This is a genomic window from Blastococcus sp. SYSU D00695, from assembly GCF_054050555.1.
The window spans coordinates 56552-114222 of the sequence record NZ_JBJGZP010000006.1; the positions used below are offsets into that span (position 1 = coordinate 56552).

51 protein-coding genes and 2 tRNA genes (2 of these 53 running past the window's edge) are annotated in these 57671 nt (G+C 75.8%); 25 read left to right on the forward strand and 28 right to left on the reverse strand.

Annotated features, from left to right (window positions below):
* From ACI781_RS05905 to ACI781_RS05915, 3 genes are all read right to left on the reverse strand, one after another.
* On the reverse strand, positions 1-470 hold the 5' portion of the coding sequence (locus tag ACI781_RS05905) for an RNA polymerase sigma factor (protein WP_456565270.1). 109 nt of this gene lie to the left of the window's left edge; 470 of the gene's 579 nt are visible here — the first part of the coding sequence; the start codon lies at positions 468-470; the stop codon falls past the left edge of the window.
* A gap of 93 nt (positions 471-563) precedes the next feature.
* Entirely contained in the window at positions 564-1154 is a 591-nt protein-coding gene (locus tag ACI781_RS05910; RefSeq protein ID WP_456565146.1) for a hypothetical protein, read from the reverse strand.
* Positions 1151-1648, reverse strand: a complete 498-nt coding sequence (locus ACI781_RS05915; protein ID WP_456565147.1) for a ribose-5-phosphate isomerase — start codon at positions 1646-1648, stop codon at positions 1151-1153. The genes ACI781_RS05910 and ACI781_RS05915 overlap by 4 nt, the downstream gene beginning before the upstream one ends.
* Before the next feature lie 427 nt (positions 1649-2075).
* Here ACI781_RS05915 and ACI781_RS05920 point away from each other — a divergent pair, with 427 nt between their 5' ends.
* Positions 2076-3293 (forward strand): DUF222 domain-containing protein, encoded by a 1218-nt coding sequence (locus ACI781_RS05920; protein WP_456565148.1) that lies wholly within the window; start codon positions 2076-2078, stop codon positions 3291-3293.
* A gap of 137 nt (positions 3294-3430) precedes the next feature.
* On the opposite strand, the gene ACI781_RS05925 is transcribed toward ACI781_RS05920, so the two are convergent.
* Together ACI781_RS05925 and ACI781_RS05930 are read right to left on the reverse strand one after the other, a co-directional pair.
* On the reverse strand, positions 3431-4186 hold the full coding sequence (locus ACI781_RS05925) for an SDR family oxidoreductase (RefSeq protein ID WP_456565149.1): 756 nt from the start codon (positions 4184-4186) through the stop codon (positions 3431-3433).
* A gap of 81 nt (positions 4187-4267) precedes the next feature.
* Complete coding sequence (locus ACI781_RS05930; RefSeq protein WP_456565150.1) at positions 4268-4933, reverse strand: mycothiol-dependent nitroreductase Rv2466c family protein; 666 nt, start codon at positions 4931-4933, stop codon at positions 4268-4270.
* Between the two features lie 154 nt (positions 4934-5087).
* Here ACI781_RS05930 and pepN point away from each other — a divergent pair, with 154 nt between their 5' ends.
* Complete coding sequence (pepN, locus tag ACI781_RS05935; protein WP_456565151.1) at positions 5088-7640, forward strand: aminopeptidase N; 2553 nt, start codon at positions 5088-5090, stop codon at positions 7638-7640.
* Positions 7641-7812: 172 nt separating this feature from the next.
* On the opposite strand, the gene ACI781_RS05940 is transcribed toward pepN, so the two are convergent.
* Positions 7813-8274: a DUF5130 family protein gene (locus ACI781_RS05940; RefSeq protein WP_456565152.1), complete on the reverse strand. Its 462-nt coding sequence runs from the start codon at positions 8272-8274 to the stop codon at positions 7813-7815.
* Between the two features lie 48 nt (positions 8275-8322).
* Entirely contained in the window at positions 8323-8655 is a 333-nt protein-coding gene (gene ctaJ, locus ACI781_RS05945; RefSeq protein ID WP_456565153.1) for an aa3-type cytochrome oxidase subunit CtaJ, read from the reverse strand.
* Between the two features lie 146 nt (positions 8656-8801).
* Between ctaJ and kynU the strand changes: the two genes are divergently transcribed.
* On the forward strand, positions 8802-10052 hold the full coding sequence (kynU, locus tag ACI781_RS05950) for a kynureninase (RefSeq protein WP_456565154.1): 1251 nt from the start codon (positions 8802-8804) through the stop codon (positions 10050-10052).
* A gap of 121 nt (positions 10053-10173) precedes the next feature.
* Here kynU and ACI781_RS05955 read toward each other — a convergent pair whose 3' ends face one another.
* Both ACI781_RS05955 and ACI781_RS05960 read right to left on the reverse strand, forming a co-directional pair.
* Positions 10174-11040, reverse strand: coding sequence for an SCO6745 family protein (locus ACI781_RS05955; RefSeq protein WP_456565155.1), 867 nt, complete (start codon positions 11038-11040; stop codon positions 10174-10176).
* On the reverse strand, positions 11037-11642 hold the full coding sequence (locus tag ACI781_RS05960) for an HNH endonuclease (protein ID WP_456565156.1): 606 nt from the start codon (positions 11640-11642) through the stop codon (positions 11037-11039). Before ACI781_RS05960 ends, ACI781_RS05955 begins: the two co-directional genes overlap by 4 nt.
* A 158-nt stretch (positions 11643-11800) precedes the next feature.
* Here ACI781_RS05960 and ACI781_RS05965 point away from each other — a divergent pair, with 158 nt between their 5' ends.
* From ACI781_RS05965 to ACI781_RS05990, 6 genes are all read left to right on the forward strand, one after another.
* On the forward strand, positions 11801-13885 hold the full coding sequence (locus ACI781_RS05965; RefSeq protein WP_456565157.1) for a prolyl oligopeptidase family serine peptidase: 2085 nt from the start codon (positions 11801-11803) through the stop codon (positions 13883-13885).
* A 33-nt stretch (positions 13886-13918) separates the two neighbouring features.
* Positions 13919-14935 (forward strand): mechanosensitive ion channel family protein, encoded by a 1017-nt coding sequence (locus ACI781_RS05970; protein WP_456565158.1) that lies wholly within the window; start codon positions 13919-13921, stop codon positions 14933-14935.
* Between the two features lie 35 nt (positions 14936-14970).
* Entirely contained in the window at positions 14971-16242 is a 1272-nt protein-coding gene (locus ACI781_RS05975) for an MFS transporter (protein WP_456565159.1), read from the forward strand.
* 96 nt (positions 16243-16338) lie between these two features.
* On the forward strand, positions 16339-16737 hold the full coding sequence (locus ACI781_RS05980; RefSeq protein WP_456565160.1) for a globin: 399 nt from the start codon (positions 16339-16341) through the stop codon (positions 16735-16737).
* A gap of 70 nt (positions 16738-16807) precedes the next feature.
* Complete coding sequence (locus ACI781_RS05985; protein ID WP_456565161.1) at positions 16808-18421, forward strand: glycoside hydrolase family 13 protein; 1614 nt, start codon at positions 16808-16810, stop codon at positions 18419-18421.
* Between the two features lie 201 nt (positions 18422-18622).
* Entirely contained in the window at positions 18623-20164 is a 1542-nt protein-coding gene (locus tag ACI781_RS05990) for an ATP-binding cassette domain-containing protein (protein WP_456565162.1), read from the forward strand.
* A 156-nt stretch (positions 20165-20320) separates the two neighbouring features.
* Here ACI781_RS05990 and ACI781_RS05995 read toward each other — a convergent pair whose 3' ends face one another.
* The gene (locus ACI781_RS05995) at positions 20321-20689 is read right to left on the reverse strand and encodes a hypothetical protein (protein WP_456565163.1); all 369 of its coding nucleotides are present in this window, start codon (positions 20687-20689) and stop codon (positions 20321-20323) included.
* A 562-nt stretch (positions 20690-21251) separates the two neighbouring features.
* Between ACI781_RS05995 and ACI781_RS06000 the strand changes: the two genes are divergently transcribed.
* The 4 genes from ACI781_RS06000 to ACI781_RS06015 are packed head-to-tail and all read left to right on the forward strand — an operon-like array spanning position 21252 to position 23720.
* Positions 21252-21818 (forward strand): biotin transporter BioY, encoded by a 567-nt coding sequence (locus ACI781_RS06000; RefSeq protein WP_456565164.1) that lies wholly within the window; start codon positions 21252-21254, stop codon positions 21816-21818.
* A 2-nt stretch (positions 21819-21820) separates the two neighbouring features.
* Positions 21821-22555: an energy-coupling factor ABC transporter ATP-binding protein gene (locus ACI781_RS06005; RefSeq protein WP_456565165.1), complete on the forward strand. Its 735-nt coding sequence runs from the start codon at positions 21821-21823 to the stop codon at positions 22553-22555.
* Entirely contained in the window at positions 22552-23196 is a 645-nt protein-coding gene (locus ACI781_RS06010) for a CbiQ family ECF transporter T component (RefSeq protein ID WP_456565166.1), read from the forward strand. The genes ACI781_RS06005 and ACI781_RS06010 overlap by 4 nt, the downstream gene beginning before the upstream one ends.
* Positions 23193-23720, forward strand: a complete 528-nt coding sequence (locus ACI781_RS06015; protein ID WP_456565167.1) for an MOSC domain-containing protein — start codon at positions 23193-23195, stop codon at positions 23718-23720. The genes ACI781_RS06010 and ACI781_RS06015 overlap by 4 nt, the downstream gene beginning before the upstream one ends.
* Positions 23721-23723: 3 nt before the next feature.
* Here ACI781_RS06015 and ACI781_RS06020 read toward each other — a convergent pair whose 3' ends face one another.
* The 5 genes from ACI781_RS06020 to ACI781_RS06040 form a co-directional block, all read right to left on the reverse strand.
* Positions 23724-24875 carry a thiolase family protein gene (locus tag ACI781_RS06020; protein WP_456565168.1) on the reverse strand — a complete coding sequence of 384 codons (1152 nt, stop codon included), beginning with the start codon at positions 24873-24875 and terminating at the stop codon, positions 23724-23726.
* A gap of 7 nt (positions 24876-24882) precedes the next feature.
* Positions 24883-25875, reverse strand: coding sequence for an AMP-binding protein (locus ACI781_RS06025; protein WP_456565169.1), 993 nt, complete (start codon positions 25873-25875; stop codon positions 24883-24885).
* A 37-nt stretch (positions 25876-25912) separates the two neighbouring features.
* Positions 25913-26326, reverse strand: a complete 414-nt coding sequence (locus ACI781_RS06030; protein WP_456565170.1) for an acyl-CoA thioesterase — start codon at positions 26324-26326, stop codon at positions 25913-25915.
* Between the two features lie 116 nt (positions 26327-26442).
* Entirely contained in the window at positions 26443-28113 is a 1671-nt protein-coding gene (gene ettA, locus ACI781_RS06035) for an energy-dependent translational throttle protein EttA (protein WP_456565171.1), read from the reverse strand.
* Between the two features lie 101 nt (positions 28114-28214).
* Complete coding sequence (locus ACI781_RS06040; RefSeq protein WP_456565172.1) at positions 28215-28739, reverse strand: single-stranded DNA-binding protein; 525 nt, start codon at positions 28737-28739, stop codon at positions 28215-28217.
* Positions 28740-28959: 220 nt separating this feature from the next.
* Between ACI781_RS06040 and ACI781_RS06045 the strand changes: the two genes are divergently transcribed.
* The 4 genes from ACI781_RS06045 to ACI781_RS06060 all read left to right on the forward strand — a co-directional run bounded on the left by ACI781_RS06045 (position 28960) and on the right by ACI781_RS06060 (position 31010).
* A tRNA-Arg gene (locus ACI781_RS06045) sits at positions 28960-29032 on the forward strand.
* A gap of 138 nt (positions 29033-29170) precedes the next feature.
* Entirely contained in the window at positions 29171-30025 is an 855-nt protein-coding gene (locus ACI781_RS06050; RefSeq protein ID WP_456565173.1) for a 3-hydroxyacyl-CoA dehydrogenase family protein, read from the forward strand.
* A 39-nt stretch (positions 30026-30064) separates the two neighbouring features.
* Positions 30065-30268: a hypothetical protein gene (locus ACI781_RS06055; RefSeq protein ID WP_456565174.1), complete on the forward strand. Its 204-nt coding sequence runs from the start codon at positions 30065-30067 to the stop codon at positions 30266-30268.
* A gap of 112 nt (positions 30269-30380) precedes the next feature.
* Complete coding sequence (locus ACI781_RS06060; RefSeq protein ID WP_456565175.1) at positions 30381-31010, forward strand: DUF4333 domain-containing protein; 630 nt, start codon at positions 30381-30383, stop codon at positions 31008-31010.
* Between the two features lie 39 nt (positions 31011-31049).
* Here the strand turns inward: ACI781_RS06060 and ACI781_RS06065 are convergent, their stop codons facing one another.
* Positions 31050-32093, reverse strand: coding sequence for an LLM class flavin-dependent oxidoreductase (locus ACI781_RS06065; protein ID WP_456565176.1), 1044 nt, complete (start codon positions 32091-32093; stop codon positions 31050-31052).
* Between the two features lie 165 nt (positions 32094-32258).
* On the opposite strand from ACI781_RS06065, the gene ACI781_RS06070 reads away from it, so the two are divergent.
* On the forward strand, positions 32259-34340 hold the full coding sequence (locus tag ACI781_RS06070) for a putative bifunctional diguanylate cyclase/phosphodiesterase (protein WP_456565177.1): 2082 nt from the start codon (positions 32259-32261) through the stop codon (positions 34338-34340).
* Positions 34341-34384: 44 nt separating this feature from the next.
* Here ACI781_RS06070 and ACI781_RS06075 read toward each other — a convergent pair whose 3' ends face one another.
* A complete protein-coding gene (locus ACI781_RS06075) occupies positions 34385-35305 on the reverse strand; it encodes an NAD(+)/NADH kinase (protein ID WP_456565178.1) in 921 nt (306 codons plus the stop codon).
* A gap of 16 nt (positions 35306-35321) precedes the next feature.
* A complete protein-coding gene (locus tag ACI781_RS06080) occupies positions 35322-36758 on the reverse strand; it encodes a dihydrolipoyl dehydrogenase family protein (protein ID WP_456565179.1) in 1437 nt (478 codons plus the stop codon).
* 36 nt (positions 36759-36794) lie between these two features.
* On the opposite strand from ACI781_RS06080, the gene ACI781_RS06085 reads away from it, so the two are divergent.
* Complete coding sequence (locus ACI781_RS06085; protein WP_456565180.1) at positions 36795-37292, forward strand: flavin reductase family protein; 498 nt, start codon at positions 36795-36797, stop codon at positions 37290-37292.
* Positions 37293-37334: 42 nt separating this feature from the next.
* Positions 37335-39947 carry a bifunctional FO biosynthesis protein CofGH gene (locus tag ACI781_RS06090; protein WP_456565181.1) on the forward strand — a complete coding sequence of 871 codons (2613 nt, stop codon included), beginning with the start codon at positions 37335-37337 and terminating at the stop codon, positions 39945-39947.
* A gap of 299 nt (positions 39948-40246) precedes the next feature.
* Here the strand turns inward: ACI781_RS06090 and ACI781_RS06095 are convergent, their stop codons facing one another.
* Positions 40247-42100: a putative bifunctional diguanylate cyclase/phosphodiesterase gene (locus ACI781_RS06095; protein WP_456565182.1), complete on the reverse strand. Its 1854-nt coding sequence runs from the start codon at positions 42098-42100 to the stop codon at positions 40247-40249.
* Between the two features lie 117 nt (positions 42101-42217).
* Here ACI781_RS06095 and ACI781_RS06100 point away from each other — a divergent pair, with 117 nt between their 5' ends.
* Together ACI781_RS06100 and ACI781_RS06105 are read left to right on the forward strand one after the other, a co-directional pair.
* The gene (locus ACI781_RS06100; RefSeq protein WP_456565183.1) at positions 42218-42859 is read left to right on the forward strand and encodes a haloacid dehalogenase-like hydrolase; all 642 of its coding nucleotides are present in this window, start codon (positions 42218-42220) and stop codon (positions 42857-42859) included.
* 30 nt (positions 42860-42889) lie between these two features.
* Positions 42890-43903, forward strand: coding sequence for an NADPH:quinone reductase (locus ACI781_RS06105; RefSeq protein ID WP_456565184.1), 1014 nt, complete (start codon positions 42890-42892; stop codon positions 43901-43903).
* A gap of 13 nt (positions 43904-43916) precedes the next feature.
* Here the strand turns inward: ACI781_RS06105 and ACI781_RS06110 are convergent, their stop codons facing one another.
* Genes ACI781_RS06110 through ACI781_RS06120 form a run of 3 tightly spaced genes read right to left on the reverse strand, consistent with a single transcriptional unit; the run spans position 43917 to position 48708 of the window.
* A complete protein-coding gene (locus ACI781_RS06110; RefSeq protein ID WP_456565185.1) occupies positions 43917-45080 on the reverse strand; it encodes an acyl-CoA dehydrogenase family protein in 1164 nt (387 codons plus the stop codon).
* Positions 45077-47086 carry an ATP-binding protein gene (locus ACI781_RS06115; RefSeq protein ID WP_456565186.1) on the reverse strand — a complete coding sequence of 670 codons (2010 nt, stop codon included), beginning with the start codon at positions 47084-47086 and terminating at the stop codon, positions 45077-45079. The genes ACI781_RS06110 and ACI781_RS06115 overlap by 4 nt, the downstream gene beginning before the upstream one ends.
* An 8-nt stretch (positions 47087-47094) precedes the next feature.
* The gene (locus ACI781_RS06120) at positions 47095-48708 is read right to left on the reverse strand and encodes a carboxyl transferase domain-containing protein (protein WP_456565187.1); all 1614 of its coding nucleotides are present in this window, start codon (positions 48706-48708) and stop codon (positions 47095-47097) included.
* 58 nt (positions 48709-48766) lie between these two features.
* Between ACI781_RS06120 and ACI781_RS06125 the strand changes: the two genes are divergently transcribed.
* Entirely contained in the window at positions 48767-49456 is a 690-nt protein-coding gene (locus ACI781_RS06125; protein WP_456565188.1) for a TetR/AcrR family transcriptional regulator, read from the forward strand.
* 87 nt (positions 49457-49543) lie between these two features.
* Here the strand turns inward: ACI781_RS06125 and ACI781_RS06130 are convergent, their stop codons facing one another.
* Positions 49544-51568, reverse strand: a complete 2025-nt coding sequence (locus ACI781_RS06130; protein WP_456565189.1) for a hypothetical protein — start codon at positions 51566-51568, stop codon at positions 49544-49546.
* Between the two features lie 126 nt (positions 51569-51694).
* Positions 51695-52903: a hypothetical protein gene (locus ACI781_RS06135; protein ID WP_456565190.1), complete on the reverse strand. Its 1209-nt coding sequence runs from the start codon at positions 52901-52903 to the stop codon at positions 51695-51697.
* 151 nt (positions 52904-53054) lie between these two features.
* On the opposite strand from ACI781_RS06135, the gene orn reads away from it, so the two are divergent.
* Together orn and ACI781_RS06145 are read left to right on the forward strand one after the other, a co-directional pair.
* Positions 53055-53744, forward strand: coding sequence for an oligoribonuclease (gene orn / locus ACI781_RS06140; protein WP_456565191.1), 690 nt, complete (start codon positions 53055-53057; stop codon positions 53742-53744).
* 68 nt (positions 53745-53812) lie between these two features.
* Positions 53813-53888: transfer RNA gene (locus ACI781_RS06145), tRNA-His, on the forward strand.
* Positions 53889-53966: 78 nt separating this feature from the next.
* On the opposite strand, the gene ACI781_RS06150 is transcribed toward ACI781_RS06145, so the two are convergent.
* The 4 genes from ACI781_RS06150 to ACI781_RS06165 all read right to left on the reverse strand — a co-directional run.
* Entirely contained in the window at positions 53967-55121 is a 1155-nt protein-coding gene (locus tag ACI781_RS06150; protein WP_456565192.1) for a ScyD/ScyE family protein, read from the reverse strand.
* Between the two features lie 162 nt (positions 55122-55283).
* Positions 55284-56234, reverse strand: a complete 951-nt coding sequence (locus ACI781_RS06155; RefSeq protein WP_456565193.1) for a helix-turn-helix transcriptional regulator — start codon at positions 56232-56234, stop codon at positions 55284-55286.
* Between the two features lie 140 nt (positions 56235-56374).
* Entirely contained in the window at positions 56375-57208 is an 834-nt protein-coding gene (locus ACI781_RS06160; protein WP_456565194.1) for a mycofactocin-coupled SDR family oxidoreductase, read from the reverse strand.
* 20 nt (positions 57209-57228) lie between these two features.
* Positions 57229-57671 carry the 3' end of an aspartate aminotransferase family protein gene (locus ACI781_RS06165; protein WP_456565195.1) on the reverse strand. The gene runs 874 nt beyond the window's last position, so 443 of the gene's 1317 nt are visible here — the last part of the coding sequence; the start codon falls outside the window, past its right edge — the gene reads right to left on this strand; the stop codon is at positions 57229-57231.

Genomic DNA, 57671 nt, shown 5'->3' on the forward strand with positions numbered 1-57671 from the left:
AGGACGCCGGCAGCCTGGGCCGGGGTGAGGCCGTCCCAGCCGATCAGGGTGACCAGCTCGCGGTCCTGGTCCGGCAGTTGTTCGAGCGCCCGCCGGATCAGGTGCCGGTCGGTGCGGTCCTCGTGCAGCACAGCCGGGTCCGGCACCATCGCGTCCCCCAGTGCGGAGGCCAACCGCTCTCCAAGCCGCCCGGCTCGGAGAGAACTCCGGTCGGAGTTGGCCGAGCACAACCGGGCTATGGCGAAGAGCCACGGGAGGACCTCGTCCGGTTCGGTGGGCAGATCGGGGCGGCGGCGCCACGCGACAGCGAACGTCTCCGCGACGACGTCGAGCGCGTCCTCCCGGGATGTCGAACGCCGCAGCGCGTAGCGCAGGACCGACGTGCCGAACGCGCGGTAAGCCTGCTCGAAGGCCGTGTCGACTGGGGATGGCGGGGAACCGGTCGACGGGAGCCGCCCCTGCATCGCCATCACACCCTGATATGTCCGGACCCCCGCGATCGTTACAGCGGCCTCGCAGGGACGCGGCACGCACCCGCGCCCGACCGGGGTGACGGCGCGGACCTACAGGGCGCGGGTCCCGTCCCACTCGTCCAGCGGCGAGCAGTGCCAGCGCCAGGAGGTCACCGGCTCCACACCCGGCAGGTCCCCGCGGCCGGTGGCCCAGCGCAGGGCCGCGACCGGGTCGGCGTCGGCCGGCGCCCACGGGAACAGCCGCACCAGCACGGCGTCGGCGAGGTCGGCCGGCGGCTGCCACGGCAGGCCGAGCGCGTCGGCGACGTCACCGGTGTGCAGCAGCAGCTCGGCCGCGCCCATGGCGGCGAAGCCGGAGGCGTCGGGGGTGCCCCAGTCGTGCCGGCCGCGGTCGCCCGGCGCCGCCCCCTCGACGGTGCGGGCGAGGACCTCGGCGGCGGCGACCTGCTGGCGGACCAGCTCGGGCAGCGCGGCCTCCCGGCGCCGTCCGAGGGTGAACCCGTCCGCCCCCTCGGGGCCCGCCGCGAGGTCCTGGGCGTACCAGATGAGGCAGCCGGTCACGTGCGCGGTGACGCCAGCGACATCGTCATCCAGCGCCGGCACCCGGGCCGCGCCGTCGGGCACCGCGGCGAGGAGCTCCCGGGCCGCCGCGGCGGCCCGGCGCAGCTCCGCCCCGGTCATCCCGCGTCGAGCTCCGAGCGGGTGGGCAGGCCCCCGGCCGGGCGGTGCCGGTCGCGCTCGTAGTCGGCGATGAGGCCGATGCGGCGCACGTGCCGCTCGTCCTGGCTGAAGGGCGTCGCGAGGAAGTGCAGCACGAGCTCGGTGGCCTCCTCGACGCTGTGCTGCCGGGCACCGACGGCGACCACGTTGGCGTCGTTGTGCTGGCGGGCGAGCTCGGCGGTCGCGGTGCTCCACACGAGCGCGGCGCGCACGCCCGGCACCTTGTTGGCGGCGATCTGCTCGCCGTTGCCCGAGCCGCCGATGACGACGCCGAGGCTGCCCGGCTCGGTCACGACCCGCTCGCCGACCTCGAAGCAGAACGGCGGGTAGTCGTCCTGGGCGTCGTACTCGAACGCCCCGCAGTCCACCGGCTCGTGCCCCGCGGCGGTCAGCGCCGCCTTGAGGTGCTCCTTGAACTCCAGGCCCGCGTGGTCGGTGCCGACGAAGACGCGCATGGTCGCGATTCTCTCAGGCCCGGCCGTTGGCGGTCCTGGGGGTCGACGGGCGGCGCGGGCGCCGGGTGATGGCACGGCGAACGGTGGTGGACGCCGAGACCGCGCCGGCCGGAGCTCGGCCACGCCTGCGCGCGGTCGACGCTCTGGACGCCTGCGTCGCCACCTGGTCCGCCCGCCGCATCGCCGAGGGGACGGCGGAGCGGGTGGCAAGGGCAGCCGCGACTCGGGGTGCCGACCGATGCGGGTCGCCTCGCAGCTCCGACGTGTGCCGCTGCTCGGTCCCGCTCCTGCCTCGGGTGCCGACGGCGGCGAGTGTCAAGGGCCTTCGCGCATCTGTGGACAGCGCTCTGACCTGGGGATTCACCGTGCATCGTCCCCCTCCGGCCGGTATGATCGAACACGTGTTCGAGATGCTCGGGGGGGCGGGATGGGTGAGCTGCGGTCGGCGCTGGACGCCCTCGCCGACCTCGACCTCGACGACCTGCCCGACGGGGTGCTGCTCGACCACGTGCGGGAGCTCGTGGCGGCGTCGCACCGGTTGGAGGCGCAGGTGGCGCGGGCGGTGCGCCGGGCCGACGTGCGCGGCGCCGTCGAGCACGACGGCGCCGCCACGGCCAAGGCGTGGCTGCGCGGGATCGTGCGGCTGTCGGGCTCTGCCGCCGGGCGCCTGGTCACCCAGGGGCGCGCGTTGGAGCAGCTGCCGGTCACCGAGCGCGCCTTCGGCGACGGGCTGCTCGGCGCCGACCAGGTGGAGCTGATCGCCCAGATCGTGAAGCCGGCGCACTTGCAGCTGGCAGAGGCGCAGGGCATCGACGTGCCCGTGGTGGAGGCCGCGCTGGTCGAGCTGGCCCGCCGGGGCACCCACCGGGACCTGCAGCGCGCGGTCGGCACCTATCTGGCCCAGCTGGACCCCGACGGGCCTGAGCCCGACCCCACCGAGGAACGCGCGCTCACCCTGGTGCAGCACCCCGACGGCACGTGGACGATCGGCGGCACCCTCGATGCGGTCGGCGGGGAGAAGGTCGCCACCGCCCTGGAGTCCATCGCCGCCGCCAGCCGCTGCGCCGCCGACACCCGCACCCGCGCCCAGCGCACCGGCGACGCCCTCGTCCAGCTCGCCGACCTCGCGCTGGCCTCCGGTCAGCTGCCGGTGCTGCGCACCGTGAAGCCGCACGTCATCGTCACCGTCGGCCTGCCAGACCTGCTCGACCCGGCCACCGGACCGGCCACCGCCGGCACCGGCCTGGGCGCCACCCTGTCGGCCGCCCGCGCCCGCTGGACCGCCTGCGACGCCACCGTCACCCGCATCGTCCTCGACCCCGACGGGCTGCCCATCGACGTCGGCCGCAGCCAGCGCATCGTCCCCGCCCACCTCCGCAAGGCCGTCGAACACCGCGACGAGCACTGCGTGTTCGCCGGCTGCGAGGCACCCCGCTGGTACTGCGACGTCCACCACGTCATCGAGTGGTCCCAGGGCGGACCGACGTCGCTGGACAACTCCGCCCTGCTCTGCGAACGCCACCACACCAAGGTCCACCACGGCTACCGCATCGAACGCGACGACACCGCACCACCAGGCCGGCGCTGGCGCACCTACCGCCCCGACGGCACCGAGATCGTCATCCCCACTCCCCTACGGGTCTGACCTCCAGCGCCTTCCCACCCCGCGGCCACCTGGCCGCGGGGCACGAGGGCGCGCGCCGGCCGTGACGCGAGCCCCGGCCGGAGAGCTGAGATCCCCCGTTCCTGAGGTACCGCGAAGCCGGGCACCCAGGCCAGGTCCTACGTCAGGCGGCGGACGACCGGCAGCGGCAGGACGCGCAGCAGACCGGCGACCGGACGCCACGGCCACTCCGGCACGTACGCCCGGGCCGGCTCCCGCTCGATCGCGGCGACCAGCGCGTCCACGCCGGTGTCCAGGTCGACGGTGAACGGGCCGCGCCGGCCGACGTTGAGATCGGTCTCGATGTAGCCGGGCAGCACCGTGGTCACGCGGATCCCGGTGCCGAGCAGGTCGGACCGGATCCCCTCGGCGAGCGCGTTGAGCGCGGCCTTGCTGGCGCCGTACGCCGTCCGCGTGCCGGGCATGCCGCGGACGGAGGCGACCGACGAGACGACGACCAGGTGCCCGTGGCCCTGCGCGCGGAAGAGCGCGACGGCGGCCTCGCACTGGGCGTGGGTGCCCAGCACGTTGGTGAACAGCGTGGCGCGGTTGGCCCACCCGGCACCGGTCCCGACCGAGGCGCCCTTGCCGATGCCGGCGTTGGCGACGAACCGGTCGATGCCGCCCAGCTCGCCGGCGAGCTTCGGCACGACCTCCTCGACGGCGCTGGCGTCGTCGACGTCCAGCTCGGCGGTGACCACCCGGACGCCCGGGTGGGCGGCGACCAGCTCGTCGCGCAGGGCGTCCAGCAGGTCGAGGCGGCGGGCGACGAGGGCGAGGTCACGGCCGCGGGCGGCGAACCGGCGGGCCATGCCCGCCCCGAGGCCGGAGCTGGCGCCGGTGATCAGGATGCGCTGACGGGTGGGGCTCGGCACGGGCCGAGGATGCCAAACGGCCTTCCCGCGCAGGCTGGCGGTCCTGCACGGGGCAGGACCGCCACCCCGCACGGGCACGCGTCACTCGAGGCCGCGCAGCTCCAGGGTGTCTGCCGGGACCGAGTCCATGTCGGGACCGGCGGTACGGGTGCGCTTGAGCTCCCAGAAGTCCGGCAGGTTGGCCAGCAGCACCGCGCCGTCGAAGGCCCTGCCGGCGTCCTCACCGGTGGGCACCTTGCTGATGACCGGGCCGAAGAACGCGACGCCGTCGATGTGCATGACGGGGGTGCCGACGTCGTCGCCGACCGGGTCCATGCCGGCGTGGTGGCTCTTCTCCAGCTCCTCGTCGTAGTCGGTGGAGGTGGCGGCCTCGGCCAGCGAGGCGGGCAGGCCGACCCGCTCCAGCGCGGGGACGATCAGCTCGTCGAGCTCCACGCCCTCGTGGTGGCGCAGCGTGCCCATGGCCGTGTAGAGGTCGCCGAGCACCTCGTCGCCGTGCTGCTGCGCCGCGGCGATCGCGACCCGGACCGGTCCGATCGCCTTCGTCATCATCTCGCGGTACTGCTCGGGCAGGTCCCGCCCGCGGTTGAGCACCGCCAGCGACATGACGTGCCAGTGCAGGTCGATGTCGCGCACCTTGGCGGCCTCCAGCACCCAGCGGCTGGTCAGCCACGCCCACGGGCACAACGGGTCGAACCAGAAGTCGACCCGGGCCTTCACCGGCGCGCTCTGCACTGCCTCGGTCATCCGTCGTGCTCCTCGTGTGCGTCTGTCTGGACGTCGCCCGGCGCGCGGTGCACCGGGCCCTGACGGCTCCCAAGTCGGGGTCCGGGCGGGTTGTTCCCGACCGCGGCCCTCCGACGCACGGCGGTCCGTCGTCGCCCCGTGGGAAGCTCCCCGGGTGGCCGTACCCAACCTGACCCGCGACGACGCCGCCGCCCGCGCCCGCCTCCTGGCCGTGCAGGGCTACGACCTGTTCCTCGACCTGACCGACGGCTCCGGGCGCCCGGGCACGTCGACGTTCCGGTCGACGACGACGGTCGAGTTCACCTGCCGCGAGCCGGGCGCGAGCACCTTCATCGACCTGATCGCCGAGACCGTCGTCTCGGCGACGCTCAACGGCGCGGCGCTCGACGTGGGCACCTACACCGAGGAGGGCGGGCTCCCGCTGCCCGACCTGGCCGAGCACAACACCCTCGAGGTCGTCGCCGACTGCCGGTACTCGAACTCCGGCGAGGGCCTGCACCGCTTCGAGGACCCGGAGGACGGTCAGGTCTACCTGTACACACAGTTCGAGCCGGCCGACGCCAAGCGGATGTTCGCCTGCTTCGACCAGCCCGACCTCAAGGGCACCCACACCGTGCACGTGGTCGCGCCGTTCGACTGGCAGGTCGTCTCCAACACCGGTGGGCGCACGATCGAGGCCGGCCCCGGCGGGTCCCAACTGGTGCACTTCGAGCCCACCAAGCGGCTGTCGACCTACCTGGTCGCGTTGATCGCCGGCCCGTACGCGCGCGTCACCGACGAGCACGACGGCATCCCGCTGGGCCTGTACTGCCGGGCGTCGCTGGCCAAGTACCTCGACCCGGACGAGCTGTTCGCCGTCACCAAGCAGGGCTTCGACTTCTACCACCGGGTGTTCGACTACCCGTACCCGTTCGACAAGTACGACCAGCTGTTCGTGCCGGAGTTCAACGCCGGCGCGATGGAGAACGCCGGCGCGGTCACGTTCCTGGAGGACTACGTCTTCCGGTCCAAGACCAGCCGGGCCCGCTACGAGCGCCGCGCGGAGACGATCCTGCACGAGCTGGCGCACATGTGGTTCGGCGACCTGGTGACCATGCGCTGGTGGGACGACCTGTGGCTCAACGAGTCCTTCGCCACCTACATCAGCACCCTGTGCCAGGCCGAGGCGACCGAGTACACGACCGCCTGGACGACGTTCGCCAACACCGAGAAGGCGTGGGCGTACGCGCAGGACCAGCTGCCCTCCACCCACCCGATCGCCGCCGACATGGTCGACGTCGCCGCGGTCGAGGTGAACTTCGACGGCATCACCTACGCCAAGGGCGCCTCGGTGCTCAAGCAGCTGGTCGCCTACGTCGGCCGCGACGAGTTCCTCGCCGGCATCCGCCGCTACTTCCGCACCCACGAGTACGGCAACACCACGCTGGCCGACCTCCTGGACCCGCTGTCGGAGGCCACCGGCCGCGACCTGTCGGCGTGGGCGGAGCAGTGGCTGCAGACCAGCCAGGTCAACACCCTGCGCCCGGTGTACGAGCTGACCGACGACGGCCGCTACGCCTCGTTCGCCATTGAGCAGACCGCGGTGCCCGAGCACCCGCACCTGCGGCGGCACCGGCTGGCCGTGGGGCTGTACGACAACGGGCCCGACGGGCTGACCCGCACCACGCGGGTGGAGCTGGACGTCGACGGCGCGCGCACCGAGGTGCCCGACCTGGTGGGCCACCCGGCCGCCGCCCTCGTCCTGGTCAACGACGACGACCTCACCTACGCGAAGCTGCGGCTGGACGACCGGTCGCTGGCGACGCTGCGGACGTCGATCGGCACGCTGTCCGACCCGCTCGCCCGCGCGCTGTGCTGGTCGGCGGCCTGGGACATGACCCGCGACGCCGAGCTGCCCGCCCGCGACTGGGTGCAGCTCGTGCTGGCCGGCATCGACGCCGAGACCGAGACCAGCGTCGTCCAGTCACTGCTGGCCCGCGTCCAGTCGGCGCTGACCTCCTACGCCGACCCGCGCTGGGCCGACGTGGGCTGGCGCGCGCTGGCCGACAAGTCGCTGGCCGCGCTGGAGTCCGCCGCCCCGGGCAGCGACGAGCAGCTGCAGTGGTCGCGCGCCTTCGCGGCGGCGGCCCGCACCGAGGAGCACGCCGCCGTCCTGCGCGGGCTGCTCGACGGCACGCGGGCGGTCGAGGGCCTGGCCGTCGACGCCGACGCGCGGTGGGCGTTCCTCAACGGGCTGGTCGCCATCGGCGCGGCCGGGGACGCCGAGATCGACGCCGAGGCCGAGCGGGACGCCACCGCGACCGGCGTGCGCCGTGCCGCGACGGCGCGGGCGCTGCGGCCGACCGCGGAGTCCAAGGAGGAGACCTGGCGCCGGGCCTTCACCGACGCCAGCGTCCCCAACGCCGTGCACGAGGCGATGCTCGCCGGGTTCTGGCACCCGGCCCAGCGGGAGCTGACCGCCGGGTACGTCGAGCGGTACTTCACCGACATCCGGCCGCTGTGGGAGAGCCGCCCGGGCGAGATCGCCAAGAACGCGGTGCAGTACCTGTTCCCGCCGGTCGTCGAGCCGCGGACGGTGCAGGCCGCCGACGCCTGGCTGGCCGAGGCCGACCACCCGGCCCCGCTGCGCCGGCTCGTGGCCGAGGGCCGCGACGGCATCGCCCGCGCGTTGCGGGCCCGCGAGCGGGACGCCGCCGAGACGGAGTGACGACGTGGTCCCGCCGGGAGCCCGCCGCCGAGGTGGCGGGTCCCCGGCGGGGTCGCCCGCCGCCCGGGACGCCCGCCGCCCGGGTGGCACGCCCCCGCCCACCACGCCGCGAGGCCCAGGACCGGGACGGTCCTGGGCCTCGCGAGCAGGCGCCCCCTGGTGGGGGCCTCCCTCAGTGGGTGTGCAGGCCCCGCGGGTGCCCGGCCTGGTCCGACATCTGGCGCAGGCCGTTGACGATGCCGCCCACCAGGTCGCCGGAGGCGAAGGAGTTCGTCATCGACAGGACGGCGAGGGCGCAGGCGCGGTCGGGCAGCCGGCGCGCCGCGGCGGCGCCGGTGACGACCTCGACGACGCGCTGACCCGGCGAGATCGCCAGCAGGACGGCGTCGGCCGGGTCGCCGCCGGAGGTCGCGTGCATCTCCTCGGCGCGGGCGCGGGTGCGGGCGCCCAGGTCACCGAGGTAGAGGGTGAACCGCAGGCCGGTCTCGCGAGAGGACATGGTCAGCGCCTCGTCCAGCCGGGAGAGCTCCGGCAGCGTGAACGGGCCCTGCTGGCCGTCGGCCTCGTCGGTGCGCGCCGGGTCCGTGACGTGGGTGGCCGTGTCGTGCGACGTGGCCTCGAGTGAGCGGGTCATCGCCGGCCTCCGGGGACGATCGGGGTGGGGGTGGTCATGGCGCGGTGCTCACCAGGTCCCGCGGGCGCCGCCGCGCGGGCCGGTGACGACCGGCGCGGGGCGGGCCGACGCCGCCGAGGCGCCGTGGGCGGAGGCGCCGTGGCCGTCGCCGTGCGGCTCCTGGTAGACCGAGGAACCGATCGCCTTCGGGCCGTCGTCGTGGCCACCGGCCGCCGACCCGTGCGGGTGCGGCTCCCACCAGACCGGGGCGTACTCCCACGCCTGGCCCGGCTTGTACCGGACCTTCCGCACCCGACCCGGGACCAGGGTCAGGAGCGCGAACAGGAGGACGATCGCCAGCGGGATCACCGCGAAGATCAGGATGGTCTCGACGACGCTCACGCCTGACAACCTACCGGCACCCGGTGCCGGATCCGCCGTCGTGTCCTCCCCCGGCGGGGCGCCGGTGCGCCGCCGCTCCCGGGCCCGCGGCGAGCCGGTCCCGCGCCGGGGTGGCGGGGGCGCCGGCGGGGCGTAGACAGGACGTCGTGGACCTCTCCCGCTCCGCCGCCGAGGCGCTCGACGCGGCCGATCCGCTCGCCGCCGCCCGCGACCGGTTCGTGATCGCCGACGACCTGCTCTACCTGGACGGCAACTCCCTGGGCCGGCTGCCCCGGGAGACCCCGGCCGCGCTGGCCCGGGTCGTCGAGGAGCAGTGGGGCCGGGGCCTGGTCGGCTCCTGGTCGTCGTGGATCGGGCGGGCCACCGAGATCGGCGACCTGCTGGCCACCGGCGTCCTGGGCGCCCGGCCGGGCGAGGTGCTGGTGAGCGACTCGACGTCGGTCGACCTCTACAAGCTGCTGTCCGCCGGCGCCGACGCCCGCCCCGGCCGCGACGTCCTGGTCTGCTGCGCCGACGACTTCCCCACCGACCGCTACGTCGTCGCGGGCGTCGCGGCGGCCCGCGGCATGCAGGTGCGCGAGATCCCCGCCGACGTCGACGAGGGGCTCGACCCGGCGGTGCTCGCCGCGGCGCTGGACGAGCGGGTCGCCGTCGTCGTCCTCTCGGCGGTGGCCTACCGCTCCGGGGCGCTGCCCGACCTCGCCGCGGTGACCCGCCTGGTGCACGACGCCGGCGCGCTGGTGCTGTGGGACCTGTCGCACGCCGCCGGCGCGGTGCCGGTCGAGCTCGAGGCGATCGGCGCCGACCTGGCCGTGGGCTGCACCTACAAGTACCTCAACGGCGGTCCGGGCGCGCCCGCGTTCCTCTACGTCCGGCGCGAGCTGCAGGACGGCCTGCGCCAGCCGATTTGGGGCTGGTTCGGCCAGCGCGACCAGTTCGCGATGGGCGAGACCTACGACCCCGCGCCCGGCATCGAGCGCTTCGGCGTCGGGACGCCGCCCGTGCTGGCGATGGCCGGGGTCGAGGTCGGCGCCCGGCTGGTCGCCGAGGCGGGCATCGAGGCGCTCGCGGCGAAGGGGCGGGCGCTCACCGGCCTGCTGGTGGCGCTGGCCGACGCGTGGCTGGCGCCGCACGGGGTGGCGCTGGCCTCCCCGCGGGACCCGGCGCGGCGCGGGTCGCACGTCAGCCTCGCGCACCCGCAGGCCTGGCAGCTGACGCAGGCGCTGGTGGACCGCGGCGTCGTCCCCGACTTCCGGACGCCGGACCGCGTGCGGCTGGGGCCGGCGCCGCTGTACACCCGGTTCGCCGACATCTGGGACGCCATGGACCGCTTCCGCGAGGTGCTGGCCACCGGCGCGCACGAGGCGTACCCGACCGAGCGCTCCCGCGTCACCTGAGGCATGGGAGGCCATCCCTCGGGCTCCGCCGCGCCGACGTGGGGATCGCTTCCCATGCCTGGGCCGGTGGGGGTCAGGGGCGGCGGGGGTCAGGGGCGGCGGGGGTCAGGGGCGGCGGGGGTCAGGGCTGGTCGGGGTCGGGGGCGCCGATCGGGTTGCCGGCCGGCCAGTCCCCCGCGGCGACGACGGCGCGGCGGACCGGGGCCAGCAGCGCCGCCAGCCGGTCGCAGCCGGGGTCGCCGAGCGCCTGCCACGGGCGCACCGCCAGCCGGTCGGTGTCCGCCTCGATCGCGGCGACCTTCGCCAGGCCCTCCGCGGTGAGCTGCCCGGCGTCGAGCCAGCCGCGGTCGGCGAGCCCGGCGGTCGCGGCGTCCCACTCCGCCTCGGACCACCCCCGCGCCCGCAGCAGCCACTCCCGGTCGGTGCGGCCGGCCGCGACGGCGAGGACGTGGGCGGCCAGCCCGTCGATCCCCCGCTGCACGAGCGCGACGACGTGCCCGTCCCCGCGGTGCTCGCGCAGCGTGGTGAGCGCCTGCCACAGGGCCAGGTGCGGCCGGTCGGGCACCGGCAGCCCGGCGTTGGCGGCGGCGAGCGGCCGTCCGGTGGTGTCGACGGCGGCCGCGGCCTCCCCCGCGAGCGCGGCGGCCTCCGCGGCCGCGGGCGAGTGCGCCCACTCCCCCAGCACCCGCCCGACCGCGGCGTCGACCCCGGCCAACCGGGCGGACAGCGCCCCGGCCGGCGACACCGCGTCCCACACGCCCGGCACCCACCGCCGCACGAACGACGGCGCGAAGCCGGCGAAGGTCGCCGTCACCACCTCCGGCCCGACCGCGCCCAGGGGCGCGGCGCGCATCGCGAAGTAGCCCGCCCAGGAGCCGCGCAGCCCGGCGTCCTGGGCGACCTCCCGCGCCTCCGGCGCGAAGTAGGACAGCGCGTGGAACGGCTCGCCGAGCGCCCACAGCCGCCGCGCGGTCCCTGGTGACGTCAAGCGCTCACGCTCTCGGGGATGCCCAGCCACTCGCGCCAGCGCGGGTCGACGGTGCGGTGCCCGAGCAGCCGCCAGGCCGCCCCGCTCGGGGTGGCCGGCGGGTGCGGCAGCTTCCACCCGAGCTCGGCCAGCGACCTGTCGGCCTTGGTGTGGTTGCACCGCCGGCAGGCGGCGACCACGTTGTCCCAGGTGTGGGTGCCCCCGCGGCTGCGCGGCACGACGTGGTCGATGCTCGTCGCCGAGCCGCCGCAGTACACGCACGTCTGCCCGTCGCGGGTGAAGACCGCACGCCGCGACAGCGGCACCGAGGCGGGATAGGGGACGCGCACGTAGCGGGTCAGCCGCACGACGACCGGGACCGGCAGGCTCACCGACTCGGCGTGCACGACGTCGGCCGCGGAGTCCAGCGAGACCGCCTTGTCCGCCAGCACGAGCACGATGGCCCGCCGGCTGGAGACGACGCACAGCGGCTCGAAGGTGGCGTTGAGCAGCAGGGTGGCCGCGGTCGTGCCGCGGGCGGGGACAGGAGCGAGTGGCAGGGGTGTGGGGTCGCGCCGCGGGCCCGGCTGGCCCGTGGACGACCCGGATCCGACACGCGGCACGGGGCACCTCCAGCGCCCCGGGACGTGCCGCTGGGTGCTGCGCGACCCACGGGCACGCCCATCATGGCCCCGGACGGGGCTCCGGCGCTCGTGAGCTCCGCGTCCGGGGGTGGGATCGGTCACCACCAGGAGCAGCCGAGAGGCATACCGTGCACCAGGTGCGCTATCCCGAGGCCCCCCGGCTCGACCTGATCGAGGACCTGCACGGCACCCCCGTCGCGGACCCCTACCGCTGGCTGGAGGACGCCGCGGACCCGCGGACCCGCGCGTGGACCGCGGCCCAGGACGCCCTGACCGCGGAGCAGCTGGCCGCCCTGCCGCTGCGCCCGGCCTTCGCCGCGCGGCTCGAGCAGCTGGTGCACGCCGGCGCCGTCGGCGTCCCGGTGCACCGGGCGGGGCGCGCGTTCTCCACCCGCCGCGACCCCGGGCAGGAGCACGCCGTCCTCCGGGTCCGCGAGCCCGACGGCTCGGTCCGCGTCCTGGTCGACCCGATGGCGGTCGACCCGGCGGGCACCACCACGCTCGACGCCTGGTCGCCGTCCTGGGAGGGGGACCGGCTGGCCTACCAGCTGTCCACCGGCGGCGACGAGGAGTCGCGGCTGTACGTGCTCGACGTGACCACCGGCGAGCAGCTGGACGGGCCGGTCGACCGCTGCCGCTACTCCCCCGTCGCCTGGCTGCCCGGCGGCGAGGAGCTGTTCTACGTCCGCCGGCTCGCCCCGGACGCCGTGCCGGCCGGCGAGGAGCAGTTCCACCGCCGGGTCTGGCGCCACCGGGTGGGCGCCGACCCGGACACCGACGTCCTGGTGCACGGCGACGGGCTGGACCCCACGAACTACTACGGCGTGCGCACGAGCCGCGACGGCCGCTGGCTCACCGTCTCCGCCTCGGCCGGCACCGCCCCGCGCGACGACGTGTGGCTGGCCGACCTGGCCGCCGGTGGCGACCTCCGGGAGCTGCAGGTCGGCGTCGACGCGCAGACCTCCGCCTGGGTCGCCCGCGACGGCCGGCTGTGGCTGCACAGCGACCGCGACGCCCCGCGGTCGCGGCTGGCCGTCGCCGACCCCGAGGACCCCGCGACCTGGGACGTGACCGCCTGGCGCGACGTCGTCCCGGAGTCCCCGGACGGCGTCCTGTCCGACGTCGCCCTGGTCGACGGGCCCGACGGCGGGCTGCAGGTGCTCGCCGTCCACTCGGTCGACGCCACCGACCGGCTGTCGGTCTGGGCCGCCGACGGCGGCGGGCAGCTCGCGCAGGTCACCGCGCTGCCGCCGGGCAGCGTCTCCGGGGTCACCTCCCCGCCGGAGGGCGGCACCGCCGCGTGGGTGGGCTTCACCGACCACTCGACGCCGCCCTCGGTGCTGCGCTGGGACGCCGCCGACCCGACCGCGCTGACCGACGCCGAGCGCGCCCCGGTCGCCGGCGACGTCCCCGAGGTCACCGTCCTGGAGACCCACGCGACGAGCGCGGACGGCACCCCGGTGCACCTGTTCGTCCTGTCGGGCACCGGCCGGCCCGACACGCCGCGGCCGACCGTCCTCTACGGCTACGGCGGCTTCAACGTCTCGCTGACCCCCGGCTACTCGGCGCAGGCGCTGTCCTGGGTCGCCGCGGGCGGGGTGTGGGTGGTGGCCAACCTGCGCGGCGGCTCCGAGCACGGCGAGGAGTGGCACCGCGCCGGGATGCGCGAGCGCAAGCAGAACGTGTTCGACGACTTCGCCGCCGCCGGCGAGCACCTGGTCGCCCAGGGGTGGACGACGCACGGGCAGCTGGCCGTCATGGGCGGCTCCAACGGCGGGCTGCTGGTCGGCGCCACGCTGACCCAGCGGCCCGACCTCGCCGCCGCCGTCGTCTGCAGCGCCCCGCTGCTGGACATGGTCCGCTACGAGCGGTTCGGGCTGGGCCGCACCTGGAACGACGAGTACGGCACCGCCGAGGACCCCGTCGAGCTGGGCTGGCTGCTCGGCTACTCGCCGTACCACAACGTGCGGGAGGGACCGGCCTACCCGGCGGTCCTGTTCACGACGTTCGAGAGCGACACCCGCGTGGACCCGCTGCACGCGCGCAAGCTCGCCGCCGCCCTCCAGCACGCCACCACCGGCGACGGCCCGGTGCTGCTGCGGCGCGAGGTGTCGGTCGGCCACGGCGCCCGCGCGGTGAGCCGCACGGTCGGGCTGGCCGCCGACCAGCTGGCCTTCCTCGCCGCGCACACCGGACTCGCCGGGGCTGCAACGGCGGGCTGACGTTCGCGCGCTCGCCTGCCAGTATTCACCGTGATGGACGGTTCACTGTCCGTGGTCGCTGCCGTCGACGGCGGCCCCACGGAGATCCCGGAGTGCGTCGCGGACGCGGGCTCGCTGTGCGCCCGCGTCTACGACCTGTTCGGCCTCGACTGGCTCGCCGCGAACGCGGACGGGCTGATCGGCACACCGCTGCGGATCGCGCTGGTCGTGGTGGTCGCCGTGGTCGTGCGGCTGCTGCTGCACCGGGCGTTCCGCCGGCTCACCGCGCGCACCGCCACCGGGACGATGCCGACGATCCTGCGGCCCTGGCGGGCCCGCGCCCGCGCCGCGGACCCCGACGGGCTGGAGACGATCGCCGAGCGCCGCACCCAGCGGGCGGCGGCCATCGGCTCGGTGCTGCGCAGCTTCTCCTCGTTCGTGGTCCTCGGCATCGCCGTCGTCCTGGTGCTCGGCGAGCTCGGCGTCAACCTGGCGCCGATCATCGCCAGCGCCGGCGTGCTCGGGGTCGCGCTCGGGTTCGGCGCGCAGAACCTGGTCAAGGACTTCATCGCCGGCATCGGGATCATCCTGGAGGACCAGTACGGCGTCGGCGACGTCGTCGACCTCGGCGAGGCCACCGGGACCGTCGAGGCCGTGGGGCTGCGGATCACCCGGCTGCGCGACGCCCACGGCGTGGTCTGGTACGTCCGCAACGGCGAGGTGCTGCGGGTGGGCAACAAGAGCCAGGGCTTCGCCCAGGTCGTCATCGACATGCCCGTGGCCCACGACACCGACCTCGACGCCTGCCGGGCCGTCATGCAGGAGGTCGCCGACGCGATGTACGCCGAGCCCGAGTGGGCCGGGGTCCTCCTCGCCGAGCCCGAGTCGCTGGGCGTCGAGCAGATCACCGCCCAGGGCGTCGTCATGCGCGTGCAGGTCCGGAGCGCGAACGCCGACCAGTGGCGGGTGGCCCGCGAACTGCGGCTGCGGCTGTCCGAGCGGTTCGCGACCGAGGGCATCCGCACGCCGATCCCGGTGCTCGGCGCGACCGCGCCCGGCGGCCCCCGGTGACCCGGGCACCCACCACCACCCGGCGGGAGGCACCCGTGGGCGAGACCGCCCGGCAGGCCACCTTCGGCGAGGTCTTCGCCGTGCCCGAGTTCCGGCCGCTGTTCGGCAGCCACCTGCTCTCCACCATCGGCGACCAGCTGGCCCGCGTGGCGCTGACCGTGCTGGTCTACCAGCGCACCGACTCCCCGCTGCTGTCGGCGATCACCTTCGCGATCAGCTACCTGCCGTGGCTGGTCGGCGGCCCGGTGCTGGCCACCCTCGCCGACCGGCTGCCCCGGCACCGCGTGCTCATCGCCAGCGACGTCGCCCGGGGGCTGCTGGTGGCCGGGATGGCGGTCCCCGGGACCCCGCTGCCGGTCCTGCTGGTCCTGCTGCTGCTCGTCTCGCTGTTCGCGCCGCCGTTCGAGTCGGCCCGCTCCGCGCTGATGGCCGACGTCCTCAGCGGCGACCGGTACGCCGTCGCCACCTCGCTGACCAACGTCAGCGCGCAGGTGTCGCAGGTGATCGGGTTCGCCGCCGGCGGCACGCTGATCGCCGCGCTGGACCCGTCCTGGGTGCTGCTGCTGGACGCCGCCACGTTCGCCGTCTCCGCGGTGTGGCTCCGCGCCCGGCTGCACCCGCGCCCCGCCCCGGCGGCCCCCACCGGCCGCGGCGTCTCCGTCTGGCGGGACACCGCCGAGGGGCTGCGGCTCATCCGGCGCAGCCCCCGCCTGCTGACCATGGTCGCGCTGGTCTGGGTCGGTGTGATGTTCGCCAACGCCGCGGAGGGCATCGCCGCCCCGCTGGTCGACGAGCTCGGCGGTGGCGCGACCGCCGTCGGGCTGCTGCTGGCGGCCAACCCCCTGGGCGTCACCGTGGGTGGGCTCGTGCTCGTCCGGTCCGTCGCGCCCGCCCGCCGCGACCGCCTGGTGCCCGCGCTGGTGCTGCTCTCGCTGGCGCCGATCCTGCTCGCCGGCCTGGTCGCCCTGTGGGCACCGCCCGGGCCGGCGACCTCCGGCGTCGTCCTGGCCTGCATGTTCGTCGCCGGCATCGGGGCCGCCTGGACGATCCCGCTGAACGTCTCGTTCGTGCAGGCGGTGCCCAGCGCCTACCGCGGCCGCGCCATCGGGGTGGCCGTCAGCGGCCTGTACGGCGTCCAGGGGCTGGGCGCGCTGGGCGCCGGGCTCGCCGCCGAGCGCCTGCCGCCCAGCGGCGTCGTCGCCCTCGTCGGTGGCCTCGGGGTGCTCGCGGTCCTGCCCCCGCTGCTCGCCTGGACCCGGCTGCGCGACGGCGACGTGGCGGCGGGCACCGGTCCTGCGGGACGATGAGGGTGCGACCGCGCCGCGCGGCCGCACCGGAGCACCGGAACACCTGAGCACCGCACCGTCGGACACGACGCCGACGAGCGCCAGCGAGGAGGCGTCGTGAGCGAGCCCGGCCGCACCCTGCCCTCGGCACGGGCCTTCTACGACGAGGTGGGCGGCGCGCCCACCTTCTCCCGCCTCGTGGCCCGGTTCTACGCGGGTGTCCGCACCGACCCGGTCCTGGCGCCGCTGTACCCGCCGGACGACTGGGAGGGCGCCGAGACGCGCCTGCGCATGTTCCTGGAGCAGTACTGGGGCGGACCCACCACGTACTCCCAGCAGCGGGGCCACCCGCGGCTGCGGATGCGGCACGCCCCCTTCGCCATCGGACCGGCCGAGCGCGACGCGTGGCTGGCCCACATGCGCGACGCGGTCGACTCCCTCGGGCTCCCGCCCGAGCAGGACGCCACCCTCTGGGGCTACCTGGAGATGGCGGCCCGGAGCATGCAGAACCGCTGACGCCCCGCCCTTCCCCACCGCTCGCGAGCCGACGCGGGCGGCCTCCGGCGGAACACCCCCGAGGAGTCCTGTGACCTCCCTGCCCGCGCGTCCGTTCCGCACGGCCGGCCCCGACTGGTGGCGCGACGCCGTCTTCTACCAGGTCTACATCCGCAGCTTCGCCGACGGGAACGGCGACGGCGTCGGCGACCTCGCCGGCATCCGGGCGCGGCTGCCGCACCTGGTCGACCTCGGCGTCGACGCCCTGTGGATCACGCCGTTCTACCCCTCGCCGATGCACGACCACGGCTACGACGTCGCCGACCCGCGCGACGTCGAGCCGGTGTTCGGCGACCTGGCCGAGTTCGACGCCCTGCTCGCCGAGGCGCACGCCGCCGGGATCCGGGTGACCGTCGACCTGGTGCCCAACCACAGCTCGCACGCCCACGAGTGGTTCGCGGCGGCGCTCGCGGCCGACCCGGGCTCCCCCGAGCGCGCCCGGTACCTCTTCCGCGACGGCCGCGGGCCCGGCGGCGCCGAGCCGCCGAACAACTGGCCCTCGGTGTTCGGCGGCCCGGCCTGGACGCGGGTGCCGGCGTCGGGGGACCGGCCCGCCCAGTGGTACCTGCACCTGTTCGCCCCCGAGCAGCCCGACCTGGACTTCACCAACCCCGAGGTCCTGGCCGACCTCGAGGAGACGATGCGGTTCTGGCTCGACCGGGGCGTCGACGGCTTCCGCATCGACGTGGCGCACGGCATGGCCAAGCCCGACGGGCTGCCGGACATGGTGCCGATGGAGGACACCGGCCTGCTGGCCGACCACGGGCCCGGCGACCACCGCTTCGACCACGACGACGTGCACGAGGTCCACCGCCGCATCCGGCGGGTGCTCGACGGCTATCCCGACCGGATGGCCGTCGGCGAGGTGTGGGTCTCCGACGACGACCGGCTCGCCCAGTACCTGCGCCCCGACGAGCTGCAGCTGGCGTTCAACTTCAAGCTGCTGACCGCCGAGTGGGACGCCGACGCGCTGCGGACCGCGATCGAGCACTCGCTGGCCACCGTCGCGGGCACCCCGGCGCCGGCGTGCTGGGTGCTCTCCAACCACGACCGCCCGCGCCACGTCACTCGTTACAGCGACGGTAACGACGTCGCCCTCGGCACCCGGCGGGCACGGGCCGCGGCCCTCCTGCAGCTCGGGCTGCCCGGCGTCGCCTACCTCTACAACGGCGACGAGCTCGGCATGCCCGACGTCGACCTGCCCGACGAGGCGCTGCAGGACCCCATCTGGGAGCGCTCCGGCCACACCGAGCGCGGCCGCGACGCCTGCCGGATCCCGGTCCCGTGGTCGGGCACCGAGCCCTCCTACGGCTTCTCCACGCGGCCGGACACCTGGCTGCCGATGCCCGAGGGCTGGGGTCCGCTGACCGCGCAGGCGCAGGTCGCCGACGCCGGTTCGATGCTGTCGCTGTACCGGCGTGCGCTCGCCCTGCGGGCCGGTTCCCCGGCGCTGCGCGGGGACGGGCTGGAGTGGCTCCCGGCGCCCGCGGGCTGCCTGGCGTTCCGCCGTCCCGGCGGGCTGGTGTGCCTGGTGAACCTCTCCCCCGCGGCCGTGCCGCTGCCCGAGGGGGCGGTCCTGCTGGCCAGCGACGACGTCTCCGGCGGCAGCGTCGCCCCGGACACCGCGGTGTGGCTGAGCGCCTGACCCCCGCGTGCAGAACCGCGGTCCCGCCCCGGGGCAGAACCGCGCTCCTGCACGCGGGGGCGGCCCGCGGCGACGCGCCGTCGGGGAGCGGGGATCGCCGCCACGGATAGAATCCGAGGCGTTCCGAGGCGTCACGGGAGACGCCTCCACCACGGTCGACCGGCCCCTGGCCGGGGCCTGTCCCGGGGAGGCCGCCCACCCATGACGCTGCTGCAGGTCGAGGGCCTGACGAGGTCCTTCGGGGCACGCCGCGTCCTGCGCGACGTCACCTTCGCCATCGGCGAGGGCGAGATCGTCGGGCTGGTGGGTGCCAACGGCGCGGGCAAGTCGACGCTCGGCGACATCATCGCGGGCATCACCGCGCCCGACTCGGGCCTGATGTCGCTACAGGGCTCTGCCTACGCACCGCTGTCGGTCGAGGACGCGCGGCACCTGGGCGTCGGCGTGGTGGAGCAGCTCATCCGGATCGACCCGGCGCTCACCGTCGCCCAGGCCGTCTTCCGGGGCACCCCGAGCGCCGGCCGGCCGCAGGCCGAGCTCCGCCGGCAGGCGCAGGTGCTGCTGTCGGAGGTGACGCTCGACATCAGCCCCGACACCCTCGTCGGGGAGCTGCCGCACTTCGTCTACGGGCTCGTGGAGATCGCCCGCATGCTGGCCGAGGACACCCGGCTGGTCGTGCTCGACGAGGTCTCCGCCGCCCTGCTGCCCGCCGAGGTCACCGGGCTGCACGCCGTCGCCGACCGGCTCCGCCGGCAGGGTCGCGGCGTCCTCTACATCAGCCACCGGCTGCCCGAGATGCTCGAGGTCGTCGACCGCGTGCTGGTCCTGCGGGAGGGCCGCATCGCCCTGGACGCGCCGAGCTCGGAGCTGGACCCGGTGCGCCTGGCCGCCGCGACCATCGAGGGCGCCGCACCGGTCCCCGCCCCGCGCGCCGAGCCCGCCGCCCCCCGCCCCGTGGCCGCCGCGCCCGCGGCCGAGGAGGCACCGCTGCGGCCGCCACCGGCCGACGACGGCGAGGTGGTGCTGCAGATCCGCAACCTGCGGGTCCCGGGCCACGTGGACGGCGTCGACCTGGACCTGCGCCGCGGGGAGATCATCGGCCTGACCGGGCACCGCTCCTCCGGCGTCCGCGAGCTCGTGGGCGCCCTGTCCGGGGAGCTGCCGGCGATCACCGACGAGGTGGTGCTGCACGGCGAGCCGCGGAGCACCCGGCCCGCGGAGCAGGCCCCGGTCCTCCAGCTGCCGGCCTACAGCCCCGACGAGGACGCCTACGGGGTGGACCCGGGAGAGACCATCGCCCGCACGCTCACCGACGAGCCGTGGGGCGCCCTCACCGACCTGCGCACCGAGATCGCGCAGCTGCGGGGCGTCATCCGCACCGTGCACAGCCTGGACGTGAAGACCCTCAGCATCCGCACGGTCTTCGGCGCGCTGTCCGGCGGCGACCAGCACAAGCTCGCGCTGGCCCGGTGGATGGCGTCGGCGGAGGACGTCGTCGTGGTGCACGAGCCGACGCGGGGCCTGGACGTCCGCGCCCGCCAGCAGGTGCGGCAGCTGCTGGCCGAGGCGACCGCGCACGGCACCTCGGTGGTCGTCGTGTCGGTCGACCCGGACGAGCTCGCCGACTGCTGCGACCGCGTCGGGATCGTCTCCGGCGGTCGGGTGACCCGCTGGATCGACGCGGCGCACCTCGCCGCCGACGTCGTCCGCGACGCCGTGCTGGAGGCCGCCGCGGCCGCCTGAACCCGGCGGCACGGACGCGGCGGCACAGACCGGGCGGCACGGCTCCCGCCCGGGTCACCCCGCCCCGGCCGGGACCGGCACCGGCGTCCCGCGTCGGGACCGGTGCCGGGTCGCGCGGCGCCGCCCGCCCCCCGGCCGGGCGGCGCCGCGAGGACCTCAGACGGCCACGGAGCCCGCGATGGCGCGCAGCTTGTGGCGGGCCAGGGCCAGGTTGGCGGTGACCCGGTTGAGCACGAGGTAGATGAACAGGCCGGCGTTGCCCTGGCCCTTGAGCACGTTGATCAGGTGGTACTGCCCGGCCAGCGTGATGAGGATGTCCTCGACCTCGTCCTTGAGCTCGAGGTCGGAGATGGTGCGCAGCTTGGCGCGCACCACGTTGGAGTTGCCGGCGGCCGCGACGTTCAGGTCGAAGCCGGGGGTGCCGCCGGCCGCGAGGGCCATGCCGCTGTCGATGTCGACGATGGCGGCGCCGCTGGCGCCCTCGATCGAGAGCAGTTCGGCGATGACGTTGTCGAGCTGTGCCACGGGTGGTGCTCCTGTCGTTTCCAGGGACGGACGCAGCGGGGCGCTGCGTTCCGGGTCGGGGGGCGACCCGGGTCGGCCGGACGAGCCGGACGTCTGTGGGGGTGCGGCGGGCGCGGCGGGCGACACGTCGGCCGGGGCCGCGTGCCGGGCCGTCTGGGGGGCCGGCGGGGAGGCCGGCTCGGCGACGGCGGGCGGGGCCGGCTCCCGGGGCACGGGGAGCGGGGCGCCGGGTGCCTGCCGCACCTCGGCCTGCGCCTGCTCCCCCACCCGCCGCTCCGGTGTCATGTCGTGCGCTGCCGGGCGTCCCCGCCCCCACAGCGACGCCCACCACCCGGTTGCCATGCCTGTTTCCCGCCTTCGCCGAGAGGCTCCGGTGACCAGACAACACGACGCCCCACGACCCCGGCAAACCGGGATCGCATCTCCCCAGGTGACGGCGCCGTGACCGTCGGCGACCCCCTCGACCGGCGCCGCCGCGGGGCCGAGGGAGGCGCTCGGGTACCTTGCCCGGTGGCCCGGCGGGGTGCCGGCCGCCCCCGACCGGAGCACCGAGGAGCCGCACGTGAAGAGCCGGGACCTGGCCTACATCGCCCTCTTCGCCGCCCTCACCGCGGTCCTCGGGCTGCTGCCGGCCGTGCCCGTCCCGGGGCTGCCCGTGCCGATCACCGCGCAGACGCTGGGCGTCATGCTCGCCGGCTCGGTGCTGGGCGCGCGCCGCGGCGGGCTGGCGCTGCTGACCTTCCTGGTCGTCGTCGCCGCCGGGGTGCCGCTGCTGGCCGGCGGCCGCGGCGGCCTGGGCGTGTTCGTCGGCCCGTCGGCCGGCTACCTGTACAGCTGGCCGATCGCCGCGTTCGTGATCGGCCTGCTCACCCAGCTCACCTGGCGGCGGTTCAACCTGGCCTGGGCGATGGTCGCCAACCTCGTCGGCGGCGTGGCGGTCATCTACGCGCTGGGCATCCCCTTCACCGCCCTCTACGGGGACGTCTCGCTGGGTGCGGCGGCCACGGGCGCGCTGTCGTTCGTCCCCGGCGACCTGGTCAAGGCCGGCATCGCCTCGGTCGTCGCCGTCGCCGTGCACAAGGCCTACCCGGTCATCGAGCTGCCCCGCCGGCGGCCCGCGGCGGGCTGACCGTGCGCTGGGGACGGCGCGCCGCCGCGCGGGTCGGCGCGGCCGCGGACCTCCCCCGGACGGCGATCGAGCTCGACGCCGTCTCCCACGACTACGGCGAGCGCGCCGTCCTGCGCGACGTCACGCTCACCCTCGCCGAGCACCGGGTCGGCGTCGTCGGCGCGAACGGCTCGGGCAAGAGCACCTTCGCCCGGCTGCTCAACGGCCTCGTCGTGCCCACCGCGGGAACGGTCCGGGTCGACGGCCTGGACACCCGCACGCAGCTGCGGGAGGTGCGCCGGCGGGTCGGGTTCGTCTTCCAGGACCCCGACGCCCAGATCGTGCACCCCACCGTGGCCGAGGACGCCGGCTTCGGGTTGACCAACCTCGGCGTCGAGCCCGCGGAGCGGGACCGGCGGGTCGCCGAGGTGCTGGCCCGGTACGGCCTGGCCGGCCACCGCGACCACCCGGCACACCTGCTCAGCGGCGGGCAGAAGCAGCTGCTGGCGATCGCCGGGGTGCTGGTGATGGAGCCGCGGCGGGTGGTCTTCGACGAGCCGACGACGCTGCTGGACCTGGCCAACACCCGCCGGGTCGCGCGGGTGGTCGAGGAGCTGGAGCAGGACGTCGTCGTGGTCACCCACCACCTGGACCTGCTGGCCGGCTTCGACCGGGTGCTGGTCTTCGCCGACGGCCGCGTCGCCGCCGACGGGGCGCCGGCCGAGACCCTCCGCTGGTACGTGGACCGCATGTCGTGACCCTGTCGCTGTACGTGCCGGTGGCCAGCCCGGTGCACCGCGCGCCGGCCGGCCTCAAGCTGGCGGCGCTCGCGGCGCTCGCCGTGGCGCTGTTCCTGGCCGACCGGCTCGCGGTGGTGGCCGGCGTGCTGGGCGCGGTGCTGCTGCTCGGGCTGGCGCTCGCCCGGTTGCCGTGGCGGGCCCTGCTCGCGCAGGTGCGGCCGGTCTGGCCGTGGTTGGCGGTGCTGCTGGCCTTCCACCTGCTGGTCACCGACTGGCGTACCGGGACGCTCGTGGTGCTGCGCCTGCTGACGCTGGTGCTGGCCGCCGCCGTGGTCACCGCGACGACGCGGGTGACCGAGCTGGTCGCCGTCGTGACGTGGCTGGCCCGTCCGCTGGCGGTGGTCGGGGTGCGGCCGGCCCGGGTCGGGCTGGTGGTGGCGATGACGCTGCGGTTCGTCCCGCTGATCGCCGAGCGCGCCCGGGGTGTCCGGGAGGCTCAGGCGGCGCGGGGGGCGACGGGCGCGAGCTGGAGCGTGGTGCTGCCGCTGATGATCCAGGTGCTGCGGCTGGCGACGACGCTCGGCGAGGCGCTCGACGCCCGGGGCGCCGACGACCCGGTGTCGCCGTCCCGCCGCCGCACGGCAGCATCGACCCCGTGAGCGGCACCCTGCTGGAGATCTGGTCCACCCCGGCCGCGGCGGAGCCGATGCGCCTCCTGCCGGCCGGGCGGCTGGTCGCCGGCGCCGGCCTGGAGGGCGACCGGTACGCCCTCGGCGGCGGCACGTGGGCCCGCTACCCCGACCTGGAGAAGCAGCTCACGCTGATCGACGCCGACGACGTCGCCGCGGTGGCCGCCGAGACCGGTGTGGCGCTCACCCCCGGCGACACCCGCCGGAACCTGGTCACCCGCGGGCTCGCGCTGCCGGAGCTGGTCGGCCGCTGGTTCGCCGTCGGCGACGCCCTGCTGTTCGGCATGAAGCGCTGCCCGCCGTGCACGCACCTGGAGCGGCTGACCGGCGGGAAGCTGGTCAAGGCCATGGCCCGCCGCGGCGGGGTCAACGCGGCGGTGTTCGCCGGCGCGCCGATCGCGCCGGGCGCCGTCGTCCGCCCGGTGTCCGAGGAGGAGGCCGCCGAGCGTGGCGCCCCGACCGGGGCGGGGCGGCCGGAGCCCCGGCGGGTCTGAGGCTCAGCAGGCCTCGACGACCACCGCGACGCCCTGCCCGCCGCCGACGGCGATCGCCGCCAGCCCGGTGCGGCCGGTTCCCCCGCGCAGCAGCTGGGCGAACAGCCGCACCACCAGCACCGCCCCCGACGCGCCCCACGGGTGACCCAGCGCCAGCGCGCCGCCCTCCCGGCAGACCCGCTCCGGGTCCAGGTCGAGCTCGGCGCAGCAGGCCAGCACCTGGCCGGCGAAGGCCTCGTTGAACTCGACGACGTCGACGTCGTCCAGCGCCAGCCCGGCGCGGTCCAGCGCCTGCCGGGCGGCCGGGACGATGCCCAGACCGGGCCGCTGGGGGTCCACCCCGGCGGTGGCGGTGGCCAGCACCCGCAGCCCGGGGACGGCGAGCCGGCGGTGCGTGGCCGCGTCGACGAGGGTGACGACGGCGGCGCCGTCGTTGACGCCGCAGGAGTTGCCGACCGTGACCGTGCCGCCGGGCACGAACGCCGGGCGCAACCTTGCCAGCCGCTGCTCGCCGAGCCCGTCCCGCGGCCGCTCGTCGCGGTCCAGGCCGCCCACCGGCACCAGCTCGGCGGCGAAGCCGCCGGCCCGCTGGGTGGCGACGGCCCGGGCGTGCGAGCGCGCGGCGTAGGCGTCCTGGGCCTCGCGCGTGATGCCGTGCTCCCGGGCGACCAGCTCCGCGGCCGGGCCCATGTCCGGGTCGCCGAGCGCCGCCGGGGCGAACGGCGCCCGGGTGTAGCGCACCGGGGGCTCGTCGCCGCGCGGCGGCCACATCCGCCAGGGCGCGGTCGACGCGGACTCGACGCCGCCGGCGAGCACCGCGCCGGTCTCCGCGCGCAGCTGGGCGGCGGCCAGGACGATCGCGGCGAGGCCGCTGCCGCACTGCCGGTCCACGGTCAGCCCGGGCACGGTCACGGGCAGCCCGGCCTGCAGGGCGGCGACCCGGGCGACGTCGCCGCCGGGGCCCGTGCAGTTGCCGAGGACGACCTCCCGCACCGGGACGCCGCCGGGCACCGTGCCCGGGGCGGCGCCGGCGGTCAGGTCGGCGAGCACGGCGGCCGCGAGGTCGGCCGCCGTGCAGCCGGCGAGGGCGTGGCCGGCGGTCCCGATCGGGGTCCGCCGGGCGGCCACCACGACCGGCGCGCCGTCCGCCGTCACCGCCGCGTCACCGCGCCGGGACCAGGCGACCGGCGGCCGCGGACTCGGCGAGGGCGCCGCGGTCGACCTTGCCCGCGGCCGTGAGCGGCAGCCGGTCCGCGGTGAACCAGCGGCGGGGCCGCTGGGCCGCGGACAGCTCGGCGCGCGCCGCCGCCAGGGCCTGCGGCAGGACGGTGGGGTCGGTGAGCACGGCGGCGACCAGGGCGCCCAGCCGCGGGTGCGGCACGCCGACGACGACCACGTCGCCGGCCCCGGCCCGGCGCAGCACCGCCTCGACGTCGCCGGCGAGGACGGTCGCCCCGCCGGTGACGACGGCGTCGCCGCCCCGGCCGGTCACGGTGAGGACGCCGCCGTCGAGCCGGCCGCGGTCCCCGACGGTGGCGGCGCCGTCCGCGACGACGGCGAAGGGCCCCTCCCCGTGCAGGTAGCCGCGGGACAGGAACGCCGAGCGGGCCCAGATGCGGCCCTCGCGGACGTCGACGTCGACGCCGGGGAAGGGCCGCAGGTCGTCCTCGTCGGTGCCCCACGCGACGAAGGAGAGCTCGGCGGCGCCGTAATAGTGGGCGGTGGTCGCGCCGGCGGCGCGGGCGCGCGCGGCGAGGGCGGCGGTCAGCCGGTCGCCGGCGACGACGACGGTCCGCCCGCGCAGGTCGGTGCCGGCCTGCAGCGCGGCGGTGAGCGCGGCCGGGGTGAGGTGCAGGTGCGTGGCCTCCTCCGGCGCGGCGACCAGCGCGGCTCCGACGCTGCGCGCGTGCACGGCGGCGAAGAGGTTCATCGTGGCCGACAGGGGGCCGGGGACGCAGACCCGTGACGCCGCGTCGATGCCGGCCAGCGCCGAGACCGCCGGGAAGGAGTCGGCCCAGGAGGCCGCGGTGCGGACGACGACGCGGGGGCGGTCGGTCGTGCCGGAGGTGCGCAGGGCCAGCAGGCCGCCGCGGTCGCAGGCGTCGAGGACGGCGGCGACGGGGTCGGCGGCCGCGGCGACGTCCGTCGGGAGCACGGCTGGGAGGGTACGTGCCGCCCGGACCCCGGGCGGCTCAGCCGGCCGGCTCGTCGGCCCAGCGGGCCAGGTACTCCTTCTCCTCGGCCGTGATGCGGCGCGGCCGGGCGATGGTGAAGTCGTAGGGCACCAGCAGGGTGCTGCCGGTGACGGCGAGCGTGTCGCCGTCGTAGATCTCGTAGTGGCAGGTGAACGCGGCCGCGCGGACGTCGGACACCCACAGCTGCACGTCCAGCGGGCGGGCGCTGTAGACGACGGGGCGCCGGTAGCGGATCTCGTGGGACGCGACGACCGTCCCCTGGCGCATCCCGGTGTGCTCCTCCAGCGACGCGCGCTCGAAGAACAGGTCGACGCGCGCCATCTCGAAGTACTGCAGGAAGACGACGTTGTTGACGTGCCCGTAGGCGTCCATGTCCGACCAGCGCATGGGGACCTGCACGGTGTGCCTCACGCCGCTCACCCTGCCCTACGGGTCTGCCGGGGCGCGCACGCCCCGGCAGACCCGCCGGCCACCCTGCAGGGGCCCGCCGCGAGCTCGCGAGCGGTGGGGGGCAGGGTGGTCCTTCTTCAGTCGCGGGTGAGCTTGCGGTAGGTCGCCCGGTGCGGGCGGGCCGCCTCGGGGCCGAGCCGCTCGACCTTGTTCTTCTCGTAGTCGGCGAAGTTGCCCTCGTACCAGAACCACTTGCTCTCGCCCTCGTAGGCGAGGATGTGGGTGGCCACGCGGTCGAGGAACCACCGGTCGTGGCTGACCACCACGGCGCAGCCGGGGAACTCCAGCAGCGCGCTCTCCAGGCTGGTCAGCGTCTCGACGTCGAGGTCGTTGGTCGGCTCGTCGAGCAGCAGCAGGTTGCCGCCCTGCTTGAGCGTCAGGGCCAGGTTCAGCCGGTTGCGCTCACCGCCGGACAGGACGCCGGCCGGCTTCTGCTGGTCCGGGCCCTTGAACCCGAACGCGGCGACGTAGGCCCGCGACGGCATCTCGACGTTGCCGACCTTGATGTGGTCCAGCCCGTCGGAGACGACGTCCCACAGCGTCTTCTTCGGGTCGATGCCGCTGCGGTTCTGCTCGACGTAGGAGACCTTGACCGTCTCGCCGACCTTGATCTCGCCGTCGTCGGGCTTCTCCTCGCCGACGAGCATCTTGAACAGCGTGGTCTTGCCGGCGCCGTTGGGGCCGACGACGCCGACGATGCCGTTGCGCGGCAGGGTGAACGACAGGTCGTCGATGAGCACCCGGTCCCCGAAGCCCTTGGTCAGGTCCCGGCTCTCGACCACCACGTTGCCCAGCCGCGGGCCCGGCGGGATCTGGATCTCCTCGAAGTCCAGCTTGCGGAACTTGTCGGCCTCCGCGGCCATCTCCTCGTAGCGGGCCAGGCGCGCCTTGCTCTTGGCCTGGCGGGCCTTCGCGCCCGAGCGCACCCACTCCAGCTCGTCGGCCAGTCGCTTCTGCCGCTTGGCGTCCTTGGCGCCCTCGACCTTGAGGCGGGCGGCCTTGGTCTCCAGGTAGGTGGAGTAGTTGCCCTCGTAGGGGTAGGCCCGGCCGCGGTCGAGCTCGAGGATCCACTGGGCCACGTTGTCGAGGAAGTACCGGTCGTGGGTGACCGCGACGACGGTGCCGGCGTACTTCTCCAGGTGCTGCTCCAGCCAGGCCACGCTCTCGGCGTCGAGGTGGTTGGTGGGCTCGTCGAGCAGCAGCAGGTCCGGCGCCTCGAGCAGGAGCTTGCACAGCGCGACCCGGCGGCGCTCACCCCCGGACAGGACCCGCACGTCGGCATCGCCGGGCGGGCAGCGCAGCGCGTCCATGGCCTGCTCGATGCGGGCGTCGAGCTCCCAGCCGTCGTTCTGCTCGATGACCTCCATGAGCTCGCCCTGCTCGGCCAGCAGCGCGTCGAAGTCGGCGTCGGGCTCCCCCATCGCCGCGCTGACCTGCTCGAAGCGGGTGAGGGCGTCGCGCAGCGGCTTGACCGCCTCCTCGACGTTGCCCCGCACGTCGAGCTCCTCGTTGAGCGCCGGCTCCTGCATGAGGATGCCGACCGTCGCCTCCGGGGCGAGCATGACGTCGCCGTTGGACGGCTGGTCGAGCCCCGCCATGATCTTGAGGACCGTCGACTTGCCGGCGCCGTTGGGGCCGACGACGCCGATCTTGGCGCCGGGCAGGAACGACAGGGTGACGTCGTCGAGGATCACCTTGTCGCCGTGCGCCTTGCGCGCGCGGACCATCGTGTAGATGTACTGAGCCACTGGGCCGAAGAGCCTTCCGTCGGATTCGCGAGAGGGAACGGGGCCGGCCGGACCGGCCCCGCCCCCTGCGTTCTCGCCCCGATCCTCCCAGTTCCGGGCCCTCAGCTGTATGCCGGTTCCCGGACCTCCTGATCGGGGTCCACCCGGGACAACGTCGCCGGGGCGGTCACGTATGCCTCCCCGGTCGACGGCTCGCCGGCCGGCTCCCCGCACTCGCCGGGGTCGCCGGCGTCCGCGTCGACCGGAGCCGCCTCCGGGCGGGGCGCCCGGGGCACCCGCCGGTACTCCGCCCAGCCGTGGCGCAGGTCGGGGCCGACCGCCTCGGCGCGGATCTGGCTGGTGCTCCCCCGGCCGTTGGCGGACTCGTAGTCCCGCGTCCACAACCGGCCGACGACCACGACCGCGTCGCCCTTGCTGAGGCTGCGGATCACGTTGCCGCCGAGCTCGTCCCAGCACTCGACGTCGGACCAGAAGGTCTCGCCGTCGACCCACTCCTGGCTGGTGCGGTCGAAGCGCCGGGCGGTCGACGCGATGCGGAAGTTGGTCACGTGGCTGCCGCTGTCCAGCCGGGCACGGCGGGGCACGCTGGCGACGCGCCCCACGACGGTGACTTCGGTGTCGGGCACAGGATCTCCTCGGGTTGGTGCGCCGGACCCGGCGCGACCGGCGCCGTGCCGGCCTGCCTGCGACCCTGCGCCGCCGCCGGACCGCGGCACCGGTCCCGGCGGGATCTGTGGACGGCGCGCCCGGCTGTGGAGGAGCCGCCCGGACGGAGGTCTCGCGCCCCCGCCGCGCCTCGGCCGGCCGCCCGCCCCGACCGCCGCGGGGTGCGATGATCGGCCGCGAGCGCCCGTAGCTCAGCGGATAGAGCAGGTGCCTTCTAAGCACTTGGTCGCAGGTTCGATCCCTGCCGGGCGCGCCGCGACGACCGGACCGCTCGCAGCTCCCGGCGCCGCACCGCCCAGCGACGCACCCCGGGAGGGTGGATGCCCCACCGAACGACGCAGCTCCTCGGCGGGGGCGCGCGCAGCTCGCACGGCCGGCCCGGGGTGCGGGCATGAGCGGCGTCCCGTCGCGGGTCGCCGTCGTCGGCGGCGGCCGCATGGGCGCCGGCATCGCGCAGGCGTTCCTCACCGCCGGCGCCACGGTCGAGGTCGTCGAGGCGGGCGCCGACGCCGCCGAGGCCGCGCGGGCGCGGGTGGCCGACGGGCTGGCGGAGGCCGCCCGCCGCGGGAAGCTGGACGGCGACGTCGACGCGGTGCTGGACCGGCTGGCCCTCGTCGACGGCGCCGCGGACCTCGACCGGGAGACCGGGCTCGTCGTCGAGGCGGTCCCCGAGCGGGCCGACCTCAAGGCGGAGGTGCTGGCCGCCGCCGAGTCGGCCGTCGGGCCCGAGGCCGTCCTGGCCACCAACACGAGCTCCCTGTCGGTGACAGAGCTGGCCGCGGCGCTGCAGCGGCCGGGCCGCTTCCTCGGGCTGCACTTCTTCAACCCCGTGCCGGCGTCGCGGCTGGTGGAGGTGGTGGTCGCGGCCGAGACCGACCCGGGGCTCGTCGCGACCGCCTCCGGCTGGGTGCGCGCCCTGGGCAAGACCGACGTGGTCGTGCGGGACTCCCCCGGCTTCGCCTCCTCCCGGCTGGGCGTCCTGCTCGGCCTGGAGGCGATCCGCATGCTCGAGGAGGGGGTCGCCGACGCCGAGGCCATCGACAGCGCGATGGAGCTGGGCTACCGCCACCCGATGGGGCCGCTGCGCTCCACCGACCTGGTGGGCCTCGACGTCCGGCTGGCCATCGCGGAGTACCTGCACCGCACCCTCGGCGAGCGCTTCGCCCCGCCGCAGCTGCTGCGCGACAAGGTGGCCGCCGGGGAGCTCGGCCGCAAGACCGGCCGCGGCTTCCACGACTACCCGTGACCGGCGGGCGGACGGCGGGCTGACGCTACGGTCCGGCGCATGCGGTACTGGGTGTACGAGGATCGCCGGAGCGACCGGGCCACCATCCACCTCGCGCACTGCGGGCACTGCAACCACGGCGAGGGCAAGCAGGGCACGCGGCCGGAGAACGGCCGCTGGCACGGGCCGTTCACCTCGCGGGAGAGCGCCCACGTGGCGGCGACCGCCACCCGCCGGGCCGTGCACCGCTGCACCCGCTGCTGAGCCCGCGGGCCGGCGACTCGCGCCCCGCACCAGGCGGGTGCAAGGGCGGCACAAGTCGCGCCGAAGCCCGCGGCCGCATGGTTCCTCCGCAAGCCCCGACCGAGGAGGACCCGTGACCCAGATCCAGCAGCCCCACGGCCCGCAGTACGCGCCCCAGCCCTACGGCGCCCCGCAGTTCGCGCCCCCGCAGTTCGGCGGCTTCCCGCCGCCGCCGCCGAAGAAGCGCACCGGCCTGGTGGTCGGCTCGGTCGCCGGCGCGGTCGTGGTCCTGGGTGGTCTCGGGGCGGGCGCCTTCTTCCTGTTCGGCACCTCGACGCTGGACGACGCCGACGCCGAGCGGCAGATCAGCGCCCAGGTGCAGGAGCAGACCGGCGTGGCACCGGCCTCCGTCGACTGCCCGTCCGGGGTCGAGCTGGCCGCGGGGACGACGAGCACCTGCACCGTCGACCTGCAGGGCCAGACGTTCGAGTACACGCTCACCCAGCGCGACGACGAGGGCGCCGTCGAGTTCACCAGCGACGCCGTCTACGTCCAGCTCACCGACGTGGAGGGCTTGCTGGAGGACGCGTTCACCGACCAGGGCCTACAGGCCGAGGCCACCTGCGACGCCGGCGAGCGGACCGTGCTCATCGCCGCCGACGGCCTCGAGGTGCCCTGCACCGTCGTCAACGTCGAGGACTCCTCGGACTCCGCGGACGTCACCGCGCTGATCGACGCCGCCGGGACCGTCAGCTTCGAGTGAGCGCCCGGTCCGTCCCCGGCCGCCGGGCGGCCGGCCGGGTCAGCCCCGGCCGGCCGGCGACCAGCCGATGGCCGGGGCCACGTGCCGGGCGACGGTCTCCAGCAGGTGGGCGTTGTACTCGACGCCCAGCATGTTGGGGACGGTGAGCAGCAGGGTGTCGGCCTCGCGGACGGCGGCGTCCTTGGCCAGCTGCTCGGCGATGACGTCGGGCTCGCCGGTGTAGCTGCGGCCGAACCGCGCCCGGACGCCCTCGAGCAGCCCGACCTGGTCGCCGTCCTCCCCGTCCCCGCCGAAGTACTGCCGGTCGAGGTCGCTGACGACCGGCAGCACGCTGCGGCTGACCGACACCCGTGGCTCGCGCTCCCACCCGGCGGCGGCCCAGGCGTTGCGGTAGCGGTCGATCTGCTCGGCCTGCAACTGGTCGAACGGGATCCCCGTGTCCTCCGACAGCAGGGTCGAGCTCTGCAGGTTCATCCCCTGCCGCGCGGCCCACTCGGCGGTGGCGAACGTGCCCGCCCCCCACCAGATCCGGTCGGCCAGCCCCGGCGACTGCGGCTGCACGGGCAGCCGGCCCGCCCGGCCGCCGGTCATCCGCGGGTCGGCGTCGACCACCGCGGCCCCGTCCAACGCGGCGCGGAACAGGGCGGTCTTGTCCCGGGCCAGGTCCGCGTCGGTGCCGCCGTCGGGCGGCACGTAGCCGAACGCCTCCGAGCCGCGCAGCGCCGTCTCCGGTGACCCCCGGCTCACGCCGAGCTGCAGCCGCCCTCCGGCGAGCAGGTCGGCGGCCGCCGCCTCCTCCGCCATGTACAGCGGGTTCTCGTAGCGCATGTCGATGACGCCGGTGCCGAGCTCGATCCGCGAGGTGCGCATCGCCATCGCGGTCAGCAGGGGGAACGGCGAGGCGAGCTGGCGGGCGAAGTGGTGCACGCGCACGTAGGCGCCGTCCAGGCCGAGCTCCTCGGCGGCGACGGCGAGCTCGACGGTCTGGACGAGGGCGTCGCGGGCCGTGCGGACCTGCGAGCCGGGGACCGGCTGCCAGTGCCCGAAGGAGAGGAACCCGATCCGCTGGGGGTGTGCGCTCACACCGGGATGAGCGGCCGGCCGGCGCCGGGGATTCCCGGTCCCGCGGGTCACATCCCTCACTCGGGGCACCCCCGTCCCGGGATCTCACGCACTGTGATCGATCGACCACGACATTCCGGGGGCGGGTTCCGTCACTCCGCACCGGCGGTGCAGCACCCTGTCCCGGTGACCCTGCACGCCCACGACGTCCCCCGGCCCCGTTCGGGCCGGCCCGGGAACGAGGCCGCCGGCCGGCTGCGTGCGATCGACACGCTCCTGGCCGACCGCGGCCAGCTGTTCCGCGCGCTGTTCCTCACCGCCCCGGTGCCCAAGGCGCTGGTCGACCTCGAGGGCCACTTCCTCGTCGTCAACGAGTCGCTGTGCGCGCTCACCGGGCGGACCCACGAGGACCTGGTCGGCCGGCACGTCGACCTGCTCGCCCACCCCGACGAGGCGCCGGTCCCCGACGCGCCCGCCGGCGACCCCGAGCGGCTGGACCCGTGGCTGCGGGTGGACGGCGAGCGGCGGCTGCGCCGCGCCGACGGCAGCGAGCTGTTCGTGCAGCAGACCCACGAGGTGGTGCACCACAGCGACGGGCGGCCGCACTTCGTCGTCCTCTCCTTCGTCGACGTCACCGACCGCCGCCGCGCCGAGGAGGACCTCGTGCGCCGCGCGTTCACCGACCCGCTGACCGGGCTGCCCAACCGCCGGGCCCTGGGTGACCGGCTCAACCACGCGCTGGCGCTGTCCAAGCGCCGCGGCCTGCAGGTCGGCCTCGTGCACCTCGACCTCGACCGGTTCCAGGCGGTCAACGACGCCCTCGGCCACGAGGCCGCCGACCAGGTGCTCACCCAGGTCGCCGACCGGTTGCGCTGGAGCACCCGCGTCGAGGACACCGCCGTCCGCCTGGGCGGCGACGAGTTCCTCATCCTCGCCGAGGACGTCGAGGACCTCGACGGCCTGCGGGCGCTGGCCGACCGGCTGCTGTCGGTCCTGGACGACCCGTTCCGGGTGGGCGACCGGGACATCGTGCTGTCGGCCAGCGTCGGCCTCACCCTGGGCTCCGACGTCGCCCCCGACGACCTGCTGCGCCAGGCGCACGGCGCCCTGGCGCGGGCCAAGTCCGACGGCAGCCGGGCGCGCATCGAGGTCTACGACGGCGTGCTGTCCGACGACGAGATCGACCAGCTGCAGCTCGAGGCCGACCTGCGGCAGGCGCTGGAGACCGACGAGCTGCGGCTGTTCTACCAGCCGATCGTGTCCCTCACCGACGAGACGCTGCTGGGCTACGAGGCGCTCATCCGCTGGCAGCACCCCACCCGCGGGCTGCTGCCGCCGGGCGCCTTCCTGGCCGCCGCCGAGGACAACCGGCTCACCTCCCGGCTGGGTGCCTGGGTGCTCCGCCGGGCCTGCACCGACGCCGCCGGCTGGCCGGCCGGGCTGCGGGTGCACGTCAACATCTCCGCCCGCCACCTCGCCGAGCCCGGCTTCAGCGATCTGGTCATCGAGGCGCTGGCCGAGTCCGGCCTGCCGCCGGAGCGGCTGGAGCTGGAGATCACCGAGTCGACGGCCCTGTTCGCCGCCGACGCGACGCTGCAGGCCGTCAGCGAGGTCACCGACCACGGCGTCACCCTCGCCCTCGACGACTTCGGCACCGGCTACTCCGCGATCACCGCGCTGCACCGGCTGCCCATCCACACCGTGAAGATCGACCGGTCGTTCGTCGCCGACGTGGTGACCGAGCCCTCCACCGCCGCGCTCGTGCAGGGCCTGGTGCAGCTGGGCCTGGGCATGGGCCTGCAGGTCATCGCCGAGGGCATCGAGGACCTCGACCAGGCCGAGTGGCTGCGCCAGCACGGCTGCGCGATGGCCCAGGGCTACGCGTTCGGCCGGCCCGCGCCGCTGCCCGGGCACACGCCGGGCACCGAGGACGCCGTCGTCGAGCAGCTCGTGCCCGCCGCCGTCCGCGCCGACGAGCCGCTCACCGCCGAGGAGGTCATCGTCGCCGCGGACGCCGACGCGACGCCGCTCGAGGAGCCGGTCGCCGAGGTGCTCGCCTTCCCGACCCCGACCCCGACCCCGACCTCGACCCCTGCACCGCCCGGGCCGGCGACGGCGCAGTTCGACCCGCGCGCCGAGTGGGACGACGACGAGCCCGCCGCCGGACCGGCCGACCCCGTGCCGGTCCCCCGCGACGGCCTGCCCGACGTGCCGCACCTGTACGCCGTCCTCGACGACACCGGCGAGACGCCGCCCGTCCGCGACTGAGCCGTGGCGCGGCCGCGGCCGGCAGGCTGTGGCCGCGCCGGAGCTCAGGGCCGGCGGGGGTCGTGCTCCTCGCCCAGCCGGGCCCGCTGCTCGCGCGGCAGCAGCTCCAGCAGCTCGCCGGGCAGGTAGGGCAGGTCGATCAGCGACAGCTTCACCCGGCTGCGCGCCGCCGACCGCGAGCCCTCGATCCGCACCAGCTGCCCGGCGCGGGAGCGGTAGGACACCTCGACGACGTCGCCGGGGGTCAGCCGCCCGCCCAGGACACCGTCGAGCTCCATCGCCGGGTCGCCACCCTCGATCGTCAGCCGCAGCGGCTCGCTGGGGGCCAGCAGCACCGTCCGGGAGATCCCCGACATGGGAGCGGCGGGGGTGACCAGCACGCCCTCGATGCCCGGGCTGACCACCGGGCCGCCTGCGGCGTAGTTGTAGGCGGTGGAGCCCATCGCCGTCGCGACGATCACCGCGTCGCAGCGCAGGTGGCCGTAGGGCTGGCCGCCGACCGACAGGGTCGCCGACACCATCCCCTCCCCCGGCACCCGGGCGAGGACGGCGTCGTTGAACGCCAGCCACTCCCAGTCCCGGTGCCGGACGACCAGGCAGCCGCGCGCCTCCGTGGTGACCCGGCCCTCGGCCATCGCGGTCAGCGCCTCGCGCAGCTCGCGGCCCTCGACCTCGGCGAGGAACCCCAGGTGCCCCAGGTTGACGCCGAGCACCGGCACCGGCCGGCCGCTGACCAGCCGCATCGCGCCCAGGATGGTGCCGTCACCGCCCATGGCGATGATGCCCTCGCAGCTGGCGGCCAGCTCCTCCACCGGCACGCCGGTCACGCCGTCCACGCCGGCGCGGCGGACGTCGGTCTCGGCGGCGACCAGCTCGGCGCCGCTGCCGCGCGCCCAGTCGGCGACCTGCCCGACGGCGGCGGTGCAGTCGCGGGTGGGGTGCAGGACCAGCCCGATGCGTGCCATGTCGCCGATCCCCGGCTCAGCCGCGCCAGGTCTCGAGCAGCCGCAGCCAGACCTCGCTGATGGTCGGGTAGGCGGGGACCGCGTGCCACAGCCGGGCGATCGGCACCTCGCCGGCGACCGCGACGACCGCGGAGTGCAGCAGCTCGGCGACGTCGTGGCCGACGAAGGTGACGCCCAGCAGCACCTCGCGCTCGGTGTCGACGACCGCGATCGCCGTCCCCTGGTAGCCGTCGCGGTGCACCGAGGCGCCGGCGACGTCGCCGATCGCGTACTCCACGACCCGGTGCGGCCGGCCGGACTCCGCGGCCTGGGTGCTGGTCAGGCCGACGCTGGCCACCTGCGGGTCGGTGAACACCACCGACGGCGTCGCCCGGGTGTCGGCGGTGGCCACGAACGGCGACCAGTCGGAGACGTCGACGTCCTCGCCCTTCGCGCGGGCGACGATCGCCGCGCCGGCCTGCCGCGCCTGGTACTTGCCCATGTGCGTGAGCTGCCGCCGGCCGTTGACGTCACCGACGCCGTAGAGCCACGGCAGGCCGCGCACCTGCAGGGTGTCGTCGACGTCGAGGTAGCCGCCCGGCTCGAGGCCGACGGTCTCCAGCCCCACGTCGGAGGTGCGGGCCCGCCGGCCGGCGGCGACCAGCACCCGGTCGCCGCGCACCTCCTCCTCGGGGCCGTCGCCGCCGCCGGCGACGGTGACGACGACCTCGTCGCCGTCCTCCCGCGCGGCGCGGACGGCGGTGCGCAGGCGGACGTCGACGCCGGCGTCCCGCAGCGCGGCGGCCACCGCCTCGCCCGCGACCGGCTCGGCACCGGACAGCAGCCGCTCGCCGCGCTCGAGCACGGTCACCGTCGAGCCCAGCGCGCTCCACGCCGTCGCCATCTCGCAGCCCACGTAGCCGCCGCCGATGACGACGAGCCGGCCGGGCACCTCCCGGGCGCTGGTGGCCTCGCGCGGGGTCCACGGCTCGACGTCGCGCAGCCCCTCCACCGGGGGGACGGCCGCCTCGGAGCCGGTGCACAGCGCGACGGCGTGCCGGGCGGTCAGCCGGACCTCGTCGCCGTCGGCGCCGGTGACGACGACGACCCGCTCCCCGTCGAGGCGGGCGCTGCCGCGGACCAGGTCGATGCCGGCGCTCGCCACCCACCGGGCCTGGCCCTCGTCGGACCAGTGCGAGGTGAAGGAGTCGCGCCGGGCGAGGGTGGCCCGCACGTCCTGCTCACCGGTGACCGCGGCCGCCGCCCCGGACACGGCCCGCGCGGCGGAGATCGCCTCCGTGCCGCGCAGCAGCGCCTTGCTGGGCATGCACGCCCAGTAGGAGCACTCCCCGCCCACGAGCTCGGCCTCCACGAGCACCGCGGACAGCCCGCCGCGGACGACGATGTCGGCCACGTTCTCGCCGGTCGAGCCGGCCCCCACCACGACGACGTCGTACGTCCGCTCTGCGCTCACACCCTCCATCCTGGCCGGTGTGGTCGACTGGCGGCCATGCCGGTCGACGCCACGGACTTCGCCGCCGCGCTGCGGGCCTACGCCGCCGGGGTGGCCCTGATGACCGTGCGCGACGACATCGACGACGTCGGGACCACCGTCACCTCGGTGATGAGCGTGTCCGCGCAGCCGCCCCTGGTCGCCGTCGGGCTGACCGCCGCCGGGTACCCGCGGGAGGTGCTGGAGGAGGTCGGCCGGTGCGGGCTGACCGTGCTCGCGGCCGGTCAGGCGATCCTGGCCAGCCGGTTCTCCTCGGCCGGGCGGCCCAGCGCCCGGCACCTGCTGGAGTCGGTGCCCTGGTCGCGGGCGCCGGTGAGCGAGGCGATCGTGCTGGACGGCGGGCTGGTCGCGCTGGACTGCCGGCTGGAGCGGGTCGTCGAGGCCGGCGACCACGTGCTCGCGCTGCTGGAGGTCGCCGGCGTCCCGGTGCCGCCGTCGTCGGGCGAGCCGCTGCTGCGCTTCGGCGGCCGGTACGTGGACCTGCCGGCGTCCTGAGGGGCCGCTCCGGTCGGCGGACGGGGTTAGCGTGCAGGGGCCATGACTGAGCAGCCCGCCGCCGCCCACGCCCTCCGCCGCGCGCTCGCCCGCGCCGAGCGGGGGGTCACGCTCGACGCCGCCGAGGCCGAGGCGCTGCTGTCGGCGCGGGGCCTGGGCGAGGGCGACCCGCTGGACCGGCTGCTGACCGTCGCCGGGCGGGTCCGCGACGCGGGCCTGGCCTCGGCCGGGCGGCCCGGCGTCGTCACCTACAGCCGCAAGGTGTTCATCCCGCTCACCCACCTGTGCCGCGACCGCTGCCACTACTGCACGTTCGTGACGACGCCGGGGGCCCTCCGGAAGGAGGGCAAGGCGCCGTTCCTCTCCCCCGACGAGGTGCTCGACGTCGCCCGCGCGGGTGCGGCGCTGGGCTGCAAGGAGGCGCTGTTCACCCTCGGCGACCGGCCCGAGGCCCGCTGGCCCGTCGCCGCCGAGTGGCTGGAGGCGCACGGCTTCGACTCGACGCTGGGCTACCTGCGGGCGATGGCGGTCCGGGTGCTCGAGGAGACCGGGCTGCTGCCGCACCTCAACCCCGGCGTGCTGTCGTGGGAGGAGATCCAGCGGCTCAAGCCCGTCGCGGCGTCGATGGGGATGATGCTGGAGACGACGGCGACGCGGCTGTGGTCGCAGCCCGGCGGCCCGCACTTCGGCAGCCCGGACAAGGAGCCCGCGGTCCGGCTGCGGGTGCTGGAGGACACCGGCCGCTCCGCCGTCCCGTTCACCACCGGCGTGCTGCTCGGCATCGGCGAGACGCCCGCCGAGCGGGTGGACGCCGTCCTGCAGATCCGGGCCGCGCACCAGCGGCACGGGCACGTGCAGGAGACGATCGTGCAGAACTTCCGCGCCAAGCCGCGGACGGCGATGGCCGCCGCCGACGACCTGGAGCTGCAGGAGTACGTGGCCGCCGTGGCGGTGACCCGGCTGCTGCTCGGCCCGAAGGCGCGGGTGCAGGCGCCGCCGAACCTGTCGGACTCCACCGAGCTCGGCCTGTTGCTGCGCGCCGGCGTGGACGACTGGGGCGGGGTCTCGCCGCTGACGCCCGACCACGTCAACCCCGAGCGGCCCTGGCCGAACACCGACAAGCTGGCCGAGCTGACCGCCGACGCCGGTCTGACCCTGCGCGAGCGGCTGGCCGCCCAGCCGCCGTACGTGCTGCAGCCCGAACCGTGGCTGGACCCGCGGGTGCGCCCGCACGTGGCCGCGCTGGCCGGTCCGGACGGGCTCGCCGTCGAGGGGCGGGTGCCGGCGGGGCTGCCGTGGCAGGAGCCGGACGAGGCCTGGGTGATGTCGGGGCCGGGAGTCGGCCGGGTCGACCTGCACGTCGAGGTCGACACGACCGGGCGCACCGGCGACCGGCGCAGCGACTTCGACGCCGTCTACGGCGACTGGTCGGAGCTGCGGGACCGCACGACGAGCGCCCGCGACGGGCACACCACCGCGCTGGCCGCGGGAGACCCCGAGGTGCGGGCGGCCCTCGCCCACGCCGAGCGGGACCCCGCCGGGCTGTCCGACGCCGAGTACCTGGCGCTGCTCGGTGCCGACGGGCCGGACCTCGAGGCGCTCGCGGCGCTGGCGGACTCGATCCGCCGGGACGTCAACGGCGACGACGTCACCTACGTCGTCAACCGGAACATCAACTTCACCAACGTCTGCTACACCGGCTGCCGGTTCTGCGCGTTCGCCCAGCGGCGCACCGACGCCGACGCGTACACGCTGTCGCTCGCCGAGGTGGGCGACCGGGTGGACCGCGCGTGGGCCGCCGGCGCGACCGAGATCTGCATGCAGGGCGGCATCCACCCCGACCTGCCGGGCACCGCGTACCTCGACCTGGCCCGCGAGGTGAAGAAGCGGCAGCCCGGCATCCACCTGCACGCGTTCAGCCCGATGGAGATCGTGAACGGCTCGGCGCGGACCGGACTGTCGTTCGAGGAGTTCCTGACCGCGGCTCGCGAGGCCGGGCTCGACTCGGTCCCGGGGACGGCGGCGGAGATCCTCGACGACGACGTCCGCTGGGTGCTGACCAAGGGCAAGCTGCCGGCCGCGACGTGGGTGGAGATCATCACGACCGCGCACCGCGTCGGGATCCCGACGACGTCGACGATGATGTACGGCCACGTCGACACCCCCGCGCACTGGGTGGCGCACCTGCGCACGCTGGCCGCGATCCAGGACGAGACCGGCGGCTTCACCGAGTTCGTGCTGCTGCCGTTCGTGCACCACAACGCGCCGATCTACCTCGCCGGCGTCGCCCGTCCGGGGCCGACGGTGCGGGAGAACCGGGCGGTCCACGCGGTGGCGCGGCTGCTGCTGCACGGGCGGATCCCGAACATCCAGACGTCGTGGGTGAAGCTCGCCGAGGCCGGCACCAAGGCGGTGCTGCAGGGCGGGGTCAACGACCTGGGCGGCACGCTGATGGAGGAGACGATCAGCCGGATGGCCGGCAGCGAGAACGGCTCGCTGAAGACCATCGCCGAGCTCGAGGCGATCGCGGCCTCGATCGGCCGGCCGGCCCGCCAGCGGACGACGGAGTACGGCACCCCGTCGGCCGAGCGCCTCGCCACCGCGCGCTCCGACGAGGGCCGCCGCAACCTCAGCCTGTCGATCACCCCGGTCTGAGGCTCCCCACCCGGTTCCGGACGGGGCGGGGACGACGCTCGCCGCGGGTGCAGCGCGCCCGGATGCGCATCGTGGCGGTCACCCCCACACCGATGACCGCCGTCGTGCGCATCGCGGTGGGAACGGCCGGCGAGGAGCCGGAGCGACCGTCCCGCCGCCCGATGACCACCCGGATGCGCCTGGCGGTCGTCATCCCCCGCTGGGTGACGACCGGGAAGCGCATCGCGGCGGGAACGGGCCCACAGGGAGGGCACCCCCGGGGCCGCGGGAACAGGGCACCGGGAGCCGAGCCGGGCGGGTCAGGGGGTCAGCAGGGCGGCGAGCTCGTCGTGGCTGGGCTGCCGGCCGTGGGTGTGCTCGTCGGCGGGCTGCGGGCGGCCGAACAGGAAGCCCTGCGCGTGCGAGCAGGCCAGCTCTCCCAGGACGGCGCGCTGCTGGTCGGTCTCGACGCCCTCGGCGACGACCTCCAGTCGCAGGCTGCGCGCCAGCTCGATGATCGAGGCGACCAGCGTCGTGGAGTGGCCGCCGTTGTCGAGGTCCTGCACGAAGCTGCGGTCGATCTTGATGATGTCCGCGGGGAGCCGGCGGAGGTAGGACAGGCTGGAGTAGCCGGTGCCGAAGTCGTCGATGGCGATCCGGACGCCGAGCCGCCGCAGCGCCTGCAGCTGGTCGACGACGAGGTCGACGTCGCGCACGAGGACCCCCTCGGTCACCTCCAGCGTGAGCTGACCCGCCGGCAGGCCGGTCCGGTCGAGCACCTGGCGCACGGTCTCCACGACGTCGTCGTCGGCCAGCTGGCGGGGCGAGAGGTTGACCGCGATCCCGATGGGCCGCCGCGCCTCCGCCGACCACGCGACGGCCTGCGCGGCGGCCTGCTCGAGCACCCACCGGCCGATGCCGACGATGAGCCCGCCCTCCTCGGCCAGCGGGATGAACTCCGCCGGCGGCACCAGGCCGCGCTCGGGGTGCAGCCAGCGGACGAGCGCCTCGTAGCCGTCGGTGCGGCCGTCGGCGAGCACGATGGTGGGCTGGTAGTGCACCCGCAGCTGGCCGGCGTCGACGGCGCCGGCGAGGTCCTCCAGCAGAAGCACCTTGTCCTCGGCCGCCTGGGCCATCCCGTCGGCGTAGTGGACGAGCCGGTTCTTGCCCAGCGCCTTGGCCATGTACATCGCCAGGTCCGCGTTGCGCAGCAGGACCGAGGCGTCGCGCTCGGTCGCGGTCGCCGTCCCGGCGGCGCCGATGCTGACGTGCGGCGTCAGCGGGCGGCCGTCGATGCTCATGGGGTCGGCCAGCGCGCCGAGCATGCGCTGCCCGACGGCGGTGGCGATGTCGGCACCGCCGGACACGACGACGGCGAACTCGTCGCCGCCGATGCGGGCCACCTGGTCACCGGGCCGCACGCAGGCGGTCAGCCGGCGCGCGATCTCGGTCAGCAGCTGGTCGCCGGCGGAGTGCCCGCGGGAGTCGTTGACGTCCTTGAAGTCGTCGAGGTCGAGGAACAGCATGCTGACCTCTCCGGAGCTGCGGGCCAGCAGCCGGTCGGTGGTCTCCATCAGCAGCGTGCGGTTGGCCAGCCCGGTCAGCGGGTCGCGCAGCCCCTGCTGCTCGTTGAGCCGCCACGCGGCCAGGTGCGCCAGGCTCGCGGCGAGCACGAAACCGGCGTGGATGCCGGCCCACGTCCACGGGTGGTGGACCGCGGCGGCGTGCCCGAACACCGTGTGCGGCACCAGCGTGCCCAGCACCCCGTGGTGGCCGACGACGACGAGCAGCGCCAGGCCGAACGGCACCCAGTCCTGGTAGAGCGACACCAGCCCGATGACGACGAAGAAGTGGAAGTGCGCCTCGGTCTGCCCGTCCATCAGGTAGACGAGCAGGACGGATGCCGCCAGCAGGCTCATCGTGGTCGCCGCGGCGCGCAGGGCACGGCCGGCGCCGGGCAGCAGGGCGAACGTCAGCGGGTAGGCGACGGCGACGGCCTCCAGCCCCGAAGCCAGCGGCCCCTCCCCCAGCGCGAGCGCCAGGACGCCGAGGGCGACCGCCTGGACGGCGGCCACCCACAGCACGATGCGGTGCCGACGGCGCCACACCTGGTCGGGCAGCACGCGACCCTCGGGCAGCAGGGCGGCGAGTCGTCCGGGCAGTGTGAGGCTCACACGTGCCCATCGGCCTCCCTTGCGCGGTCCTGACCTCCCCGGACGGGCGGGCCACCCCGAGGGGTGACACACCGGCGCAGGTTTCCGGCGCCCCCGGTCGCCGGTACTCCCGCGGGCATGGGCGGGACCGTCGTGGTGGACCTGGACCGGGTGCTGCTGTCCGGGGACGCGGCCGCGCTCTTCGTCCGCGGCGCGCTGGCGGAGTCGCCCGCGCGCGCCGTCCCGCTGCTGCTGGCCGCCCCGCTGCTCCTGGCCGGCACCGCGCTGCCGCACGCCCGCCCGCTCGCGGCGCGGGCGCTCGCGGGCCTGGCGCTGGGCCGGCGGTCCGGGGTGGCGGGGGTCGCCGAGGCCTACCGGCGCGCGCTGGCGGGCCGGCCGGAGGCGCTGGTCGTCGAGGCGGTCGCCTGCGTGCGCGCGCACCGGGCGGCCGGGGACCGCGTCGTCGTCGCGACCGGATGCGAGCAGGCCCTCGCCGAGGGGTTCCTCACCGCGGCCGGGCTGGCCGGGGTCGAGGTGGTGGGGTCGGTCGGCACGGTGCGCCCGCCGCGGGTCCGTCGGGCGATGGGCCCGGCCAAGGTGGAGCTGCTGGTCGAGCGGGGGCACCGACCGCCGTTCGCGGTGGTCTACAGCGACAGCGCCTCGGACGTGCCGCTGTTCCGGGTCGCCGACCGGCCCGTGCTCGTCAACGCCTCCGCGCGGGACGCCGGCCGGGTGCGCCGGGCGCTGGGCCGCGACGTGGAGACCCGCGCCTGGCGTTGAGGCGGGTCACCGCCCGGGTAGGGGCCCGGGGTGCGAGCGGTCACCTACGCCGGGAACGGCGGCCCCGAGGTCCTGCGCCTGAGCGACGTCCCCGTGCCCGACCCCGGCCCCGGCGAGGTCCGGGTCCGGCTCGCGCTGGCCGGCGTGAACCCGACCGACTGGAAGGCCCGCGAGGGCACGCCCCCGGCCGGCGGCCTGCAGGTCCCCGGGCAGGACGGCGCCGGCACCGTCGACGCCGTCGGGCAGGGCGTGGACCCCGCGGTGCTCGGCCAGCGGGTCTGGGTGTGGGAGGCGGCCTGGCAGCGCCCGCACGGGACCGCCGCCGAGCACACCGTCGTCCCGCTGCGCCAGGCGGTGCTCCTCGGCCCCGACGCGCCGGCGGAGCTGGGCGCGGCGCTGGGCATCCCGTTCCTCACCGCGCACCGGTGCCTGACCCTGGGCGGGGCCGTGCCCGACCGCCTGGGCCCCGGGGCGCTGACCGGGCGCACCGTCCTGGTCCAGGGCGGCGCCGGGGCGGTCGGCAACGCCGCGATCCAGCTGGCCCGCTGGGCCGACGCCACCGTGATCACCACCGTGAGCAGTCCCCGCAAGGCGCAGCTGGCCGCGGCCGCCGGCGCCTCGCACGTCGTCGACTACCGCCGGCAGGACGTCGTCGCCGAGGTGCGGAAGGTGGCGCCGCGCGGCGTGGACGCGATCGTGGAGGTGTCCGCCGCCCGCAACGCCGCCGTCGACGCCCAGGTCGTCGGGATGCACGGCGCCGTCGCCATGTACGCCGACGACGGCGGCGCCGAGGTGACCATCCCCGTCCGCTCGCAGATGGGCCCGAACGCGCGGTGGGCGTTCGTGCTCGTCTACACCGAGCCCGAGCGCGCCAAGGTGATCGGCGTGGAGGACGTCAACGCGGCCGTGCTCGACGGGGCGGTCCGGGTCGGGGAGGACGCCGGCCTGCCGCTGCACGTCTTCCCCCTCGCCGAGACCGCCGACGCCCACCGCGCCGTGCAGGACGGCGTCGTCGGCAAGGTGCTGATCGACGTGACGGCGTAGCCGGGGACCTCCGTCAGCCGACGCCGAGCTCGCGGGCGATGAGCATCCGCTGCACCTCGCTGGTGCCCTCGCCGATCTCCAGGACCTTCGCGTCGCGGTAGAAGCGGCCCACCGGGAACTCGTTCATGAAGCCGTAGCCGCCGTGCACCTGGGCGGCGTAGCGGGCGTTCTCCATCGCGACCTCGGAGCTGTAGAGCTTCGCGATCGACGCCTCGCGGCGGAACGGCTCGCCGCGCAGCATCCGCTCGGCGGCCCGGTAGTAGGCCAGCCGCGCGGTGGAGGCGCGCACCTCCATGTCGGCGATCATGAACTGGACGGCCTGGTTGCGGCCGATCGGCCCGCCGAACGCCTCCCGCTGGCCGGCGTACTTCACCGACTCGTCGACGCAGCCCTGCGCCAGCCCCACCGACAGCGCCGAGATCGCGACCCGCCCCTCGTCCAGGATCGACAGGAACTGCGCGTACCCGCGGCCCCGCTCCCCCACCAGGTTCGCCGCCGGGACGCGCACGTCGGCGAACGACAGCTCCCGGGTGTCCGAGGCGTTCCAGCCGACCTTCGAGTAGCGCTTGCCGACCGTGAACCCCGGCGTGCCCGAGGGGATCGCGATCGCCGAGATCTCCTTGCCGCCGTCGGCGCGGGTGCCGGTGACCGCCGTGACGGTGACCAGCTCGGTGAGGTCGGTGCCGGAGTTGGTGATGAACGCCTTGCTGCCGTTCACCACCCACTCGTCGCCGTCCAGCGTCGCCGTGGTGCGGGTGGCGCCGGCGTCGGAGCCGCCGCCGGGCTCGGTGAGGCCGAACGCGGCCAGCGCCTCCCCGCTGCACAGCCGCGGCAGCCAGCGCCGCCGCTGCTCCTCGGTGCCGAACCGGTGGATCGGCATGGCGCCCAGCGACACCCCGGCCTCGAGCGTGATCGCCACCGAGCTGTCCACCCGCGCCAGCTCCTCCAGCGCCACGCACAGGTCGAAGTAGGTGCCACCGCCCCCGCCGTACTCCTCGGGGAAGGGCAGGCCGAACAGCCCGAGCTCGCCCATCTGCCGCACGATCGCGGTGGGGAACTCGTCGCGTTCGTAGAACTCCCCGATCTGCGGGGCCACGACCTCGCGGGCGAACTCGCGGACCGTCGTCCGCAGCGCCTCGGTCTCCTCGTCCAGCCGGTAGTCCAGCACCGCGCTCACTCCCCCTCGCCAGGGACGGCCGACGCCGGGGTCGCCGGGGTCACCACCGCCACCCGCTCGTCCAGCCGGACCGGTCGGCCCGCCGTCACCGGGAGCTCGGTGACCGTCCCCGCGACCGGGGCGGTCAGCACGTGCTCCATCTTCATCGCCTCGACGACCAGCAGCGGGGCGCCGGCCTCGACCGCGTCCCCGACCGCGGCGCGGACGACGGTCACCGTGCCCGGCATCGGCGCGGTCACCACCCCGCCGCCGGTGCGCTCCGCCACCTCGGCGTGCAGCCACTCCTGCTCGCGCAGCGCCACGGTGTGCCCGCCGCCGGCGAGCCAGACCGTGCCGCCGTCGTGCGCGAGCCGGTACCGCGCCGTCGTCCCGTCCACGGTCACCGACAGCTCGTCGCCGTTCCGGTGTGCGCGGGCCGGGACGGCGCCGCCCTCGCCCACGCGCACCTGCGCGTCGGCCGACCGGCCGCGGACGCGTACCTCGACCGGCTCGCGGCCGGGCGCCTGCAGCCGGCGCAGCGTCCAGGCCGGCTCACCGAGGCGCCAGCCGTCGGGCACGTCCCAGGGGTCGACGACGGCGCCGGCCGGCTCGGCCTCCAGCAGCAGCGCCAGCGCGGCGGCGGCGTACACCTCCCCGGGCACCTCCGCGGTCGCGGTCAGCGCCTCGCCGCGGCGCTCGATGAGCCCGGTGTCGAGCCGTCCGGCGGCGACGTCGGGGTCGGCGAGCAGCGCCCGCAGGAAGGCGGTGTTGGTCGGGACGCCGAGCACCTGCGTGCCGGCCAGCGCGGCGAGTAGCCGGGTCCGGGCCGCCTCGCGGTCCGGCCCCCAGGCGACCACCTTCGCCAGCATCGGGTCGTAGTCGGTGCCGACGACGGAACCGGGGGCGAGCGAGCCGTCCACCCGCACCCCCGGGCCGGTGGGTTCCCCGAGCGCGAGCACGGTGCCGCTCTGCGGGAGGAACCCGCGGGCCGGGTCCTCGGCGTACACGCGCGCCTCCATGGCGTGCCCGTCGAGCCGGACGTCGTCCTGCCCGAACGGCAGCGGCTCACCGGCCGCGACCCGCAGCTGCAACTCGACCAGGTCCAGGCCGGTGACCGCCTCGGTGACCGGGTGCTCGACCTGCAGCCGGGTGTTCATCTCGAGGAAGAAGAACTGGTCGGGTCGCTCGCCGTCGACGATGAACTCGACCGTGCCCGCCCCGGTGTAGCCGACCGCGCGGGCGGCCTCGACGGCGGCGGCGCCCATCGTCGCGCGCTGCGCCGGGGACAGCAGCGGCGACGGCGCCTCCTCGACCACCTTCTGGTGCCGGCGCTGCAGGCTGCACTCGCGCTCCCCGAGGTGGACGACGGTGCCGGCGGTGTCGCCGAGCACCTGCACCTCGACGTGCCGGGCGGCGCCGACGTACCGCTCGACCAGCAGGGTGTCGTCGCCGAAGGAGCCGCGCGCCTCGCGCCGGGCGGCGGCGATCTGGTCGGCCAGCTCGGACGCGTCGCGGACCACCCGCATGCCCTTGCCGCCGCCGCCCGCGCTCGGCTTGAGCAGCACCGGGAACCCGACCTCGAGGGCGGCCGCGGCGACGGCGTCGTCGTCCATGCCGGGCTCGGTGCGGCCGGGGACGACCGGGACGCCGGCGGCCATGACGGTCTGCTTGGCGCGGATCTTGTCCGCCATCGCCTCGATGGCGGGGACCGGCGGTCCCACGAAGACCAGGCCGGCCGCCGCGCAGGCCTTCGCCAGGTCGACGTTCTCCGACAGGAAGCCGTAGCCGGGGTGGACCGCCTCCGTCCCGGTGCGGACCGCCGCCTCGACCACCCGCTCGACGGACAGGTAGCTCTCGGCGGCCGGTGCGGGCCCGAGCCGGACGGCGACGTCGGCGACGCGGGTGTGCAGCGCGCCGGCGTCGGCGTCGGAGTGGACGGCGACCGAGCGGATGCCCATCGCGCGCAGGGTGCGGACCACCCGGACGGCGATCTCCCCCCGGTTGGCGACCAGGACGGACTCGAACATCGGCGTCCTCACATCCGGAAGACGCCGTAGCCGACGTCCTCGAGGGGCGCGTTCGCGCAGGCCGACAGGGCCAGGCCGAGCACGGTGCGGGTCTGCGCGGGGTCGATCACGCCGTCGTCCCAGAGCCGGGCGGTGGCGTGGTACGGGTGCCCCTGCTCCTCGTACTGCTCGCGGATCGGGGCCGTGAAGGCCTCCTCGTCCTCGGCCGACCACTGCTCGCCGCGGGCCTCGAACGCCTCGCGGCGGACGGTGGCCAGCACCGAGGCGGCCTGCTCGCCGCCCATCACGGAGATGCGCGCGTTGGGCCAGGTGAACAGGAAGCGGGGCGAGAAGGCCCGGCCGCACATGGAGTAGTTGCCGGCGCCGAAGGACCCGCCGATGACGACGGTCAGCTTGGGCACCCGCGCGCAGGCGACGGCGGTGACCATCTTGGCGCCGTGCTTGGCGATCCCGGCGGCCTCGTAGTCGCGGCCGACCATGAACCCGGTGATGTTCTGCAGGAACAGCAGCGGGACGGCGCGGCGGTCGCACAGCTCGACGAAGTGCGCGCCCTTGAGCGCCGACTCCCCGAACAGGACGCCGTTGTTGGCCACGATCCCGACCGGGTGGCCGTGCAGCCGGGCGAAACCGGTCACCAGCGTGGGCCCGTACAGCGGTTTGAACTCGGCGAACCAGCTGCCGTCGACCAGCCGGGCGATGACCCCGCGGACGTCGTAGGGGGTGCGCGGGTCGGTCGGCACCACCTCGTACAGCGACTCCGGCGGGTGCAGCGGCTCCTCCGCCGGCTCGACGTCCCACGGGCGCGGCGGGCGCGGCCCGAGGGTCCCGACGACCTGGCGCAGGATCTGCAGGGCGTGCGCGTCGTCGTCGGCGAGGTGGTCGGTGACCCCGCTGACCCGGGAGTGCAGGTCTCCCCCGCCCAGGTCCTCGGCGGTCACGACCTCCCCGGTCGCGGCGCGCACCAGCGGCGGGCCGCCGAGGAAGATCGTGCCCTGCTCCCGGACGATCACCGCCTCGTCGCTCATCGCCGGCACGTACGCGCCGCCGGCGGTGCACGACCCGAGGACGGCGGCCAGCTGGGGGATGCCCGCTTTGGACAGGGTGGCCTGGTTGTAGAAGATCCGGCCGAAGTGGTCGCGGTCGGGGAACACCTCGTCCTGCAGCGGGAGGAACGCCCCGCCGGAGTCGACGAGGTAGAGGCAGGGCAGCCGGTTCTGCAGCGCCACCTCCTGCGCGCGCAGGTGCTTCTTCACCGTCATCGGGTAGTAGGTGCCGCCCTTGACGGTCGCGTCGTTGGCGACGACGACGCACTCCCGACCCGCCACCCGCCCGACGCCGGTGATGATGCCGGCGGCCGGGGCGTCGCCGTCGTACATGCCGTGCGCGGCCAGCGGTGAGAGCTCCAGGAACCGGCTGCCGGGGTCGAGCAGGGCGTCGACCCGCTCGCGGGGCAGCAGCTTGCCGCGGGCGACGTGCCGCTCCCGGGCCCGCTCCCCGCCGCCCTCGGCGACCCGGGCGAGCTGCGCGGCGAGGTCGGCGACCAGGGCGCGGTGGGCCGCGGCGGAACGGGCGGCCGCGTCGGGGTCGGTCGGTGCGCTGCGGCTCAGCACGGGGGCGTCCACGGGCCGGATGTTAACGACGGTTCACGAGGCTCCGCAAACGACGGTTAACATCCCCGCCGTGACCCCGGCCGACACCGAGCAGCGCCCCGCGAGACCACAGCCGGCCGACACCGCGCCCGCCGACACCACGCCTTCCGACACCACGCTGTCCCACACCACGCTGTCGGACACCGCGTTGCACGCCGACGCGAGCCGGCCCTCGCGCCGGGAGCAGATCCTGCGGGCGGCCGCGCAGCTGTTCGCCGAGCGCGGCGCGCGGGCGGTCGGGGTGGACGACGTCGGCGCGGCTGTCGGCGTGACCGGCCCGGCGATCTACCGGCACTTCGCCAGCAAGGACGCGATGCTGGCCGAGATGCTGCTGCGGATCAGCGAGCGGCTGCTGACCGGCGCCACCGCCGAGGTGGCCGCGGCCGGCCCGGACCCGCTGGCGCAGCTGCGCGCGCTCATCGCCTTCCAGGTCGACTTCGCGCTGGACAACCCGGCGCTGATCACGGTGCAGGACCGCGACCTGCCCGGCCTCGCCGACGACGACGCGCACGAGGTGCGGCGGCTGCAGCGGCGCTACGTCGAGGTGTGGGTGGGCGTGCTCACCGCCCTGCACCCGGCGGCGGGCGTGGAGGCCTGCCGGGCGCGGGCCCACGCGGTGTTCGGGCTGGTCAACTCCACCCCGCACAGCGCCGGCCGGCTGCCCCGCGCGCGGATGGCGCAGCTGCTCACCGCGATGGCGGAGTCCGCCGCCACCGCCTGACCCGCCTGACCCGCCCGAGGCATGGGAGGCCTTCCCCTCATCCGGGCGCCGAGGACGTGGGGATGGCCTCCCATGCCTCGGGCGCCGTCAGCGGCTGGGGTGGGGCATCTCCAGCGCGAGCGCGGTGCCGGCGAGGGTGTCGAGCGCCGAGGACGGTCCCGGCGCCGCCACCCACGCGGTCTCGACGATGGTGACGACGGTGTCGTCGCCCACCGCGCTGGCGTACTGCGCGCCGGACAGCCCATCGGGGCCGCCGGGGTAGCGCACCCCCTCGCGCAGCAGGTCGCTGACGTTGCCGCTGCCGTCGGTGTCGGCCAGCGTCCGCAGCTGGTCGGCGAGCCGCTCGTCGCCCATGTCGACCGCGGCCACCGAGACGACGACCGGGGCGCCGTCCACGTCGGCCGACCACAGCCCCCGCGCCAGGCCGCGGCAGTCGGTCGCGGCGAAGAAGCCGGCCACCCGTCCGTAGGCGTGGTCGGCGCAGCTGTCGTCGACCTCCAGCCGCTCCAGGGTGAACACCGTGCCGTCGAGCTCGGCGGTGTCGCCCGGCTGCGGGCCGTCGGCCGGGGCGGGCGCGCTCGACGTCGGCGTCGGGTCCGGGGCCGCGTCGCGGTTCCCGGCGGGGTCGTCGCCGCCGGACAGCAGCACCGTCCCGAGGACGACGGCGAGCACGACCACGACGGCCGCGGCCAGCAGCAGGAGCCGCCGGGTGCGCTCCGGCCGCCGGCGGGCGACGACCAGCGGCATGCCGGCCGGCCGCTCACCGGCCGCGGGCGCCGGCGACGAGGCGGCGGACGACGACCCGGACGACGACCCGGACGACGACGACCCGGACGACGACGACCCGGACGACGACCGCCCGGACGACGACCGCCCGGCGGAGGAGCGCTCGCGCCCCTGCTCGGTCACGCCGACGGTGGGGCCGACCAGGGTCCGCGGTGCCGACGGCGCGCCGGGGTCGGTCGTCTCCGAGCTCCCGAAGAGCCCGCCGATGCCGTCGGTCTCGTCCGGGTGCTCCGCCGGCGAGGACGGCGAGGACGGCGAGGACGGGGAAGACACCGGTGAGGACACCGACGGCGCCCACGCCGGGGCGGTCGGCGGTGCGGCCGCGGCCGGTGGCGCGGCGTACTGCCCGGCGGGCGCGTACTGCGGCGCGGCGGCGGGCTGTGCGAAGGGCGTGGCCGGGGCGGGCTGCGGCGCGGCGTCCCGGACGGCGGCGTCGCGCGAGGCCGCGACAGCGGCCTGGTGCGCGGCCGCCGCCTCGTCGGCGCGGATGGCCGCCGCGGCCACCGCGGCGGCCGCGGCGGGGTCGACCAGCGGCCCGCCGGGGCCCTGGGCGACGAACCCTCCGGTCACCGGCGCCACGGGCGGGGCGCCCATCGGCGCGGGGTAGGCGGCCGGCGGCGCCGCGGCCGAGGCGGCGTTCATGGCCGCGGGCGCGAGCAGTTCCCGCCGGCGCAGCACGTAGGGCGAGTAGGGGAAGCCCTCGCCGTTGAGCTCCTCCACCGACGGGCCGCGACCGGGCATGCCGAGCACCTCGAGCGCCGTCCGCACGTCGGCCGTCGTCCACAGGCGGGGGTTGTCCACGCCGGCGTAGCGCGCCGCGCGGGCGATGCCCAGCAGCAGCGAGCGGGACTCCAGCAGCGCCACCTGGTCGCCCTCGCCGAGGTCGCCGTCGGCCGGGACCAGGCCGGTGAGGTCCCCGACGAGCACGGTGAGGCGGGCGATCCGGCCGGGCTCCAGGCCGGCCCGGCGCAGCCTGACCGCGGCCTCCATGCCGGCCCGCATGAGGCCGTCCAGCGGCGAGGAGCCGCCACCGGCGATCTGCAGCACCTCACCGGGCCGCGCGTCGGGCGCGATGCTCCAGGCGCCCTCGGGGACCGCGGTCACCACCCCGGTCTGCTTGGGCACCTCGGCGATGCGCACGACCGCCAGGCCCTCGGGGACGAACAGGACGGCGTCGCTGATGCGCCGACCCCTCGGCCCGTCGGCCAGCGGCAGCGACGCGACGACCGCCGAGCGCACCGCGCCGCCGGTGTCCCACCGGGCCAGCTCGGCGAAGACGGCGCGCTCCCCGGCCGTCTGCAGCGGCTCGGGGGTCAGGGCCAGCACGTCGTCGTCCTCCGGCGGGTCGGGGTCAGGGGCGCCGGTGCTCGCGGGCACCACGGGGCGGGCGGACGGCAGCCGCCGGGCAGGGCAGGCCCCGACGCTACGTCATGTGACGGGTCGGTCCGGTGCTCAGCGCAGCGACGCGCCGCCCGCCGTGGCGGGCATCGCGGTCCCCGTGGCGCCGGGTTCCACCGGCGCGCGCCACGCGGCGAACCAGCCGCTGCGCGCGATCACGTCGACCGCCGTCCACAGGACCGTGAAGGAGGCCGTCACCAGGGCGATCGACCACCAGGTCCAGTTCCACGGCGGGAGCAGGTCGGCGGCGTCCTGCAGCCACCCCGCCCCGTAGACCGCCAGGGCGGTGATCGGCGCGGCGCTCCACCCGGGCAGGCCGTAGGTGACCGCCAGGTCGATGCACAGGGCGCCGACCAGCATCACCAGGGGCAGCACCGAGGCCGGGAAGCCCATGCCGACCAGCAGCAGCCACATCACCGCGCGGTAGGCGAGGTACACGCCGACGACCGCGGTGGCGGTGAAGCGCAGCCGGACGACCTTCCGGGCGACCACGAGGGCGAGCAGGCCGGCGCAGACGATCCACGCCGGGTGCACCCAGGAGGGCACCGGCAGCATGAACATCGTCGGGGTCTGGCCCTGGGAGGCGGCGAAGTCGAGCAGCTGCGGCTCGGCGGTGGTGTCGCCGGCCTCGTAGGCGCGCAGCGACAGGACGCCGTACTCCTGGTGCTGGTTGGGGAAGACGACGTTCTCGACGAAGAACAGCCACAGCCCCAGCGAGACCAGGTCGCGCACCCGGCCCGGGGCCGCGTACAGCCACCAGCCGCGGATCGCGCCCGCCAGCATGATCGCCGTCCCGAGGTACAGGAGGGCGTGGCTGGGGCTCCAGCTGGTGATGTCCAGGCCGTTGATGCGGTGGTTGACGATGTCGATCGGGATGGCGACGAGGAACGTCGCGATGCCGACCTGCATCAGGCGCAGCGCGCGGCGGTCGACGCCGTAGCCGCTGTAGCTGTGGAAGACGACGAGCCCGACGACGACGGCGGTGCCGACCGAGTTGAGCAGGTGCGGCGGGGCCAGGTCGTCGCGCAGCCACTTGAAGTGCCAGGACACGTCCCACGACGAGCCGAGCATCTTCAGCAGGAAGGCCCCGAGCCAGGCGGCGTAGATCCACCGCAGTTCCTGCTCGGTGGTCGCGCGGCCGGGCCGGCCCGGGGTCATGTAGGCCAGCCACAACCACCGCAGCGTCGCGAACGGGGAGCGGACGGCGGCCGACAGCGTCCCGGGGGCCGGCGGGACCGCGCGGGCGGGAGGAGAGCTGGGCACGGGGGTGCTCCCTGCAGATCGGGGTGGGGGCATGGCGAGCCTAGCTGCGGGAGGGCCCGGATCCGACCCTCCGAGTGGTCCTGTCGCGGCGCGTGCGGTAGAGGCGGGCAGGCGGGGCGGGCGGGACGCACGGTGCGTAGGGTCCTGCCCCGTGGCGGAGAGCGCGGGGCACCTGGTCTGGATCGACTGCGAGATGACCGGCCTGGACCTGGAGAAGGACAGGCTGATCGAGGTGGCCGTCCTGGTCACCGACTCCGACCTCAACGTGCTGGACCCGGGCCTGGACCTGGTCATCCACGCCGACGACGAGGCACTGGCCGGGATGGTCGACGTGGTGCAGGAGATGCACCGCAAGTCGGGGCTGACCGACGCCGTCCGGGCGTCGACGCTCACCGTCGCCGAGGCCGAGCAGCAGGTGCTCGCCTACGTGAAGCGGTTCGTGCCCGAGCGGCGCAGCGCCCCGCTGTGCGGGAACTCGATCGGCACCGACCGCGGCTTCCTGGCCCGTGACATGCCCGAGCTCGACGACCACCTGCACTACCGGATGGTCGACGTCTCCTCGGTCAAGGAGCTGGCCCGGCGCTGGTTCCCCCGCGTCTACTTCGCCCAGCCGGCCAAGGGCCTGGCCCACCGCGCGCTGGCCGACATCATCGAGTCGGTCCGGGAGCTGGCCTACTACCGCCGGACGCTGTTCGTCGACGGCGCCGGCCCGTCGTCGACGCAGGCGCAGGCGGCGGCCGGGGAGGTCACCGAGGCCTTCGCCGCCGTCCTCGCCGCCGGCGACGCCACCCCGCCCGCGGGCTCCCCCGGCACGCCGCCGCCCGCCACGCCGGGCGGCTGAGCGGCTCGGGTATCGTTGCCCCGGTTCCCGCGACGACGCCGCGACAGCGGCCGGTGCGGGGGCACGCGGTGGGTGTAGCTCAGCTGGTAGAGCACCAGGTTGTGATCCTGGGTGTCGCGGGTTCGAGCCCCGTCACTCACCCCACGAGAGAGGCCCTGGCCGGTTCCCCGGCCAGGGCCTCTCGCCGTCCCGGGCGCCGTCTCCCGACGGCGCCCGGCCACCTCACGCGGCGGCGAAGGCGCCCTCGCCGACCCGCACGATCGAGCCGCCGTCGGGGATCAGGCTGCCGGCCGCGGCGTACAGCGACCCGTCGAGGATCTCCAGGCCCTGCGGCAGCAGGACCGGTGCGTAGGTGCGCTCCCCGTCCGGGGTGATCCGCACGACCCGGCCGACCGGCTCGGTCGGCGGCGGGAAGGCCGGCGTGTCGCCGGACAGCTCGGACACGTAGACGGTGCCGTGGTGGCCGACCGCGATCCCGGTCATCGGGTTGAGGTCCTCGATGCGGCCGACCTCGTTGCCCCAGTCGTCCAGCACGTAGACCCGCCCGGCGCCCGGCGTGAGGGCGCCCAGCGTGCTGACGTAGAGCAGGCCGTCAGGGCCGCGGACGACGCCGGTGGGCACCGGGTCGCACCCGACCGTGGCCTCGTAGCCGGGGGCGGCCGGGTTGTTCTCCGCGCCCTCGCACGCGCCCGTGGTCACCAGCGGCGGCACGAAGAACGTGCTGATCTCGCCCGTGGCGCGGTCGACGGAGAGGACGGCGTTCGCCCCGGCGTCGGCCACGAACACGCGGTCGTGCTCGACCAGCACCGCGTACGGGTTGGACAGCGAGTCGACCGGCACGCTCTGCTCGTCCACCTGGCTCTGGCCGTCGGGGTTGACCAGCAGCTCGTACAGCAGCAGGTCGCAGGACCAGACGGGCACGCCGTAGGCGTCCAGCGCGACCAGCCCCGGGCCGGGCGGGAGCCCGCCGGTGTCCTGGCAGGTGGGCAGCGGGGTGCCCTCCGGCGGCAGGGAGATCGGCGGCGGTGGGCCCTCCTCCGGGCCGCCGCCGGTCTCGCCCAGCGCGACGACGATCGTGCCCGGCTCGTACCCGACGCCCTGCGGGTTGACGGTCCCCGGCGCACCGAGCGTGGCCACGGTCTCCACCCGCCCGTCGTGCAGGTGGACCGCGGAGATCTCGGCGGAGTCGGACTCGGCCACCAGCAGGTGGCCCTCGTAGTAGGCGTCGATCTGGCGCGGCCCCTGCAGGCCCTCCGCGACGGGTTCCACCGCGTCGTCGGCCGCCCCGCCTCCCCCGCCGGTCGCGCTGGCAGCCGTCGCCGGCACCACCAGCGCCAGGGTGGTCGCCGCGACCGCGGCACCCTTCCATCGCCTCATGGGTCTCTCCCTCGAGCAGCCCCCGTGGTCGATCGGTTCTCAGGACGGCCCGGACCCTGCTCCCCGCGACGGGGAACGCTCAAGGGCCGGTTCCGCTCTCCGGCGCGCGGCGTCGCGGACCGTGGTCGGTCCGTCGTCGTCCGTCCCGCCGCCGGGCGGCCGTCAGGGGGTGCGGTGCGCCCTGCGGTAGGCCAGCGGCGTGCTGCCGTGGGCCCGCTTGAACGCGTTGGTGAAGTGACTGGCGTCGGAGTAGCCCCACCGCATGGCGATGGCCTGGACCGCGTCGTCGGTCTGCAGCAGGTCCCGGCCGGCGCGGTCCAGGCGCCGGCGGCGCACCAGCGACTGGAAGCTGTCGCCCGAGTCGCCGAACAGCCGGTGCAGCGAGCGCACGGAGATGCTGTGCGCCTCGGCGGCCCGCTCCGCGGACAGGTTCCCCGTCGCCAGGTTCTCCTCGACCCAGCGGCAGACCGCCAGGCGCATGGCCTCGCTGACCGCCGCCCCCGACGGCTGGCGCCGGTCGCGCACCACGCCGAGCAGCAGGTCGACGACCGCACCCCGGGCGGCGGCCGCGGCCGCGGCGTCGAAGCGGTCGGCGTTGGCCGCGACGGCGAGGACCACGCTTCGCAGGACGGCGAGGAGGCCGGCGTCGGCCTCCCGCAGCACGTCCTCCTGCCGCAGCGAGCAGCTGCTGGACATGTGCAGCGCCGACTTGGGCACCAGCAGCATCGTCTGCGCGACCGGGTCGAGGCTCTCGGCCTCGACGAGCACGGCCGCGTCCCAGACGTCCATCGACGTCGTGGAGACGAACTCCCGCTGGTCCCCCAGGACCACCCGCTCGGCGAACATGCGGGTCTTCACCGAGACCCCGACGTAGCCGGCGGCCGGGGAACTGCTGGTCCAGCGAGCGCCGAAGGGGTCGGACTCGACGTCGACGACGACGACGTCCTGCACCATCCGCCGCCGCAGCCGGCCGCGGAAGGCCGTGACCTCCTCGGGGATCCACACCGCGTCGGCGACCCCGCTGCCCACGTAGGCCGCGCTCCACGCCCGCATCCGCGCCCCGTCGGCCGGCCCGCTCACCTCTCGCGTGCCGATGGTCGCTGCCGTCGTCATCCGAGACCCCTCACACCCGTGGCGACGCGGCGCCGTCCCTGCACCGGCCGCCCCGGAGACGGGGGCGGCCGGACGCAGCCTGCGGCAGTGGGGCCGGTCACGCAACGCCCGGACCGCGCGGCGCGGTCCGGTCGGTCCGCTCAGCGGATCGCGACCCCGGCGTCGATCGGCAGGTTCACCCCGGTGATGTAGCGGGCCTGGTCGGAGACCAGGAAGGCGATCGCGTTGCTGACGTCCCGTGGCTCGACCCACGGGATGGGGAGCGGGTGCCCGGCCAGGGAGGCCTTCGCGAACTCCTCCCGCCCGGGGTCGGGGTGGCCGGGGTTGAACAGCCGGTAGTACGACTCGTGCTGGATCATCGCCGTGTCGACCTGGGTGGGACTGACCGCGTTGACCCGGATGCCGTAGGGGCCCAGCTCGTTGGCGAGGGTCTTCATCAGCCCGGCGACCCCGTGCTTGGCCGCGACGTACTCGCCGACGTGGGCGAAGCCCCGCGTCGACGCCGTGGACGCGGTCAGCACGATGCTGCCGCCGGCCCCGGTCGCCTTCAGGTGCGGGATGGCCGCCCGGCAGGTGCGCCAGACGCCGGAGAGGTTGATCGCGATCGTGGTGTCCCAGGACTCCTCGCTGATCGAGTCCGCCGGGTGCGGGTCCACGGTGATGCCGGCGTTGGCCAGGACGACGTCCAGCCGGCCGAACTGGCCGACCCCGGCGGCGAGGACCCGCTGCAGCGCGGCGAGGTCGCGGACGTCGGCCTGCTCGGCGACGATCCGCCGGTCCAGGGCCTCCACCTGCCGCACGGTCTCGGCGAGGTCCTCGGCCGTGGCGCCGGGATAGGGCGTCCCCGGCACCTCGGCGCACAGGTCGACGGCGATGACGTCGGCGCCCTCCTCCGCGAGGCGGACCGCGTGGCTGCGCCCCTGCCCGCGGGCGGCTCCGGTGATGAAGGCGACCTTGCCCTCGAGCGATCCCATGTCGTGTCCCTCCTGGCCGCTCAGCCGTGGCGACGGGCGAGCACGGTCTGCAGTGACTCCTCCGTCGTCTCCAGCAGGCGGTCGACGTCGGCGTCGGTGTGGGTGGTGAAGATGATCGAGCGCTTGGGCGCCAGCGGGATCTCGAAGACCCCGCGCTCGATGTTGGCCAGGCGCACGGCGACGTAGAGCTCGTCGTCGTTGTCCAGGACGTCCTCGTGGCGGCGCACTGGGCGCTGCGGGATCACGTAGGTGTTGAAGCAGGACCCGAAGCCAGCCGCGACCGCGCTGACCCCGGCCCGGTCGTAGACCTCCTGCAGGCCGGCCCGGATGCGGTCGCCGCGCCGGAACAGCTCCGGGTAGGGGTCGGTGGCCTCGAGCTTGTCGATGCAGGCGACGGCCGCCGCGGCCATGGCGGGGTGACCGTTGTAGGTGCCGCCGAAGAAGGCGCGGCCGCCCGGCCGGG

What these genes read in the sequence shown, in the direction of transcription:
- ACI781_RS05910 (WP_456565146.1), bottom strand. Translation starts at nt 1,154, where the DNA reads ATGACCGGGGCGGAGCTGCGCCGGGCCGCCGCGGCGGCCCGGGAGCTC.
- ACI781_RS05915 (WP_456565147.1), bottom strand. Translation starts at nt 1,648, where the DNA reads ATGCGCGTCTTCGTCGGCACCGACCACGCGGGCCTGGAGTTCAAGGAG.
- ACI781_RS05920 (WP_456565148.1), top strand. Translation starts at nt 2,076, where the DNA reads ATGGGTGAGCTGCGGTCGGCGCTGGACGCCCTCGCCGACCTCGACCTC.
- ACI781_RS05930 (WP_456565150.1), bottom strand. Translation starts at nt 4,933, where the DNA reads ATGACCGAGGCAGTGCAGAGCGCGCCGGTGAAGGCCCGGGTCGACTTC.
- ACI781_RS05940 (WP_456565152.1), bottom strand. Translation starts at nt 8,274, where the DNA reads ATGACCCGCTCACTCGAGGCCACGTCGCACGACACGGCCACCCACGTC.
- ACI781_RS05970 (WP_456565158.1), top strand. Translation starts at nt 13,919, where the DNA reads ATGGACGGTTCACTGTCCGTGGTCGCTGCCGTCGACGGCGGCCCCACG.
- ACI781_RS05990 (WP_456565162.1), top strand. Translation starts at nt 18,623, where the DNA reads ATGACGCTGCTGCAGGTCGAGGGCCTGACGAGGTCCTTCGGGGCACGC.
- ACI781_RS06050 (WP_456565173.1), top strand. Translation starts at nt 29,171, where the DNA reads ATGAGCGGCGTCCCGTCGCGGGTCGCCGTCGTCGGCGGCGGCCGCATG.
- ACI781_RS06055 (WP_456565174.1), top strand. Translation starts at nt 30,065, where the DNA reads ATGCGGTACTGGGTGTACGAGGATCGCCGGAGCGACCGGGCCACCATC.
- ACI781_RS06075 (WP_456565178.1), bottom strand. Translation starts at nt 35,305, where the DNA reads ATGGCACGCATCGGGCTGGTCCTGCACCCCACCCGCGACTGCACCGCC.
- ACI781_RS06085 (WP_456565180.1), top strand. Translation starts at nt 36,795, where the DNA reads ATGCCGGTCGACGCCACGGACTTCGCCGCCGCGCTGCGGGCCTACGCC.
- ACI781_RS06090 (WP_456565181.1), top strand. Translation starts at nt 37,335, where the DNA reads ATGACTGAGCAGCCCGCCGCCGCCCACGCCCTCCGCCGCGCGCTCGCC.
- ACI781_RS06100 (WP_456565183.1), top strand. Translation starts at nt 42,218, where the DNA reads ATGGGCGGGACCGTCGTGGTGGACCTGGACCGGGTGCTGCTGTCCGGG.
- ACI781_RS06115 (WP_456565186.1), bottom strand. Translation starts at nt 47,086, where the DNA reads ATGTTCGAGTCCGTCCTGGTCGCCAACCGGGGGGAGATCGCCGTCCGG.
- ACI781_RS06150 (WP_456565192.1), bottom strand. Translation starts at nt 55,121, where the DNA reads ATGAGGCGATGGAAGGGTGCCGCGGTCGCGGCGACCACCCTGGCGCTG.
- ACI781_RS06155 (WP_456565193.1), bottom strand. Translation starts at nt 56,234, where the DNA reads ATGACGACGGCAGCGACCATCGGCACGCGAGAGGTGAGCGGGCCGGCC.
- ACI781_RS06160 (WP_456565194.1), bottom strand. Translation starts at nt 57,208, where the DNA reads ATGGGATCGCTCGAGGGCAAGGTCGCCTTCATCACCGGAGCCGCCCGC.